Below are 57,671 nucleotides of genomic sequence, written 5' to 3' on the forward strand. Positions count from 1 at the left end.
CGATGTTGAGCCAATCAACACTTTCCACGGCGGCGGTGCCTATACCTTTGACCTGGACGGCAATGCCACACTGCAGCTGGGCTCCAATGGCCAGTTCGGCGATTACTACAATACACGCACGAATGATGACGGCGGTGACCATTGGGCCGCGACCGTTTTCGCCAACTACCGGTCCGGAGGTTTTGCCTTCACGGTTCAGGGCCTGGCGTATGACCACAACGTCGAGAACGCACCCGGCGTAAATCAGACCGAGGACTCAATCGCCCTTTCCACAGGCGCACTGATACCGTCTGACGGCCAGGCCTACTCGACCCGTATTTCCTACTCCATGCCGACCTCTCTGGGGATCTTCGAAAACGTCAAGTTCTATCACGACTATGACTTTCTCAAGAGTGGCAGCGAAGACATGTTCACCAGCGAAGACACCCAGTTCAGCATTGCCGGCGTTCAACTTTCGCGTGGCGCTTTCAATACCTGGGTCAGCGTGCTCACGTCCAAGAATGCCAACTTTGCCAACGGTGGGCCTGCCCAAAATGATGACGAATGGCACACCCAGTTCACCGTCGTAGGTGCTTTGTACTTCTGATAACGAGCGGAAAGAGCTTCTGGCAACGGATTGCCAGTCACGCTTCGAAAGAGCGGATGCTCATCTCGTTTTCGGACCTATTGAATTTCCGGGAGGAAAAATGACAAACATATTCGGTATACCGTCGGTTCTTGCAGCCGGCATTTTTGCGATAGCTGGTTCAGCAAGCACCTTGGCGCAGACCGAGTTGCGATGGGGCCATGTTTACGAGTCACAGTCGCCTTACCATGAATGGGCGGAATCGGCGGCCGAAGCTTTCGAAGACCGTACCGATGGCAGGTACACCATTGAGGTTTTCCCGGCATCCTCCCTGGGCAAGCAGACCGACCTGGCCGAGGGGCTGGAGCTCGGTACAGTCGACATCATCTATGACGGTCAGTTCTTCGCGGGTCGCCGTTACGGGCCGATGGCGATCGGCAGCGCCCCCTTCATGTTCCGTGACTTTGCGCACTGGGAAGCCTATCGCGATTCGGATCTTTTCCTCGATCTTTCCGCAGGGTATGCCGAGGCCACCGGCGACGACGTCGCCGGACTGGTTTATTACGGCCAGCGCCATGTGACGTCGAACAGTGAGATCAGGGCACCTGCCGATATGGAGGGTATGAAAATTCGTGTGCCCAACGCCTCGCTATACAAGATGTTTCCAGAGGCTGTTGGCGCCAATGCCACTCCGATGGCATTTTCCGAGGTTTATCTGGCACTGCAACAGGGCGTTGTCGATGCCCAGGAGAATCCGCTTCCCACCATCCAGTTCAAAAAATTCTACGAAGTTCAGGACTACATCACCCTGACGGGCCACATCACCGATGCACTGCTCACGATCGTTGCCGGACGGGTTTCAGACAGCATGCCGGACGAGGACTATGCAACGCTGATGGCCGTGCTGAAAGAAGCGGCCGAGGGGGCTTCGTCCGATATCCGCAGCTCCGAACTGGAGTTGGTGGGCTGGTTCCGTGAGCAGGGGGGAACCGTCAACGAGGTAGATCGGGCGCCTTTCCGCGACGCAGTGGCTGACGAGCTGAATGGTCCACAGGCGAGCTGGGACCGCAAGACCTTCGACAGGCTGCAAGCCTTGAAATGATCAAACGCAGCAGGCTGTATGCGTTCTTGTGTCAGCCTGCTTTTCCGCTTCCGCACCTGGCAGGGCGTTAGCTTACGAGGTTCCCGACATGTCAAATCCGACTCCCGCACCTGACAAACGCGAACAAAAACCACGCATTCCGGCACTCGATGCAGGGCTGGTTATATTTCTGTTCTGGGTTCTGGCACTTGTGGTCTTCGTTCAGTTTTTTACCCGCTATGTGCTTAACGACTCGATCGGCTGGACTGAAGAGCTCGCACGCTATCTTCTGATAGTTGTGACCTTTGCCGGCGCCTGTATCGCAGTGCGGCATAACACCCACATCTCGGTCGAATTCTTCTATCGCTATTTGCCGGCCAGGGCAGCCCGAGGTTTATCCTCCGTGGTAGATCTCCTGAGAATAGGACTGTTTACAGTGCTGACCGTGCTCAGCGTTGAGCTTGCGGGCAATACGCGGCAGATGATGACTGCGATTGACCTGCCAAAGTCGGTGCTCTACGGCTTTGTTGCCGGCTGCTTTGCACTGATGACGATCTATTCGGCAGTTGTTGCGTGGCGGCACCTGATCAGCAGAAAGGCGGATGTGGCACCCGATGTGCCCGCCGGACTGCCAGAGTGAGTGGCCCGTCATGCTGATCCTGTTTGGAACACTTGCACTGCTTCTGGTCATCGGCCTGCCGGTGGCACTGGCGCTGGCCGGTGCGTCACTGGCATTCCTGCTGATTGAAAGTCCCCTGCCGGCGGTAGTGGTTGTGCATCGCATGATCAATGGCGTGGACAGTTTTCCGTTACTGGCAGTGCCCTTCTTCATTCTTGCGGGCAGCCTGATGAACCATAGCGGCATTACCGACCGCATTTTCGCTTTCGCCAAGGCCCTGGTCGGGTGGATGCGTGGCGGGCTGGGGCACGTGAACATCGGCGCCTCGGTGTTGTTTGCAGGCATGTCAGGCGCTGCTGTAGCCGACGCCGGTGGGCTGGGAACAGTCGAGATCAAGGCCATGAGGGAAGGCGGCTATGACGGGGATTTTGCCGTAGGCATCACCGCTGCGTCATCAACCATTGGGCCACTGATTCCGCCCTCCCTGCCCCTGGTTGTCTACGGGGTGATCTCTTCGACCTCGATAGGCCAGCTTTTTGCGGCTGGCCTGGTGCCCGGGCTGCTGATGGCGGTAGCACTGATGGTTATGGTGGCCTGGTATGCGAAGGTGCGGGGCTACGGCCGTGATGCGGGTTTCGCCTGGTCTGTCCTTTGGCAAACGTTCCGGCGGGCCTTTCTGTCACTGCTGACACCGGTCATTATCGTAGGCGGGATCCTGGCAGGCCTGTTTACCCCAACCGAGGCTGCCATTGCGGCTTGCGCCTATGCCCTGCTTCTTGGCGGATTCGTTTACAGGGCACTGGATTTACGCAAGTTAAAGGCGATCTCACTGGATACGATCGAAACGACAGCGATTGTTCTTATGATCGTTGCGGCCGCCTCGATTTTTTCGTGGATCCTCACCTCCAACCAGGTCACCCAGGTAGTGGCGGACGGGATCCTCGGCCACACACAGAATGTTGTTCTGGTACTCCTGCTGATCAATCTCGTGCTCCTGGTTGTCGGCCTTTTCATGGAGCCGGTGGCGGCCATTACCATCCTGACGCCCGTCCTGCTGCCGGTAGTGGTTGCGCTGGGCATGGATCCGGTGCACTTCGGCATCATGATGATTCTGAACCTGATGCTGGGCCTTCTGACACCTCCTGTAGGCATGGTGCTCTATGTGCTTGCGCGGGTCGCTGATATCAGGTTTGAGAACGCGGTGCGTGCAACTGCACCGTTCCTCATTCCCCTGGTTATTGTGCTCCTCCTTATCACCTATGTTCCGGCCGTATCAATGTGGTTGCCGGAACTGCTCTATCGCTAACTGTTGAAAAATGGGTATTCCAATGACCTCAAAAACCAAGACCAAGACCAAGACAAGCCCGAATACGGACGACTATCTGCGGATGTATACCCAGATGGTGCGCATCCGCACCTTCGAGGACAACGCAAACCAGCTTTACCTTGCCGGCAAGATGCAGGGACTGACGCACATGTATTCCGGCGAAGAAGCCGTAGCTGTCGGCATCTGTGAGGCTCTGACCGATAACGACCGCATCACCTCAACCCACCGAGGCCACGGGCATTGCGTAGCCAAGGGTGCAAACTATAAAGAGATGTTCTGCGAATTGCTGGGAAAGCAGGAAGGCTACTGCCGCGGCAAGGGTGGCTCCATGCATATCGCCGATCAGAGCCACGGCAATCTGGGTGCCAACGCCATTGTCGGCGGCTCCATGGGAATTGCAACCGGCTCGGCGCTGCGCGCCAAGTTACTGGGCCAGGATGACGTGACCGTCTGCTTCTTCGGAGACGGGGCTACCGCGCAGGGCCTGCTCTACGAGGTAATGAACATGGCCGCGCTGTGGAAGCTGCCGGTTATCTACGCCTGCGAGAACAACGGTTATTCGGAATACACCAAGACCGAGGAGATCGCAGCCGGCTCAATCACAGCGCGTGCAGAGGCTTTCGGCATCGAGGCGTTCTCCATTGATGGGCAGGACGTTCTTGGCGTCAACGAACTGAGCAAGAAACTGGTCGCACGGTGCCGCAACAATGAGGGGCCTTTCTTTGTGGAGCTGATGACTTATCGCTACCACGGCCATCACGTGGGAGACATCAACCGCGAATATTACCGTTCGAAAAAGGAAGAGGCTGACTGGAAGGAAAACCGTGACCCCATCATTCGATTCCGTGGCTGGCTGGTCGAGCAGGGCATCGCCACCGAAGAAGAGATCGAGACGCTGAACGAACAGATCAAGCAGGATGCCAAAGAAGCCGTCGCCTATGCCGAAGCCGCCGCCTATCCGGACGTTGCAGAGGTAGACATGCATGTCTACGCGGAAACCGATCCTGCCACGCTGCAAGCCGGAAACTGAGGGAGATCACGATATGAGAGAAATTACACTGTCCCAAGCTGTAAACGAGGCCCTGGCCGAAGAGATGCGGCACGACCCGACAACCTTCATTCTCGGCGAGGACGTGGCCGAAGCTGGCACACCCTTCAAGGTACTGTCAGGCCTGGTTGAAGAATTCGGTACCGACCGGGTGATTGACACGCCCATCTCCGAGCCGGGGTTCGTGGGTATCGCGGTAGGCGCTGCCCTGACCGGCGCACGGCCCATCGTCGATCTGATGTTCGGCGATTTTATCTATCTGGTGATGGATCAGCTCTGCAACCAGGCGGCCAAGCAGCAGTACATGTCAGGTGGCAAGCTGAGCGTACCCATGGTACTGCGTACCAATCTGGGCGCCACGCGCCGCTCGGGGGCACAGCACAGCCAATCCCTGCATGTACTGGTTGCCCATATCCCGGGGCTTAAAGTGGCGTTACCGTCTTCGGCCTATGAAGCCAAAGGGCTGATGAAAACAGCCATCCGGGATAACAACCCGGTAGTGATCATCGAAGACAAACTGATGTATCAGGACAAGGCACCGGTGCCTGAAGACGAATACCTGATTCCTTTCGGTGAGGCCAATATCAAGCGCGAAGGCAGCGACATCACACTGATCGGCACGTCCTCCATGGTGCAGGTAGCCGAGGCAGCCGCGCGTATTCTGGAAAGCGAAGGCATCAGTGCTGAGGTGATCGATCCCCGCACAATTGTACCGCTCGATGAGGAGACCCTGCTCAAAAGCGTCCGCAAAACCAGCCGCGCCATCGTCATTGATGAGGGCCACCAGAACTATGGCATAACCGGTGAGATCGCCAGTCGCCTCAACGAAAAGGCCTTCTACTATCTCGACGCACCCGTGCTGCGCATGGGAGCAATGGATGTGCCAGTGCCCTTCAGCCCTGTGCTCGAAGATCTCACAGTACCAACACCAGAACGCGTCGCCGAGAATGCTCGCCGGCTCTGCGCGGGGGAGATGATCCATGCCGCTTGACGTCATCATGCCAGCACTCGGGATGGCGCAAGATACGGGTGTCATCCTTACTTGGCACAAATCACCCGGGGACCCCGTTTCAGAAGGGGAGGCACTGTTTGAAGTGGAAACCGATAAAGCAGCGATGGAAGTCGAAGCACAGGGTTCAGGCTTCCTGACCGACGTTACCGCCACCGCTGGCGAAGAAGTGCCGGTGGGACGGGTAGTCGCACGCATCTCCGAAACACCCGAGGAAACCGGAACCACGCCTGACATTGCCCAGGAAAAGCCCACGGAGCCTGATGATCAGACCAGTTCCGCCATTCCCGAAGGCGAACAGGTCATTATGCCCGCGCTGGGCATGGCACAGGATGCCGGCCTGATCGTTGCGTGGCGCAAATCGCCCGGCGATCCCGTAACCGCCGGCGAAATTCTGTTCGAAGTGGAAACTGACAAGTCCATCGTGGAAGTCGATGCCGGCCACGACGGCTTCATCGCGGCGCTGTTGGCCGAGGCTGGAGAAGAGGCACCGGTCGGTGACGTAATCGCCATCATTTCCAGCAAAAAGCCAGAAGCGCCTGTCCGGCGCAGTCTCAAGGCTCGCGGAACCGCGACACCAGCCGAAGCCGCACCAGCGGCAGAACCGGCGCCCGCTAAAAAGTCGGCTTCAAAAGCTCCTGAATCGCGCCCGACACAGCAGGCTGCTCCAGCAATGGGCGGCCGGATCCTGGCATCACCCAAAGCACGGCGACTGGCCCTCGAGCGGGGTCTGGATCTGGCTCGACTGGTCGAACAAGGCTATCCGCAACCCTACCATGTCAAGGATCTGGAAGTTCTGGAGAGCCTGCCGAAGGCGACTGCTTCGCAACTTTCCACTGCCGCCCCTGGTCGTTACCTGTCTGCCGAGGTGACCGCGGATGGCTTCGGCGAGTTTGCTGTATGGGCTGCCAAAGAGGCCGGCCTGACGGATGCGGGCTCCCTGCTGGCAGCTTTCGCAGGATCAAGCCTGGGCCGGAAAGATGCAATCGTGGCGCTGGAAGCTTTTGGCAAGACACGTATTTTTGCGATGCACGGAAGACGACTGAGCGACCTCGCCGAGGCCGAACCTGAGGCCGCGCCCGATCTGCGGCTGCGCGATTTGCGATTTGGCCGCCTGAGCACGATTCAGGCGGGCCCTGAGGATACGCCGGTGCTCAGTGTCCTGACCTCGGGTGCGGGGCTGAAGCTGACACTGGAATGTTCCGCAGAGCAACTGGATGCCTCTGCGGCCATTACCCTTCTTTCCGATTTTGCAGGTCGAATGGAGCAGCCGCTCCGTCATCTGCTTTGAGCTATGGAGTGGAAGCCAATCATGACAGACATTATCGCACCACCTTCGGTTCGGGCACTGGCCCGGGAAAAGGGTATCAATCTCGAGGCACTTGCCCGTGATCTGGGACGCATGAATATCGTGCGTGAGGATCTTGATGACAAAAAACCAACGGCGGCCAACGGCCCGGGCGACGACACATCGCTCTGGGATGTGGATCATTCCCGGCATGGCAAGGTAGTTGAAGAACCCATGAGCCGTTTCGCACAAGTGGCCGCCACCAACCTGGCTGCTGCACAGAGGCTTATCCCCGCAGTGACACATCACGAGCGCGCCGATATAAGTGCAGTTGAGGCCTGGCGCCGCGAGCTGAAACCCGAGGCGCAGGCCCGCGGGGTGAAGCTGACCGCACTCGCCTTCCACGTTGTGGCGCTGGCCCGCTGCCTGCAGGAATTCCCGCGCTTCAATGCCTCACTTTCAGCTGACGGCAAGACACTGGTACTCAAAGAGTATGTGCACATTGGTATCGCCGTAGATACCGCTCACGGGCTGATGGTGCCAGTAATCCGCGATGCTGAAACCAAGGGGCTTTGGCAGATCGGGACGGAAATCGCTGATCTGGCCAGCCGCGCGCAGGGCCGCAAGGTTGGCGCTGACGAAATGGGAGGGGCGTCCATGACCATCACGAATCTGGGAGGCATCGGCGGCATTGGCTTCACCCCCATCGTCAATCCGCCCGAAGTGGCGATCCTGGGACTCACCCGCCCCGAAACCATACCGGTCTGGAGTGGCGACGCTTTCCAGCCCGTCCCGATGGTTTCTGTGGACCTGAGCTACGACCACCGGGTGATCAATGGGGCTGACGCTGCTCGTTTTTCTGCACGCTATTCATCCCTGCTATCCGATCCACGGCGGATGATGGTGTGAGACGAGTTCAGCGATAGCCTGCAAATGTACCCCCGGCGATTTTGCCTGCCAAGGCGCCGGGTTACTTTTGAATAGCGTGTCGCAACGGCCCTCAGCAAGATTTTGCTTGTTGTCATTCAGGCGCTCGCTGCCTCCATCCGGACCGCATGCGCAGGAAACGTATCTCAGGGCTCTGAGTTACCTGTCAGTGTAGTTCAGGAAACTGACAGGAGTTTATTCTCCGCCGTTTGATAGACCTCACTATTTTCAGGCAGACTAATCACAACTTTTACAATCCCGCACGGCTGATGTGCTGATGTTCCGAGGGTACACTTCACCACAGCCCCTATCGATAACCCCTATATGGTGTTTTAGCTGGAATGGATTATTCGGAGCCCCTGAATGAAGCCGCACGAGTCCAACAACTGCGCAGCCTGAATATTCTTGATACCAAGCCTGAAGAACGCTTTGACCGGCTCACCCGTCTGGCCAAACGGCTATTCAGCGTACCGGTTGCACTGGTCTCCTTAGTGGATAGTGACCGCCTGTGGCTCAAGTCAAAAATCGGAATGACGGTTTGTGAAGTTCCCCGATCAGTTTCGTTTTGTGGACACGCAATCCTGAAAAATGATGCATTTGTCGTCCCCAACCTTGCGCTGGACGAGCGTTTTGCTGAAAACGAACTGGTCACTGGCTCTCAGCATCTCCGTTTTTACGCAGGCTATCCGATCAGGAATCTGGAGGGAAGCCCCCTTGGCACCCTCTGTATCATTGATTATGAGCCAAGAGAGTTCAGCGACGAAGATGCTGCAGCCCTGAGGGATCTGGCAGAGCTGGCTGAGAGTGAACTGATTGCCACACAAATGGCAATCGAGGACGAATTAACCCACCTGCCCAATCGCCGAGGCTTTCTTTACCAGGCCCAGAATACCGTGAACCTTTGCTATCGCCTCTCTAAACCGGCTTCTCTGGTGTTTCTGGACCTGACCCGGTTCAAGCAGATCAATGATACTTTTGGCCATGAAGAAGGCGACCTCGCGTTAAAAGCCTTCGCCAACGTCCTCAGACAAATCGCCCGCGAATCAGATTTACCTGCTCGTCTGGGGGGTGATGAGTTCGTCATCCTCCTGACCGATACCCCGTCAGCCGAGGCGCACGATTTCATTTATCGCCTGCGCCAGGCACTTGATATCTTTAATGCCCAGGCACAGCGCGGCTATGAAATCGCTTTCAACCAAGGAATCGTCGAGCTGGATCTGGAAAGAGAGCATGAAATATCAGCTTTGCTGAAGCAGGCTGACGCTCTGATGTACGAGCATAAGTCTTCAGGCAGACCCCACTCCTGAAGCAAGAGAGACTCTCGCAAGGAGCAAAAAACCGGGTACTGTGCAGCTGGTCCGGCAAAGGGTATTGTTGGTAAACAGGCCTGACCACCTCTGACGACTGGAGGCAGCATTGTGTTTAAGGGGTGTTGTTTTCAAACCACAGATCGAGCGACATCGTGGTTTTATCCACTGGTGGTTGTTCTGGTAGCTGCCCTGGTCCTGCCCCGCGCCGTCCAGGCCTCAAGCGATTTCTATCTGCTGTACCGCCAGTGGCAGCCTTACGACTGGCCGCAGAATGTGCCAACGGCCACCGAAGTGAGCCGTTCCCAGCGTGGCGCGGGCTGGCATCGACGGAGCGCTGCCGGCGAGTTCGGCGTTGATTACGACTATCAGCCCCTGCGCATACGCACCGGTGAACCGGCGCACAATGGCCACCTGCACCGGTTAACCTTCGGCAGCCAATGGCAACACCGGCTTTACCGCGTGGAAGCCCGGGCCGGTTTTGCCGGTACATCAAACATATTCAAGTATCAGGAATTTCATGGTGATGTGGTGAATGGTCGGGTGGCGATGTTCCGCGCCGTGGATGAAGCCTCGCCCCTGAGCCTGGGGATCGGCGGCGATCATCGTTTCGGTTCTTTCCGCTGGCTTCCCAGAGTGCGTTGGCAGCACGCCAGCGATAGTGGCCACTGGCTGATCGATCTGCCTGTCATGCTGCGATGGCAAAGCCCCGGTCAGCTCTGGCAGCTTCGGCTGGAACGCAAAGGGGATCGCTGGGCCACTCTTGACGGGGCGCGGGAGATCAAAAGCACGCTTTACCTGCGCGAATGGAGAGCGGAGCTGACATACCGCGTACGCTCTGCCGGAAAATTCTGGCCAGCCGTGGTTCTGGGGCTTGGCGCCAGCATCGACACCCGCGTCCGGTATCGGGACCTGGTGGCGGGCACCCTGGATCAGCGTCTGGGCGATGCCCTGCTGGGGAGTATAAGGCTCGGCTGGTAGAGCAGGGCCCGGAAAAACAGACCTGAAAACATTTACGTTTTCTGATCATTCTATTTTCTGATTATAAGGAGCCAGGACACATGACACAGCAAACCCCGGTCATACTCATAACCGGCGGCGCCCAGGGCATCGGTAAGGGCATTGCCGCCTGTTTTCTGGACAAGGACTGGCGGGTGGTGGTCCTGGACCAGGATGCAGACGCAATCAAGGTATGCGGGCAGGATCTCGGCAATCCGGATAACCTGCACCTGATCAAAACAGACGTGTCCCGTGAGTCAGAAGTGGTCTCCGCCGTGGCCGAGGCCGTGCAATGGGGTCAGCGACTGGACGCGCTCGTCAATAATGCGGGACTCGCGGATCCGGATACCGGCCCCATAGAGATGCTTGAACTGGCCCAATGGCAGCGGCGAATCGACGTTAATCTGACCGGCGCCTTCCTGATGGCAAAGCATACGGTGCCCCATCTTCGCCAAAGCCGGGGCAGCATCGTCAACATGGCCTCCACCCGCGCCCTGCAGTCCGAGCCCGATAGCGAGGCTTATGCTGCCAGCAAGGGTGGCCTGATCGCCCTGACCCACGCTCTGGCTGTGAGTCTGGGCCCGGCTGTCCGGGCCAACAGCATCAGCCCGGGCTGGATCGATGTCCGGGCGTGGCAGGCCCATGCGCCCTCCACGCCGCAGCCCCTGTCGGCCTCCGATCACGAACAGCACCCCAGTGGCCGCGTTGGCACACCTGGTGACGTAGCGGCCATGGTGGCCTACCTGGTTTCGCCTGATGCGCACTTTGTGACTGGCCAGAACTTCGTGATCGACGGCGGCATGACCCGCAAGATGATTTACCGGGATTAACTCGCCAGCGCGTCCCTCACCTTCTTGCTCACGTGGCCCATTTCAACACGCCCAAGCACCTGGGGACGCAGTTCCTTCATGACACGATTCATATCCTGCATTCCCTGGGCATCCGTTGAGCTGATTGCCACACGGATCAGGCCGTCCAGGTCGTCCTCGGTCAGGGCCTCAGGCATGAATTCCTCGATATACACCATTTCTGCCCGTTCCTTGTCGCCCAGATCCTCGCGACCGGCATCATCGTACTGACTGGCGGCATCGCGGCGCTGTTTGAGCATTTTGTCCAGCACTTCCAGCACATCCTCATCACTCAGCTCGCGGCGCTCATCGATCTCGATCTGTTTGATTGCGGCCTGAGCCATACGCAGGGTCGCAAGCTTGAGTTTATCGGTTTTCCGCATTGCGTCTTTCACTGCGTTGTTCAGTTGTTCCTTGAGCGATACTTCCGCCATAGTCTGTCTCCTGTCCTGAGAATTAAGTGGGCTGAATTCATATTAAGCCTGTAACTAGGTGTAACGGAAAATCGGCGCAGATTCAATCGTGAACAATCAAGGAGAGGAATGGGTCTATTCTGTTAAAATGTCTTTGAAGCTTTCCCGCTGTCACTGCAACAGGCGCTGATCCATGAAACTCAACCCCTTTAATACCCGTATCGGTCTGGCGCTGGGGGGCGGCGCTGCCAAGGGCATTGCTCATATTGGCGTTTTGAAGGCCTTCGAGGAAGAGAAAATCCGGATTCATTGTATTTCAGGAACCAGTGCCGGGGCATTGATTGCCAGTTATTACGCTTTCGGCCGCCCGGCAGAGTCCATACTTTCGATCTGTTCCACGCTGAATCTCTCCAGGATCATCAACTTTACCCTGAAGCGCGGCGGCCTATTCAGCACGGATTCCATCCGGGAGATGATCCATCGTGATCTGGGGGATTGCAGGATCGAAGATGCCGGCATTCCGCTGGCGATTTGCGCAACGGATATCGAAACCGGCGAGCAGTTGATATTCCGGGAAGGCAACCTGGCGGATGCCGTTTGTGCATCCATGGCTGTGCCCGGACTGTTTGTGCCGGTGGAGGTAGATGGCCGCATTCTGGTAGATGGCGGGCTGGTTGAAAATGTCCCGCTTTCGCCGCTGGCGAAAATGGGGGCGGGTATTACCGTGGCGATTGACCTGAGCCATGTCAGCCGATACCCGAAACCGGTAGATACGCTTGATGTGATCAGTAATGCCATCAACATTGCTATCGACTTCAGTACCCGCAAGCAGCTGAAAAAGGCAGACATAGCGGTACCGCTGGACCTGAGCGGTTACAGTCTCACCAACAACGCCGACTGCGTGGAAGAGCTTTACATGGAAGGCTACCGGCCCATGCAGAAAAAGATCCGCCAGGTGCTGTGGTATAAGCGGATGAATGTTGTTATCAGCCTCGTGAAAGCGGTCGGGAAAGTGCTGCCCTTCAAGGTGCCCGAGGTTCTCAAAGGCCTCAAACGCCTCACATGAAGTAGTGCCGGATCAGTTGCAGCACAAGAGCCAGCGCCATCAGCGGTATGATCCACCGCGTGACTTTGCTGTAGTCCCGCGCTTCCTCCTTGGGAGCGTATTTCTCGACCAGCGGAACAATAATGATAAGGGCCAGAAAAAGTACAGCGAGAATTGCCAGCAGGGTACCCATGGCCAGTCTCCTTGTTGCCAGGGCCCGCGCCCGCTTATTCGGGCATTGGGCTGATCTGGAATTGCTTTACCCTCAGGCTACCGATTAAGGGCGATGTTGGGAATGCGCGTGAACCAGAAACCAATTTGCAGCCTACTCTGCTAATCTGCCCATTCTTTTGATACATACGGAGTTCCTGCATGATTACAGTTCACCATCTCAACAATTCCCGCTCACAGCGCATTCTCTGGATGCTGGAGGAGCTGGGAGTGCCCTACGAGATCCAGCGTTACGAGCGGGACCCCAAAACCATGCAGGCGCCTGCAAGCCTCAAAAAAATACACCCGCTGGGCAAATCACCGGTGATCACCGACGGCGACCTGGTGGTGGCTGAGTCCGGCGCCATTATCGAATACCTTGCCCACACCTACGGCAAAGACACCATGCTGCCGGAGGGCGGCGGCCAGACGTGGCTCGATTACACCTACTGGCTGCATTACGCCGAAGGTTCTCTGATGCCGCCGCTGGTCATGCGCCTGGTGTTTGAAAAGGTAAAAACCAGCCCGATGCCATTTTTTATCAAGCCAGTGGCAAAGGGCATTGCAGACAAAACCAATGAAACCTTCATCGGCCCGATGATCAAGACGCACCTGGATTTTGTCGAATCCCACCTTTCCAGAAACACCTGGTTTCTCGGGGATAAGCTCAGCGCGGCGGATATCCAGATGAGCTTTCCGTTGGAAGCCTCAGTAGCACGGGGTATCGCCGGCAAGAACCGGCCTCATATCACCGCCTGGGTGAAGAGAGTGCACGCCAGACCGGCTTACCAGCAAGCGCTCGAAAAGGGCGGAAAATATGATTTTGCCTGACCAGAGGCTGAGAGCTCAGAGCTTGACCGCAGCTTTAAGCTCTGCAGCACAAACCGGATGCCCGAGGTAATTGCTGTAAACAGAAAAAGGTTCAGTCATGAGCGATTCAGAGTTGAACACCGCGCGTCAAACTGACAACCGGAATGAAAAAAAGCCTGATATTCCAGAGCTCAGCAATGCGGAACAGCTTTTCGTTGTTGGTGGCTTCAGCGTTATCCAGAAGCTGTTGCTGATTCTGACGGGGCTGCTGACGTTGGGCGCCGCCGGGATGGAGGTCCTGGGCATCTACGAGAACGGTATCATAACCCTCGCTGATATCCTGATGATGTTTCTCTACACGGAGGTGGTTGCAATGGTGGTGGTGTCTTACACCGGGCGAGGCTCACCTTTTATTTATCCGATTTTCATCGCTATTACTGCTATAGCGCGACTGATAGTGCTGCAGGGCAAGGACATGGACCCGCAAAACATCCTGTTCGAAGCCGGGGCAATCGTGCTACTGGCTCTTGCGGCTATTGTGATTATGCGCCTGCCCCGGCGGTAATGAGCTGTAGCCATCGGCTCACACAAGCGAAAAAGGGACCTATCCCGTTTTTCCCAAACAAGGCGCCATCACCATGATTGATTTCCGCAGCGACACCGTTACACGCCCTACCGCGGAAATGCGCGATGCCATGGCCAGCGCGGACGTGGGAGACGACGTTTACGGGGACGACCCGACCGTTAACAGCCTGCAGGCCTACGCTGCCGAACGGCTGGGCTTCGAATCGGCCCTGTTTACCGCCACCGGCACCCAGGCCAACCTGCTGGCGATCATGGGCCATTGTGGCAGGGGCGATGAATACCTCTGCGGCCAGTCGGCACACAACTACCGCTATGAAGGCGGTGGCGCCGCCGTGCTCGGCAGCGTGCAACCGCAACCCATTGAAAACGAACCGGATGGCAGCATCAATCTCGATAAAGCAAAAGCCGCGATCAAGGCGGATGACATCCATTTTGCCCCTACCCGCCTGCTCTCGCTGGAAAACACCATCGGTGGCAAAGTACTGTCACTGGACTACCAGCGCCAGGCTCGCTCCTTTTGCGACGAGCACGGGCTCCTGCTCCACCTTGATGGCGCCCGGGTATTCAATGCAGCGGTGAAATCCGACTGTGATGTAACCGGGATAACCCGACACTACGATTCGGTCAGCGTCTGCCTCTCGAAAGGACTGGGGGCGCCAGTCGGATCGCTGCTGCTGGGCACAAAAACCTTTATCGACCGGACAACACACCTGCGAAAAATGCTGGGTGGCGGTATGCGCCAGGCCGGCATACTGGCCGCTGCCGGGCGAATCGCCCTGGAACAGGGGCCGCTGCGACTGTTTGAGGACCACGAAAACGCCGAATACCTGAGTGCCGGCCTGGCCCGGATTCCGCAACTGGAGATTAACCCGGCCAGCACCCAGACCAACATCGTCTACGCCCGTTGCCGGTCCGGCAAAGCCGTGCAGTTGCGCGACTACCTGGCTGACCAGGGCATCCTGATCACAGCGGGAGACCCCCTGCGTCTGGTCACGCACCTGGATGTAAACCGCCAGGATGTGGACCGGTTGCTGGAGGCCATTCGGCGTTTCTACCAACTGTTATGACCTGCTACCCGGAACCCCCGGGTTACCCATTTAATCAGGACAAAGGATTTCAGACATGAGCAATGACTATTTCGCACAAAAAGCGCAAAGCTACGAGCAGAACCCCGATCGCGTCGATAACGTATCGAACATTGCCAATGCGATACTCGCAAAGATCGAGTTGAACCGGTCGATGCACCTGCTTGATTTCGGTTCCGGGACGGGCCTTCTGCTGGAACGGCTGGCACCCCACGCCGGGAAGATTACTGCCGTCGACATCTCGCCATCCATGAACCGCCAGCTTGAGGAAAAGCGGAAAAAGCTGGACTGCGAACTTGAGATCCGGGAACTGGATCTGGAAAAGCAGGACCTGCAGAGCCGCTTCGATGGCATCATCTCCTCCATGACCATGCACCACGTTCGAGATGTCGCTGCGATGTTCCGGCGCTTTCACCAACATGTGAAACCCGGCGGGTTTATTGCCATTGCCGATCTCGAGAAAGAGGACGGCACCTTCCACACCGAGGATACCGGCGTGTTTCATTTCGGATTCGAGCAGGAGGCGATTGCCGCTGCCGCCAGAGAAGGCGGGTTCAGGAACGTACAGGTGGAATCGGTCAGCGTGATCGAGAAGGACGACAGGGACTACCCCGTCTTTTTGCTTACTGCCACCGCCTGAACCGGTTTCTCACGGCTCAGCGCAACACCCGGGTCATACCGTCATGCGCGATACAGGCCCGGACACCGCGCTCACCGGCATATTGCCGCAGAGTGGCGCCCAGCTTGCGCTCATCACCACCGACAATCTGCTCGCCGCAATGGGTGACGATCATCTCCGGAACCCCCTCCTTCCGGCACCAGGTCAGCTGGGTACGCACCGAGGTGTGGCCCACCAGGTTGCCCTCCTTGTCCTTACGCACCAGGCTCCGGTCCAGGGAGGCGCCGTCGCCGATGTAGCAGCGCACGCCGTCAAAGGCCCGCTCCCGGCCCTCGATCCAGACCACGTCCGGCGCATAGAAGACGGTGACGCGGCCGGCGTCGAGTCGGTAGCCTACCGCAGGCGCCCGGCGGGAATGGATTACCGGAAACGCCTCCACGCCGATGCCCTCGATCACTTCGCGGCGACGCGGCGCCATGGTGTGGCGCAAGCGCTCTTCGATGGGCCAGTCGGCCATGGCCTGCCAGGACTCAGTGGTAGCCCAGACGGGGCATGGCGCGCCGTCCTGAAGGCCGAACGCATGATCCGGATGGGCATGGGTGATCACCAGGGCATGGGGTTTCACCCGCCATACCTCCTGCCGCCAGTCCGCGCCGCAGTCAATCATCAGGGTCCGGCCCCGGTAGCTCACCAGGGTGGCAGTGTGACGGCGGTGGCGGTCGGTCGCCGGGTCGATGTAACCCCGTGTGCCCAGGAAAGTCAGCTTCATGGCGTTCTGGCCTCCTCTGATTAACCGATGACACGGGCAGAGATGGAATGACTGCGGTCAGCGTGCCAGTATTCCCTGTAACTGCTTCAGGGTACGGGTGTTGAGCAGGTGTTTTTTCTCCATCCAGCCCCGACGGGCCTGGGCCACCCCAAGGTGCATGAAACGCAGATGATCCGTGGCGTGGGCATCGGTTGAGACCGCCCCCAACACGCCGGCTTCCCGCAACATGCCGGCATAATGGCCGGCCAGGTCCAGCCGGCTGGGCTGGGCATTGAGTTCCAGGCAACAACCACGCTCTGCGGCCGCCTCGATGATGGCCTCCAGGTCGATCTGATAGGCCTCACGCGTGTTAATCAGCCGGCCGGTGGGGTGGCCGAGAATATTGAAGCGGGGGTTGTCCATGGCCCGCAGCACCCGTTCGGTCTGCTGCTTCTCCGACAGCTCGAACCTGGAGTGTATGGAGCAGACCGTGATATCCAGTTCATTCAGGACCTCGTCCGGCAAATCCAGCTTGCCGTCCTCGAGAATGTCCACCTCGATGCCCTTGAGCACGCGGATGTCGCCCAGCTCGTCATTCAGCTTGTCGATGTCCGCTATCTGCTGGCGCAGGCGTTTGGCGTCCAGCCCGTTGGCCATGGTCAGGCGCCTGGAATGGTCGGTGATCGCGATATATTCATAACCCAGGCGCCTGGCCGCCTCGACCATTTCCTCAAGACTGTTGCGGCCATCGGTAGCGCTGGTGTGCATATGCAGGTCGCCCCGGATGTCACTTTCCTCCACCAGGTCAGGCAGGCGACCTTCACGGGCAGCCTCGATCTCGCCCTTATTTTCCCGCAGCTCTGGCGGAATCCAGGGCAGGTTCACCTGCTCGAACACTTCGGTTTCAGTCTTTCCCGCGATGCGCTTGCGGCCACGGTAGACACCGTATTCGTTGATCTTGAGCCCGTTTTCCCCGGCCATCTTGCGGATGGCGACGTTGTGAGCCCTGGAGCCCGTGAAATAGTGCAGCGCGGCTCCAAAACTGTCCGCCTTCACAACCCGCAGATCCACCTGCAAATCCGACTTCAGGAACACCGTGGCGCGGGTCTTACCCTTTGAGGCGACTTTCGCCACCTCGGGATGGCTGGTGAAGCGTTCCATTACTGCCTTGCTGTTCTCGCTGGCCACCAGTATATCCAGGTCACCGACGGTTTCCTTGCGCCGGCGATAGCTGCCAGCCACCTCAATCCGGCTGATTTCATCAAGCTTATCCAGATACGCCACCAGCGGACCAACCACCTGTTCGGCTTCCGCGAGGCGGGTGCGGTGATCCCGATCGCTGAGCTTGCTTATCTCCTCGAGAATCCTGCTCTCCGTCCTGGCGCCGAAGCCGGCGAGCTTACGGATTTTGCCGGCTTCCGCCACCTCCTTGAGCTCCTTCAGGGAGCTGACTCCCAGCTCCTCATTCAGGGCCCGGATACGCCTGGGACCCAGCTGGTCCAGCCGCATCAGTTCGCTGAGTTGCGCGGGCATATCCTTCTGCAGCGCCTCGAGGCCGGGCAGGTTACCGGTTTCCACCAACTCTGCGATCTTGCCAGCCAGGTCGTTGCCGATGCCCTTGATGGCGCTCAGGTCCTCACCCTCGGCCACCATATCCTCAAGCGGCCGGGATGAACCCTCCACTATGCTGGCGGCGTTACGATAGGCGCGCACCCGGAACGGGTTGGCGCCCTGGATTTCCAGTAAATCGGCCAACTCGTGGAACTTGCGGGCAATCTCTGCGTTGTGCATCGTCTGGCCTCCCTGCGAGAAACCGAAAAATAAATCTGTCCCGGTTTTTCTTACTTCTCCAGCTCCAGAATCCACTTCACAAGCGTTTCGGCCTCCTCACGACTGATGTCAATGAGAACCTCCATATCCGGCATTTCAGCGTCGACCCAGTGGTCCTCTCCGCCAGTCAGCACAACCTCAACCAGCCGATCAGATTCGTCCATTGAATACCTCTGGGCGATCCTCTGGAAGGAGGGGGTTATCGCTATAGCTTCGCTTTCGTCTATAGCATGGCAGGCTGTGCACTTCTTTTCCTCAGCCAACTCCTTATTGGTCATGCCATGGGAGTCCGCAACCGCTGAGCCTGTTCCCAGGCAAAAAACACTCGCCAGCATGGCGGGTATGATTCTGGATTTCATAGCCAATTCCTCCCTGATCACCCTGATTTATTCAGACCAGATAACCACAACCGGCCCTCGACAATTCTGTCACCTCAATCTGAAACGTAGACCAGCATCGACGACCACACAAAGCGCACGGGATAAACTGAATCCGTCCCGGTTTTCGTTTCCACAGGCTTACAGATACCGCCCGCCCGCACCAACCGCCACCACGATCAGCCCGAGAATCAGATTGGTTCCCACCAGCTTGCGGATCTGTCCCACCTGGCGCCCGCCTTCCTGGGGATCCTGGTTGGCAACGGCCTGTTTCAATCTTCGGAAGGGGGCAAAATAGACGTGAAAATAGAGCAGGATCATCACAATCCCGAGCCCCTGCATGACGTGAATGTGCCATCCGGCACCAGCCATGCCACCGAACACGCTGAAGATCATCCAGTAACCGGTCACCAGCAACAGGATCACGGCCGCCCATACCCAGCGGAAAAAGCGGGACAGGGTGTGACACCAGAGTGCGCCCCGTTGCGAGGCACCAATCACCTCGACTACCGCAGGCCGCATGGCCATGTAGGCGAAAAACATACCGCCAACCCAGATCACGGCAGAGAGAACATGTAGTGCGACAGCCAGACTCATAAAGCGACTCCGGGATCAGAAACGTGTGTGATGAGCATAAGCTTCACCGGCCTCAAAGCCAACTCCCTCGACGCGATTGTCAGCCGCGAAAACCGGTGGACAACCTCCAGCGCAAATGGCGGCTATACTGCCTGTTACGCAACCTCGGGAAACCGGCGAATTATCGGGTATCAGCAAGGAGCATTCATGAAACCGTTTCGACTGAACAGACATGGAAAACTGGTGTTCCCCTCAAGCATCTTTACCGAGCTCGACTTTTCGACCATCAGCGATCTCGACCAGTTGAAGGCGATCATTCGGCGCGACTTCGAAGTGAAAGCGCCGACCGGCACCGAAATCGCCGAGCGGGCGGCTGCGGGAAGCTATGCCACGCGCTATGACCTGTTGCGCGACATCGGCCTGCACCTGTTCTGGGCGAACCGGTACGCGCTGGTTATGTATGACAAGCAGCCGATGCGCTGGCGCGATGTGCCACGGAACCGCGACGATGTCTTCGTGCCTCTGCTGCAGCCCTGGGAGGGGCGGGAAGCCAAGACCACAAGTGTCCGCGAGGCCTATGCGCAGCTACCGGCGAAGTGGAACGCTGCGGCTGAAGACGAGCTGTTCGACAGACTCTTCGACTGCTTCTCGAACAAGCTCTATCACGCAACATCACTGCCGCCGATCAAAGCCACGATTGCCGAAGCGCTTGCCACTGCCGGTGCCAGCACGACCACCCTCGGCAACTATAATCCCGACCACCCGCGCTTCAGCATCGACGACATCCTCGATGTCTCAGACCAGCAGGCCGAACTCGAGGCGCTCCGGCGCTGGTCGATGGTGCTGCATAACCAGCAGCCCTGGGACCGGAGCCAGGCCAGCCTGAAGCCACTGACCGAGATGCAGGACGACGATATCGTTGTGCTGTTTTATCCGAAAAACCGCCACGTGCTCGAATTCATCAACCGTGAAAAGAAGGGTACCACCGTTGCGAAGCAGGCGCCGACGCCAGATCCTGCCGTCGAGCCCGTGAGACCCTATCCGCCGACGGTGATCGATGACAATGCCCCGATCCAACCGAAGATCGAGGCGCTGGCCGTCCGCAAGGGTGAAGTCATCTGCTCGAATGAAGATGTGGTGCGCAACTCCCCGTCCTCATGGTCGCCGATGAGCGCGAAGGAAATTGCCGACAAAACCGGCATCGAACGGCGCCGTTACACCGCCGAGCCACTGGAGAATATCGCCCTCGAGGCGGCGCGGGCGGCAATGAAACATGCCGGTCGCGGGTCCGAAGAGATCGGGGCGGTGCTGTTCTGCTCCTGCACCTCGAGCCGACTGATTCCGTCGACTGCCACCTGGCTCTCAGGCCAGTTGGGCATCCTGCAGACCCACTGCTCGGCCGACATCGTCGCTGCATGCGCCGGCTTTCCCTATGGCGTCGCCGAAGCGGTCCGCCTGCTGCGGGAGATCGAACGTCCGGTTCTGCTGGTCATGGCCGAGAAGTTCTCGGACAAGATCGGCAATGCCCGACCGTCTCGGATGATCTTTGGCGACGGAGCCGCCGCCGTGGTGATCGCACCTTCCGACGGTGAACGCGACATCCACGTGGTCCAGACCTATGCCAGCGGGCCCGCCAGCCAGGTGAACTCGATCATCTGGCCGAATCACGATTTCGACAACGACATCACAGTCTATGGCCCCGAGGTCAAGGCATTGGTCAAGCGCTACCTGAACCAGATGATGGGCGAGCTTTCCGGGCTCGGACTCGAGATCGATATCATCGTGCCCCACCAGGCCAACAAGACCATGATCACCGAGATTACCAAGGCCCAGGGGATCGATCCTGAAGACATTTATTTCAACATATCCGAAGTCGGCAACGCCTCTGCGGCAAGCATCCCGATCGCGCTCGCCGACGCCGTCTTCGACGGGGCGATCACCAAACGTTCACTGGTCTTCGCTCCCGGCTTCGGCGCCGGAGCCGTCGGTGGCTACGTTATCCTGTCGCTGGACCCGGCGATGGTTGCGCCGGAGGTGACCACTGCCCTCGCCATGAGTCCATCGTCGATGAAGGCGCATTCCTCGATTAAAGATATCAGGGAAGCGTTTCATACATAGATGCCAAGGGCCTTTCGTGCTGACTCGTTTCGAGGTCTTGAGCGCGGAGTCTTCCCGGTCTTGGAACAGTTACTCCCTTTCTGTCTGGATCAGTTGGGCCAGTTTCATAGCGAGAGGCTCCTCCGTGATGTTGTTAGCTCCCGACCTGATCCCTAAGCGGTCAAGCTCCGGGTTCAGCGTAACCTGTTCAGCCTGATTTTGCGCACCATGTCAGGGTATACACGCCCAAAACACCTCCTGCGGTACTCTCGGCAGGCTTCACGCTTCCTGAATGACGCCATCAGAAACAATCGACTTCCGTACGTGCGGTAACAGACAGACGGTACTGCTCTCCAGAATTTAAGCTTGAAATTTTTGTGCAAAGGTTATCAGGAGGGGAGTCCGTATCAAGAGTTGGAGCCATTGGCCTACTGTCACATCCAGAGAAAATCCCATAGCCACGATCTGTTGATACCGAAACCATCTCGGAGCAGGCCAATGAAATGAACAGAGAGAGTAGTAGCTACCTTCCTACCTTCGACAATATGTGGAACTTTCAGGCATGGTCGCATTTGTCCAAGTCGGCGAGACTATTTTGCAGACTGCTGGTTATTATCGTTTTCTTGGTAACGGGCACATTCACCGTGTATATGACCGGGGGCACGAGCTACGCCTACCCGTATGTGATCCTGCTTCCGGTGCTGTTATCAGCCGTATGGTTTGGTTTATCCGGAGCAACTTTCTGTGCGATAACGGGCGGGCTTCTTCTCGGCCCGCTGATGCCTCTGGAGGTCTCAAACGGCATTTATCAATCAACGGAAAACTGGCTGGCACGAACTGCCTTCTTCTTCCTTATCGGTGCCTTTTCAGCCGGTCTTTTCCAAAGCCTTCGACATGCCAATCAGCGCCATTTGCAGGCGCTTGAAATTGATCAAAAGACCGGTCTTCGAACGCAAGCTGCCCTCATACGGGATCTGGAAGAATTGCTTTGTAAGGAGAGACAGGATAACGCTCCCTCATCCGCGATACTTCTGCTCAGAATGCAGGACCTGTGGGAAATTCTCCAAGTAATGGGGGCCGATATTGCTGAACAAGTAATAAAAGACGTAGCTGAACGAATCAGTGAAAACATTGAAACACCCCATCAAATCTACCGATTCAGCAAATCGGAACTCACAATTTTATTTTCCGCAGCCTCTCAGGAGGAAATGGGCTCCATTTTCGATGTTGCTCAAAAGATCGGTGAAGAAGAAACTATCGTGAACGGCATTCCCCTACGCGTTCAGGTTGTTGCTGGAAGTTATCTTGTTCAAGAAAACGATGACAATGCAGAAACCGTTATAAATCGCGCGAGAACCGGCCTGTCCGTTGCGATCGAATATAATTCGCCCTACCGGCGCTATGATCCGATGTTCGATCAGAAAACGGCAGAGCGCGTGCAGGTAATAGCGCGAGTTCGCGATGGACTGGCCAATCAGGAATTCCAGCTCTTCTACCAGCCAAAGATATGTTTGCGGACCGGCCAGCACGTTGGTTCCGAAGCCTTGCTACGTTGGTTTAATCATGAAAACAGAATGATTATGCCCGGACTGTTCATGCCAAAGGTCGAGAGTACGACGCTCATAGACCCTGTGACTCGATTCGTGATCGCAAGAGCCTGCGAAAACATAAAATCACAGAACCTTATGTCGGTTAGTGTGAATTTCGCTGTCAATAATTTGATGAATCCGGCTTTGATCAGGGACCTGGGAAGAATAGTATCTTCTTATGGCGTAAACCCCGAATCTCTGGAAATAGAGATTACGGAAGGTGCATTGATTCAGGATCCGGCGCTCGCAAAAGAAGCTGTAGAGAGTTTGCGCGACCAGGGCTTCAAGGTCAGTCTGGACGATTTCGGCACAGGGTATTCCTCGTTTCAGTACCTGACTCACCTGCCGCTGTCGGGATTGAAAATCGACAGGGCTTTTGTTGTTGACCTGGAAGACAGCGCCGACGCCCGCACAATCATGCAATCGATGATTTCCATGGCTCAGGCGTTAAAACTTGAGGTTACGGTTGAAGGTATTGAGACCGAGGAACAACGGAGGATTGTGGCCGACCTGGGAGCAGACCTGGCCCAGGGGTTTCATTACTCCAGACCTCTTCCCCTGCCTGAGTATCAACAATGGGCAAAGGAAAACCGGGACAAATTTATTTTCCGCAGGGAGTTTTCAGAGATGGCAGAGAGAATCGAACGAATGGCCCGGTCGGAGCTGGAAAAGCTGCATACGGGCACACTGATGAAGCGGCGCCAGGCGCTGCTGGCCTGCCCGGAGCCACCGGAACCCGTGGACCCGACCGAGCAGGCTCCCCGCGGCGATATCCTGTACAAGCACACACCGCAGTGGAATGAGGCCTATCAGGACATAAAATCGGTGCTGGCGGAACGGGAGCATGTGCCCAACAAAGCCGAACGCCGGACCATCCGCCAGGCCAGGGCAAAACAGGGAAAGTAACGCCGTAAAATAAATCTGTCCCGGTTTTCGCCCTCAGTTGACATGTCCAGAGCTTCACTGAAGGATAGGAAAGTATGAACAGAGCCAACCAGGACCCCGAAAACCGGAACAACAGCGCGTCAGCCGAGCTCCTGAAGCCACTCGACGCGGCCATCAACCGCCTTGCTGAAACCAATGCCATTGAGGGCGTCTCTCCTGTATTCGAGGTGATCGATGCGGCAAAACCCCTGATGTTCAGCCCGGAAGGTCTGGAAGCGCTTTACGAACGCGTGCCGGCCATTGAGTCGGCCGGATTCTTTGGTGGGAGCGATTGGGACTATCCCCAGACGCTGGCACCCTCCCTGGCCGCACGCACGGTTCGCCATGGAGAAGCGGCTGCAACACTGGTTGAATGCCTGAGCCAGATTCGCCTTCTGGCTGTAGCCAAAGGTGATTACATTCACCCTGCCATCTCGGCGGAACACGCCCATCACTTTCTCGCCCAGGTACTGGCGATGAATCTCGATCTGGTGGTCAGCGATCTCCAGGAGAGCGACCGGCTTCGGCCCGATCAGCTCGGCTACGCGGTCCAGAACCTGTATCACTACCTGCTACGGCATCTGGGCTATGAAGACCTCCTGGAACACCTGGTGGCCGAAGTCTGGCGGATTCTGGCGCAACGCCCCGTCCAGGTAGAGGGCGTCAAACACATGGTGACCCAGATAGCGGTCTGCCTGGAAAAACCGGACGCGCTGGGTGGCGAAGTCAGCGACGACGCGGTGCAACTGATCAACGCCGTGTTCAGCCCCACCGAGGGTTGTCGTGAAGATCCCGGTTTTGAGGTCTATTCCGAACGACTGGCGGAAATGGACGATGCCACCCTGCTGCAGGAGGCCATCGCCTTTGCCCGGGCCATGCACGGTACCGGCCTGGTGTCGGCCTACATGCCGGTGTTCATACGCTACCTGCGTGGCCGCTGGAACGAACTGATTCCCACGGCCCTGGGGCTCAGCTACACAGGTGCCGACGCCTTTCACTGCTACCCTGCGTTGATTCACCGCCTGATTGACGAAGCCCTGTTTCCGGAGACCAGCCAGTGTGCCTATGGCCTGGCGATGATGCTCGAGCGGGGCATTCTCTACTCGCCCCCGGTGGCGCCGTCCCTTTGGCGCCAGATACGCCTCCCGCTCTGCGACGCTGCAGCCGGGAAGATTGTGGCGGTTTTCGGGAGCAGCCGTTCCCCCGCATGCTTTCTGCTTGCCGACGTGCTTAATGTTCTCGGGCGCCCGCTGGGAATCGGGCAGGGGAACTATCCCACCTGTCAGTCCACGCGAGCCCTGTCGATGTGGGCCTACAACATGCCGGCAGAACTGCTGCGAATCCTTGCCTGGGCGGCGCGCGATGATGAAATCGTGATGCGCTTTGAAGGTAACAGTATATCCTCGCGTGAACTCGGCGCTGGACTTGCGACCGAGCCGCCAGTGGACGTGGATGCGGTATCCCTGCTGACGGTACCGCACCTGGATCGCATCTATTTTGAAATGGGGCGGCGCAGTGTCGGGCGCGGAGAAGATCCACACAAATGGGTCAACGCAGAATTCCATGGCGATCATGTCGGCCATGGATTTCGCATTGCCGTCGACGTTTTTACAGGTGGCCTCAAGGACTTCGACGGGTTCATTCGCGATTTTTATGCCGCCTATCACCCCTTCTACAACGGCAACATCCCGGTCATCAATCCACAACCGGCCGGTATCGCGGTGACCGATAGCGCCACGCGCTTTCTTGGCTGGCACGCCATTACCATCCAGCGCCTGGCACTGGATGCGGACAAAACCATGCGCGTCTACTTTTTCAATCCCAACAACGACAGTGGACAGAACTGGGGCCAGGGCATCGTCACCTCAACCCAGGGTCACAGCGAGCGTTATGGTGAAGCCTCGTTACCGGTGGCCGAGTTTGTTTCCCGCCTGTACGTATTTCACTACGACCCGCTTGAAAAGGGTGAGCCGGGCGATGTCCCGGCCGATGAAGTCAACCGCGCCATGCAGCTGGCGAAAGACAGTTGGGCGATGGGGCGCTGATGGCAAAGGACGTTATCCTTGATACCAACGTGCTGGTGGCGGCCGGCTTCAACCGACACAGCGCCTCAGCAAAAATCCTCGGCCTGGTCCGCGAGGGCAAGCTGCGGATGATCTGGAACCGCCAGACCCGGGGCGAGATCGAACATATTCTGGGCAAGATTCCGGCGCTGTCAAAGCGCGACAGCAAGGCCCTGTTCCGCGAGAACGCGCGCTTCCGGGGCCGGACCGATCCGAGCCGCTTCCGCTACGTGCCAGATCCCGCCGACCGCAAGTTCGCCGCCCTGGCGGACGCCAGCGGCGCTACCCTGATCAGCAACGATGACGATCTGTTAGGAGGCCGCAGGCGGGCGCGGGTACCCATCGTCACGCCGGGGGAATTCCTGCGTCGGGGCCGGAAAAAAAACAGGGGTGAGCCTGCCTGAAGCCGCTCCGAAACCAGATCTGCCCCGGCTTCACTACACAAATCAGAGGACACAAACCCAGCCGAGCCTTGATCACCGCTATTTAACCCCGGCGGTAAAAGATCCCTGATCAACTTCAACTCCTAGCAACTCCGAAAGGCTTCCGCCGTTACTGATGTAATTGAGAACCTGAGGGGCACCAGCAGATGCTCTTTGAGACATCAAAATCTCCCCATCTGCTCCTGCCGCCCAGGTACCAACAGCTGGCGTCATTCCAAAGGCAGCAATACTACAGTGAAAATCAAACGCATCAACTCGCTCCAAAAAGCCTCTGCTTCCCATGCATCCGGAGGGAGCCCATCCCTGCACTTGCACCTTATCGGTAGCGTCAACAACCGCATTGTCCAGACGAATCCGATAGTCGCCCAAAATATTTGACGACTGCTGATGAGAGACCGCGTAAGCGACAAAATCAGCGCGAAGATCGAGGTAATGAATGTAAACAATCCTGTTTCCACCATCCCGAGCATAATCACCGGCACCAATACCAAAATCTCCGAAACGCGTCATGTGAGCAAACTTTGGGGATCCGTCACAATTTGGATACAAGCTGCTATAACAAATAATATTCAGTTCGGAGTTCGGAATCAGTGACTGCCCGTTCACCTCTAACCACTTTTCCGCCGATAACCTGAGCTCCACGCTCTCTGACTTGATGAAATCAACTGCGAGCACGGCTCAGAATCTCGCGCCACCCTTCAGGATTGGTTACAGGGTCATACAAAGCAGCTGAACCGGAGAGCGTATTTGGTCGCGCAAAAAGTCTGTCCGTGTACGACTCATTCACCATAGCTACCAGCCATTCAGATCCGACACCATCAACCAGAATGGCTGCACCGTGGACGCTGCCTGGTGCGACAGCAATTAATTTGCCGCCTTTATAGATTTCATTGGAAAAGCCTTCTTCTCCAAAATACCTTGAGGAAGGTCCATTCCAACTTAGAATTTTTGTTGGAGTATCGCCTATGTATTGCCCTTTCCAGTCGATATTCCCGAAAGTCGCATTCTCCACACTTGTAGCGTTCCAACCACCGTCATAGGTCAAAAACTTTGCGCCTGCTGCCGTCCGGGCCACCAAACCATGATCGTCCCGCTCCTTGAGTTCGAAAGTCTTGGCCTGAACAACCTGGCCCTTCGTGCCTATTGCCTGAATCGAAAGGAATACCCGCTCACCGGGCAAACCCGATACCGTAGCAGCTCGTTGCGCTCCTCCGAATTCAGCTAACTTCTTCCACGCAGCATTTTCATGATTGTTTTCTTTCTGCTGCGCCAGGACGGGGTCTTGTGTGAGATATACATCAAACCGCTGAATGAATGGTTCATCGGCCGGGTCAACTGACCACTCGATGTCAGCAGTTGGGGGGTCTTCCGATCTCCTGAACGCCTCTACTATCTCGGGAGCCGAGATCTTTTTCGGAACCACGTTCACGTCGATACGCCGAAAAGGCACTGCAGTCCCAGGTGATGCCTCCCCGACCTGAGAAAGCTGAACAATATTCCTGTACTCCCTTATTTCTCGCGACCCGAGGTTGTTGAATGTCACCAAAAGCGTTTGAGTCTCACCCGGCGCCAGTTCGCCATCGTCTGGATAGACTGCCAGGTAACTATCAGCCTGGTACTCCACGCGCCAGGTCAGTGACTGCTGGCCCGCATTCTCGATGGAAATTGCCCGAACAATATCTTCAGTACTCCCCTCTTCGATAGTTTCAGATATTCCATTGCCATTTACCAACATGGCGGCGGGAGCAGGACCGCACGTATTTATTTTATTCTCAAAAATCTTGCCTTCCTTCATGCCTAATGAGACTCGAAGATCGTCTGGTTTAAATCCGACAACTTCAAAGAATTTCTCTCCGCCTGTAGCTTCCCACTTCAAGACGCTTTCCAGCCCCGCATAGATGCCATATTTAAGCGATTCACTGCACTCAGAGGTTAAATCATAGGACGACCGCGTCTCGGAATAACCCTGAATATCAATCGTAGGTCCCATCAGGTCATATATCTGGACAGTGGGTTGCGCTCCCGCATACATCCGGAACCTCGCCTGCCCCTCAATAATTGGCTTAACCGGGCTCCAGTCACTGTTATAACCGCTCGAATACTCAAATCCCGCCTCCTTTGAATAATAAAGGCCTGCGAAAACGGATGATTCCATGGAGGATTTGAGTCCCAACTGCCCCGACACCTGGCCATTCGCCCCCAGGTAAACGTCAACATACGGTTTCAGATAAACGGGAACAAAATCTATCAAAAAACTCGTCCTGCCAAGATTTAAACGACCGAGACGTCGCCGTATCACGTCATTGCCATCTGCATCCTTCCGAGTCTTCAAAGACCCAGTGGACGAAACTGTAATGTTTGCCTCATTACTGATGGACGGCGAGACTTTGAAGAACTTCAGCCCCTCCCCGAATTCGTAGGATGCGCTCACATCAAGCTCAAATTGCACATCAAGACTGCCGGAAAGTTCAATCGCTTCTCCGCCGACTTCCCATACGTTGCCGTCCTCAAAGAGCGGTGTACTGCCTGATGCGGTAGGCTCTATAGCCAAACCAATAACCGATGGGTCACTGCTGGGCTGAACCAGTAACTTATAGGGCTGTAAATTGATTGGCTGCGCGGATGGTGTAACCGGGTACTCAATAGACTCTACGTCGTCCGCAGTATATGCCTTGCTGAATGTCCCGGTTCCTTTTTTAACGACGTCTGTCAGCGTCGCTTGCCCATAACCAAACTCAACCGAATCCCCATGGTTGATAACGTCCTGCACGCTGACCAGCAGAGGCTTATCGTTGATAATGAGCGATACCTTATTGCCCGGGGAGAGATTGATTAATCGATTTTTCATGGTCACATCGGAGGGCAGGTCGACCGTAATCCTGTCTTGCGTGACCTCACCACTGAGGCCTTCACCAAGGCCGACATAATCAGCTGCAATACTCACCTCTTTGTAGCCAAAGTTGATTTCCACCACCCGATCACGCAGAAACGTTTCCAGTTCACAGCGGGTCATATCTGCGCTGACCCGGTCACAGCCATTCCATCCCAATATCTGGCTATCAGAATCCGGGTAGGCCGCTAAGTAGTAACTATTGGAGCGATTTTTCGAGACATGAAAGCGTGTCTTTATGTCGGCCGGCTCGTAAACCCTTTCACCATGCTCGTCCAGGACGTAACCGGCGCCGAAACCCACCACAGTAATACCGACGTGACTGGAAATTGTCTCGTCCTGAGCTAAAGAAACGTTTCCACCAAACAGATTTTCAATTTCCGTATCAAGGTCTTCGGCGGAAGCGCCCGACAAAACCCGCTCAACATAGCTTTTCGAGTCACAACATACCGTTGCGAAATCAAAAGCGAGACTGGCGGTGTGCCGGGGATCATCCGGATTGAAATCAAGGACATCTCGATACGTGACGACCCCGTCTCCATTCAAGTCGCCGTTGAGAAACAGGTCTGCCAGATAGTTCAAATAGTTAACAGAATCCGACCGTTCCGACCTTCGCACGTATGCGCTTGAGATCCTCCAGACAAGGTCGGACATCGGAGTTACGTTGATCCCCTTACGAAGATCTTCGGCAGAGGCGATCGCAAACCTTTGTGCACCTTCGGATACCGCCAATGACTCATTGCTGATGTCTTCGCCACCGGTAACCTTTATTACCACCAATTCCTCCGGTTGCGGTTCCGTGGCATCCACTTTCCACTGACTTGGCCGCAAGCCATCCGTACCGTCACTTACCATTGTTTGGGAATAGGTTCGAGTGCCAGAAAGATCAGTGATGACAACATCGCCACCTGTATCTTTCAGAAAGAAGGCATTGCTGATACCGGGAGAGTCATCCAGACCCGAAGACGAGTTACCGCGACAGCCAGGGAGCATTAAAGAAAAGATCAGAAGAACGAGAAACTTCGAAGAAAATCGAATTGGCATGTTAAGTCCTTTTATTTACCACAAAAGCATTCCCTTCCAGGAAGCGCACCTTGCCTTATAGTCAGGTGGTGCCGGAAGGAACAAGGACTCAACTCTCAGATTTTTTGCATTATTTTACATGTTGCGAGGGACTTTATCCTGGGTTAAACCATTGGTGAGTGGTACTACAGCGTATTTCCACCGGAACCTTCACTGGCGATAACGACCAGCGTGAGGGTTGCTGTCATGGCTGCATTGGCAGCGTTTGCGGAAGTTTGGTGGATCACCTGCAAAGGGAAGTGTCACCCGGCACCCAAGGCAGCTTTCGCCCGAAAGACCAGTTTGTGGCGCGGGTTCTGAATACGTTCGGCATGATCAGATCGAAAAAATGAACCTGTTCCGGTTTTGGCCCTGTCAGTTGTCTCCGACGGCCTGGCGGACCTTCTGCTCTGCGCCCTGCCAGGCCTCGGAGAGTTGGTCGAAGGCGTCGTTGAAGCCCTCCTTCATGGACTCCCAGGTAAAATCGGGGCTGTCCTGCATACGCTGGTACCATTCCGTCACCCGTGACCGCTCCCGGTGCAGAGATGCCAGCGCGGTCTGTGCCTGGGCCCGGGCTAACCTGTCGGCCGTATCCCGTCCCTCCTCCAGACGGTTCTCCAGTGTCTCTATACGGGCATCGATGGCGCCGAGAACGTCCTCGATGTCCGTCATCAATCGTTCCCGCCGCTCGCTGGTGAAATCCGACAGCTCCTGATCAAGGTTCTCCACCTCCTGGCGCAACGACTCTGCGGCTGCATCACCGTCATCCTCCGCAGCGTACCCTGGGGCCAGTGGCATCACCAAGGCCAGCAGCAAGGCGCTGGCCTGTAATCGCAATGGGGATCGCACGGTCTGGTACCTCCTATGAATCAAAATGGAAAATCTCCGTCGCTCTGATAATCGGTTCATACGTTCAAACTTATCGGCGGTGCCAAACCCAAGGCCCAATACCAAACCCTAAAGCCGCTCGATAGCCCTGAGCAGAGAACTGAAAGCTTTCGAAAAGCTGCGCTCAGCCAATCGGTCCATCAACCCGCCAAGCAAGGGAACCTGCACGTGCCCCTCGGAAATCCAGTGAACGCGGGTCTGTTCACCCTCGGACTGTAAAACAATCTCACCCTTGGTGTGCTGAACGGAAAACGGGCTCGATTTTTCGATGCGATAGTGCATCCTGTTTGGCCTCTCATACTGCGTAATGCGCTCGGTCAGTTCAAGTCGGCCCGCTCCGATAATCCGCAGGGCGCCCGTACCATTTTTCTCGTCTTTACCTTCCTCGACCAGCACAGACCTGTCGACGCCGGGGAACCGATCGTAGCGGGCATGATCCGAGATGGCCGTGAAAACCGTGTCGATATCTTTGGCAAGAACCTGCTCAACGTGGATGCGAAACATGGTTACTCCTGAAAATCCGGGCTGACTAACAAGATACGCTTACGCTTCTACAAATGAATGGGTTTTCTTTAATTTTCAGGCAAACCGGGACAGATTGATCTAATCCCGGTTTTCAGTTCACAAGTCGTTAGGGGCGGTCCAGCGGCTTGCTGGCAATCGGTGTAAGCCGTCACCCGTTTTCGACGTCTTTACTGGCAGGCTTTTAAAGCTTTTTCTGAACGAGTTTCTCACAGTCTTTTTGCCAGATCCCTTACAGAGTCCCTGAGCCAGGTATGGGCCGGATCACCGTTGAATGAACGATGCCAGGCCATGAAAACATCGAAAATGGCGCCCGGAAAGGGGAAAGGCAGTATACGGATGGCCTCACGCTCCATGAAATAATCGGCCATGCGTCGGGGGAGTGTGGCAATAGCGTCGGTCGCCTCTACAAGACGCGGTATCGCGACATATTGATTGACACTGGCAGCAATACGCCGGTTCTCGATAAGCTGCATACCGGGAATTCGCTCAAGCAGAGTGTGGCTGCCTTCGCCAATCGCCAGCACTACATGTCGTTCACCCAAAAACTGTTCCACACTCAAGAATCCGCCAAGACGCGGATGGTCTTCCCTGCAGATCACTACCAACTCCTCGGTCACAAGTTCACAGCTTTCGATACTGACGCTCACGGGCCTGCGAACGTCAAACAGGAGATCCAACCGGGCCTGTTCGAGCCTGGCGATCACCGCCGGATCCGTATTGGGCTGATTCTGCACGGTCAGCGCACCGCTGTATCCCGCAAACACATGCAAGAGCTCAGGCAGCAGAAGGTGCTCCCCATAGTCCCCCATGGCCAGCTTGAAGTTCCTTTCCGAACTGTCGGGATCAAAGAACTCCTTCGACCCCACGACAGCCCGGATGGTGGATAAGGCCAACCGGATCTCCGGATATATCTGCACCGCGTAGTTACTCGGCCGCATTCCATTCCCGCAACGCACGAATACTTCATCTTTAAGCGTCAGCCGCAGACGGGAGAGTGCCTGGCTGACGGCCGACTGGGTCATTCCGAGCTTGCCTGCGGCGGCAGGGACAGTCGTGGCGAAATCAGTGCCAGCCAGACGTTTGTTGAAAACTGGGCATGGTGGCTGATTTTACCCAACTACTGGTTCGGCCTGGCTTGCCTGTACCTCGGGCTTTACGAGGTTTTCCTGTGGGGAACCGTGTCGAAAGTGATCTGGGGTATGCATGTGCACACCAACTGGAAATGGCAGTACGATCTCTGGGCGCTTAATCATGACAGTGCGCTTGTCCGTAATGGCATGCATGCCCTTTGCCACGTGTTTACCTTCCCGAACATGCACCACCATCACCACAGCCGTTCGGCAAACTCAGCCAAGAACATGACCAACTTCATATCGGTCTTTGACTGGCTACTTTGGGGCACACTCAAAATTGAAACCGAGCGCCCGAAGGTCTACGGTTGGCGACAGTACGATGCCGAGGCAAACAGCGTACTGCATCGTTTCTTTCACAGTGCGGACCCTGTCCGGGAGCGGAATCATCCGAAGGAAGCGGCTGCAACCGTGAGCCAGGATTGAGAAAACCGGCGAAAACCGGGACAGATTTATTTATTACTGATTTATTTATTACTTTGGGCGAATGATTCACCAACTCCCCTGTTTGGGAACCCGGCCTGGCACGGTATCGTGCTGGCATGAACTATCCCCAGCGCATTGTCTGCCTCACTGAGGAAACCACAAAAACCCTCTACGCCATCGGCGCGAAGGACCGCATCGTCGGCATATCCGGATTTACCGTCAGGCCAGAACGAGCGCGGAAAGAAAAGCCGAAAGTCTCCGCCTTCACCTCCGCCAGGATAGGCGGAATCCTGGACCTGGAACCGGACCTTGTCCTGGGATTCGCTCGATGATCCGGACCCTTGGCGGCATGCTGGGCCTCTCCGCCCAGACCGACGCCTACGCCCATGAACTGGCCGCCAGGGTTGAGCGGATCAGCAGAAAATAAATCTGTCCCGGTTTTCTGGGCAACTGATCTGCCCCAGGCTCAGACTACCGAGCGCGAAATGGTCGTCACGGCAAACCCCCTGGCCACGGCAGCCGGCGCCAAAATTCTCAAAAATGGTGGTACCGCGGCAGATGCCATGATTGCGGTGCAGACCATGCTCAGCCTGGTGGAGCCCCAGTCAAGCGGGCTTGGTGGCGGAGCATTCATCGTTTATTACGATGCTGAGACTGGCACCACGACTACTATCGATGCCCGTGAAACCGCACCAATGGCGGTGGATGAGTCGCTTTTCTTGAATGAGGAAGGCAATTCAATCGGCTTTATAAATGCCTGGCAGAGTGGTCTGTCCGTGGGCGTGCCGGGCGTCCCGCGAATGATGGAGTACATGCATACGCAATATGGCCGGCTTCCCTGGCAGCGCCTGTTCGTACCGGCGATCACCCAGGCCCAGAAAGGCTTTTCTCTGACCCAGCGTACCAGTGATCAGGTCGCCGGCCTTCTGGCCCGCAATGCATCCTGTGAAGATCGGTTATTTTTCCGTGACCCCACCGCCTTCAATTACTTCGTTGACAGCGAGACCTGCGAAGCCAAGCCTGCCGGTACACTTATCAAAAACCGGGATTATGCCGAAACGCTAAAGCTGCTGGCTCGTGATGGAGCAGATACCTTCTACACCGGCTCTATCGCACAGGACGTCGTTAGTGCCGTCCAGAACGATCCTAACATTCCCGGATCAATAAGCCTGGCCGACCTGGCCGATTACCAGGTCATCGAACGGCCGTCGGTCAGATCATGGGTGTGCTGGAGCATGTCGATCTGCAAGACATGAATCCGCTTGATGAGGAAGTGGTTCATCTTTTTACCCAGGCGATGCGCATCGCGTTCGCCGATCGGAACAAGTATGTTGCGGACAGCGATTTCATCACCGTGCCGGTTGAAGGCATGCTGGACAAAGATTACCTTGAAACCCGCGCTGCGCTGATTGGTGAGAATGACCTTGGCGTAGTTGATCCGGGTACGCCCCCCGGTGTGTTTGATCCGTCTGCTCCGGGCATGGATGAGCCGGGCGCGGGCACCAGCCACGTCTCCATTGTCGATCGGTTCGGCAATGCGCTATCCATGACCACGACCATCGAGAGCTCGTTCGGCAATGGCGTAATGGTGGCTGGCCGCGGATTTCTGCTCAATAACCAGTTAACCGATTTCAACTTCCAGCCCACTTCCAGTGCCGGCGAACTGATTGCCAACCGGGTACAGCCCGGAAAACGGCCCCGCAGCTCGATGGCTCCGACCATTGTCCTTGATCTGGATGGCCAGGTTTCGCTGGTCACCGGCTCGCCGGGCGGCTTCCGGATCATTGGTTACACCGCCAAGACCATCATGAACGTGTTTGATTTTGGACTTGACCCACAGGAAGCCATCAATGTGCCTCATTACCAGAATACGAACAGCAGCAGTCCAACCTCAGCAACCGTTCTGGAGGCACCCATTTCAGGCGTGACGCTGGACTATGATGTCGCCGCGCTTGAATCCGATCTGGAAGAAGGCAGGGGGCATGCCGTTGGTGTCACGACCCTGACAAGCGGCTTGTCGCTGATACAGGTCACCCCGAGCGGTCTTGTTGGTGGAGCCGACATGCGCCGTGATGGCGCAATTGGAGGGCGCTAGGCTGCAATACGCAAACGTTGCTTTGAACAAAAGGGCCGGCCGGGTTATGGGCCGGCTGCACTGACGGATGGGCCGGACGCATTGTGTGAGATCATTGGCAACTACTGAGCCCGATTCGTGACAATCGACCGTGAACGCCTGGCAGCCCTTGCCGCGAAACCCCATTTCCACCGGGGCAGGTATCACAACCTGGAGCGCATACCCCACCGTGGTCTGGGGGATGTCCTGCGCTGGCAACTGGCCCCCGGCCGCCGTTTCCCGCAGGGTAAACGCTGCACGCTGCTGCGCCCGGACGATCCAGGTTACCCCATTAACCGGAGCCCTCCTTAGCGCCCTAGCGCACCGACTGACCAACTCCCTCAAGGTAGGATAGGAACTCATCCTGAATTCGCTATCTCGTGGCGATTCAGTCTACCTGTCGGCATAACGCCGTGGAGAAAAGCTGTGATGAAGCGGTCAGGGACGACGTTTTGTCCTCCTGACACATCCGATTCGAAGGAGAATCCTATGAAAAAACTACATTCACTCCTGTTTTATGCATTGCTCACACCGGCCATAACGCTGGGTTCAGGTGCTGTGCTCGCCGCACAAGGCAGCAGCGAGAATACTGATATGGGAGAGCAGAGTATGGGCCACGATGCTGCCCCGGCTATGCAGGGCCCTGAACACGACAAGAACGTCACTAAATCCAGATACAATACTGACGAACTAGCGGATGAGAAAATGGGCGACCCGTCTCGCGTGCAGAACAAGGACTACATGAATTCTCTGCCAACTAACGGCCTGGTGGCGAGCGACCTGATTGGTGCTGAGCTCAAAACCAGTGATGACCAGAGTGTGGGTGAGATCGGCGACCTGATCATTGACCAGGATGGCAGGGTCGCGGCTGTTGTAGTCAACGCTGGCGGTTACCTGGGCATGGGAGAGAAGCACGTGGCCATTGGTTGGAACGCCGTGAAGATATCCGGCAACCCTGATAATCCGGACCTGCGAGTGGACATGACAGCCGATGATCTGCAATCTGCACCGAGTTATGAAAAGTCGCCTGATTGAGCGCCAGATCGCCTCGATTCAAATATCGAGGCGGGATAAATAGAACAGAAAATAGATCTGTCCCCGGTTTAGCAAGGAAGTGAAGGCCAATGAACTACCGCCAACTGCTCCTCGCGGGGATACTCGGACTTCTGGCTTTTGCGCTCTGGGCGAGTCCCGAGTTCAAACAGATTGCCTCCGGGGTTGCGATCTTCCTGTTCGGAATGCTCTCGCTTGAGAACGGGTTTCGCCAATTCACCGGCGGCTTCCTGGAGAGGGTGCTGCACCGAACAACGGACACGATTCCGAAGAGTCTGGGTTTCGGCATCGTCAGCACAGCTGTCATGCAATCCAGTTCCCTTGTGTCGGTCATCACAATATCATTCCTCAGCGCCGGCCTGCTGCCCCTGATGACTGGCATCGGCATCATTTTCGGAGCCAACCTGGGCACCACAACCGGCGCATGGCTATTCGCCACCATCGGCATGAAGATGAGCCTCTCCGCCTTCGCGTTGCCGATGCTCGTCTTCGGTGTGGTGCTGAATTTCCAACGCTCCAGTGCGCTGAAAGCCTGGGAAAACCGGGACAGATCTATTTACCGGATTAATCAAACCGAGAGCTCGATGATTTCACCAACCACACCGATAAAAGAGATCTGTCCCAGTTTTCAGCAGCTCCCCCGCGAGAGAAAAATTGCTATTGGACTATGACCTCAAACTCGCCAGTTTCGCTATCCTCGATCACCTCTACATCAAACATTATATGAGAGGGATTGTCGCCCGTTGGCGGTCCGAGCGTTACACTTCGTGTCCCGAGAACACCATCACGAAATGAAGCAATCTGAAGACTCGCGGTCCGACCATCGGCTCGATCATAGTTTGCGATACCTACCTGATAGGTGCCGGCTTGCAGCTTCTCAGCTTCACAAGCGGCAAAATAGTGTTCTGGGCCATTTGCGACCGTGTTATCAACATCCAGGTACCCGGAAGTGCCCGTCATCGCCTGATAAAACACATGGGATCCAGACGGTTCATACACATGAAGGTCAACATCGCCCGCGCCATTCCATGTGAGCGTCGCAGTGAAAAACCCAGTTTCAGCTTCAAACTCTGTTTCCGGAGGTTGCAGGTTAGCAAGCTCAGTTTCGATATTCTGAACTACAGCCGCACCTAAACCGAGAGCAGGATTCAGATATATTTCCAGAAGCCCATGGCCAAGAATGTCGGTTTGCCCATTAAGGCCACCCGGGCGATTAAGGTACCCGGGGATGATATCTGTTATGCCGACCACGCTGCCGGACGCCCGCAAGGCATTAATGACGAGATCTTTGTCAGCAAGCCGATGGGGGCCATTAGTGGTTGGAGATGCTGGCGCTATGTGGACGAGATTCAGTGCTTCGTTGTCTATTTTGTCACTGGCATAACCATAAGCCGAGTTCGCGAACAGATTACCCTGTGAGTGGGCCACCATAAGGATCTGCTTACCTTCGACGATCCAGGTATCGACCCGGGACTGATGCTCTGAGTAATTAGTAATAGTGGGTGGGTTCCCAGCAAGGGAAGTCAGAGACTGGACGATCTTTGCCTGGTACCAGTTAATGAAATCGTCGCGTGTTTCAGGGAGTGTGGTCGCTAATTCAGCCAGCCTTTGCCACCATTTGCCACCACCGTTGATGATTTCGAGAGCCAGCTCATATCGGCCGGCAAGAATCTGTTCCTGCTCAAGGACGCGCTGCTCGAAAGTCTCCACAAAGTCGTCAAGACCATCTGTATAGTTGTACATCACTTCGTAGCGGATGTTCTCTCCATCGGCCCGCTCATTCCCATGAATTCTACGAAACTCATTCAGTGCTCGGTTGGCTTCGCCAATGGTTGTCTGCACTCCATTGAAAAACGCAAAGATAATTCCCGAATCCCTACAAAAATTACGTGCTTCGTAGGGCTGCGCAAACGCATTGAGAGATGTTGAGGTAATGATGAATAAAGAAATCGCAAAACTCAGAAACGTCCGTGTTGGTTTACTCACAGCTACTTCCCTCCGGCAGTGACCAGGAAGCGCCATCAAGTGCCTTGTTAAACTCCATGTACTTTTTCAGGCGACTGGCGGTGTTGAAAGTAATGGCCTCAAGATCTCTTGAAACCTCAGCAGGCTCGGATCCCGATCCAGGTACTTCAAACACCTCATAGATACAGGCTGTTGCCCGGGAAATCTTCTGGTTGGTCTGGCGTACAGCCGTGGGAGAAAGGAGGTCAGTATTCAGCACTGCCTGATTGGCTCGGGCGGCCTGATTGGCGGCACTAATGTGGGAACTCTCAGAGAAATGGTTTGAAATGTAGTCGTCTACATCATCCCGAATGCCATTGTTATCAACGTCCGCACCTTCGAGATCCGAGCCCCGAGCAAGTTTGGGAATAGCGCCGGAGTTTTCCAGTTCCTGAACAGTAGTGGGGTTGTCGTCGGTTGGGGTATCGGCGTCGCTGCTTTCGTCGTTCGAACACGCTACGAGCGCCAACACCAGGGGCAGGAAAAACAGTCCCTTATTCATTATCAGCTCCATTGAAATGTAAGGTTCGTCATTGAACCGTCGCTATAATACACATTTTGATTTGTAAGGCTCAACCGGGCGATCTGCGATCAGTTCAAGTCCCCGCCTCGCCCGAAGTCGGCGGCGCTGAGACTAGCGAGCAGCCCCGTCGTCGAGCATTTTCCCTGACTGCGGAGAGGTCAACAGAGCGGGTAAGCTGGAAAAATAATCTGGAAGTTTTAGGTCTGATCAAAGAGCAGGAATGCTAAAAGCCTTACGCTTCATTCGCCTTCCGATAGTGACCCTGATAATCAAAAATCCGTTCCTGCACCTGCCAATAATGCTTCTGCTTCCGCGCAATCACAAAATCCGGTGCCGGCAACAGGGCCTCACTCTCAAGCACTTCATCCACCCTGCTGAATACTTTCGGGGCCTGGCTGTTCGCGAAGCGGCGCCCGAACAGCTTGTTGAAAACGTTGCGCTGTGGTGGCTTGCTGAAATCAAACGACTCGGTCAGTTCCTCCCCATCTTCACCATAATAGGTGATCCTCAGTTTGCTGCCGGTTTTGGAGGCATGGGCACCTAACGTGATCCCGGCGCAGCGGATCACCATTGCATCCTTGAGTTTCAGGGCATCTCTCAGCTGATCATCCGGGTCGATGATGGCTTTGTGGCACTGGTGGCAGTTGCGGGCCGCAATATCATTTTCGCCACCGCAGTGTGGGCACTCCTTGAAACGGAAACGGTAATCGCACTGTTGGGGACGCCCGTTCTGCACGGCAGGTTCATCCCCTTCCGCAGCCCCCAGCAGCCCCTGACAACGGCGCCCGTAGTGATCGATAACACCGCCTTCGCTGTCGGTTTTGCCCCAGAAGATATTGGCAAAACCACAGCCCGGGCAGAACACCTGCACCGGCTGACTGTCGGGGCTCGGTTTCGGCTCCCCTACCTCCGGGTGATGCAGGTTTACATGGTTACCCGCGTAATCAATCACCAGGCAATCCCGTTTGCCTTCGTCCAGACGAAGACCGCGGCCCACAATCTGCTGATACAGGCTGACCGAGTCGGTAGGACGAAGAATGGCAATAAAATCCACGTGGGGCGCATCAAAGCCCGTGGTGAGCACAGACACATTCACCAGATACTTCAACTGCCGCTGTTTGAAGCGCTGAATCAGCAGATCCCGATCCTCCCGATCGGTCGCGCCGGTCACCAGGGCGGTGTGGTGCTCCGGCAGATAACCGGTGATTTCCCGCGCATGATCCACCGTGGCGGCAAAGATCATCACTCCCTTGCGCTCAACGGCCACTTCCCTCACCTGCTCAATGATGGCGCGGGTTACCCGCCGGTGTTTGCCCAGCAGCTGGTTGACGTCTTTCTCGGCGTATTCGCCAAAGCGATCCTGAGACAGCGCGGAGAAATCGTATTGCGCCACCGCCGCGTTCACCAGCTCAGGCCTCGTTAGGTACCCCCGGTTGATCATGTAGCTCAACGGCAGTTCATAAATGCAATGCACAAAAGGCTTATCCTGCTCTTCACCAGAGCCGCGGACAAAGCCCCGGTAGTGGTAGCGATAGATCCAGCCGATGGCCAGACGATAGGGTGTGGCGGTCAGCCCGAGCACTTTGAGTGAGTCATTCTGTTGCCGCAGCAGCTCGATGATCCTCTGATACTGGCTGGTTTCCTCACCGCTGACCCGATGGCACTCATCGATGATGATCAACGAGTATTCATCCTGGAACTGATTCAGGTTCGCCGATACCGACTGCACACTGGCGAAGGTCACCTGATGCCGGTTTTCCTTGCGTTTCAGTCCGGCGGAGAAAATGCCGCCCATTAACCCATAACTCTGGTATTTGGCGTGATTCTGCTCCACCAGCTCTTTTACGTGGGTCAGCACCAGAATCCTGCGCCGGGCAAGACGGGCCAACTCGGCAATGACCAGACTTTTACCGGCACCGGTTGGCAAAACAATAACGGCAGAATCATCAGATTTGCGAAAATGCCTCAACGTGGCATCAACCGCTTCCTGCTGGTAGGGCCGCAGTTTAAAAGGAGCATTCATTTTTCGGTGCTTAATCGTTTTCAGGATGAGAAGTGGGCCATACTAGCAAATGCTGTTGCCGTTACCTGTAAGCTAAACAATAAATCTGCCCCGGTTTCCCCTATGAGTAGCCCAGCCCCAGAGTTACCCACCACACCGGATCCCGCTGACAACGGGCTATCCCGACAGGAAGCCAGTGCACGCCTGGAGAAATTTGGTTACAACCGGCTGCCTGCCCCGCCGATGCCAGGTGTTGTGAAGCTTTTTGCGCAGCAATTCCTCAGCCCTTTCATTTACATCCTGCTGATCGCTTCCGCGGTTTCATTTGCACTCGGCCAGAACCCGAGCGGGATTTTCATCCTGGTCGTTCTGCTGATCAATGCAGTTATCGGCACGGTCCAGGAGTTTTCTGCCCAGAAGGCGGCAGCCGCATTGAAGCAAATGATGAAAGGTACAGCGCATGTGCTTCGGGATGGCCAGATTGTAACCGTTGAAGTCGAAGAGATCGTTCCGGGCGATGTTGTTCTGCTTGCCTCAGGCGACAAGGTACCGGCTGATATCCAGTTGCTCAGCGCCAGCAGCCTGGCGGTGGATGAGTCCATGCTGACGGGGGAATCCCTGGCGGTTGCCAAGAATGCCGATGCGGCAAGCGACGACAGCACGCCGCTGACAGAGCGCGTTGACCAGTGCTTTGCAGGAAGCATCATCACCCATGGGCGCGGACGCGGCCGGGTGATAGCTACCGCCTCGGAGACCCAGCTTGGCAAGATTGCCCAGGGAGTCACCGGCAAAACATCTGCCGAACCGCCTCTGATGATCCGGATCCGCAAGTTCACCTACCAGGTTGCCTTCGGCATTCTGGTGGCCATTGCCGCCCTGGCCGGCCTGATGATCCTGGATGGCGGTTATTCAGTGGAAGACATGATTCTCATGACCATCGGCCTTGCGGTTTCGGTGATTCCCGAGGGTCTGCCTGCCGCACTGACCGTCGCCCTCGCCATCGGCATGAGCCGGATGGCAAAGCGCAATGTGATCATCCGCAAGCTGGTGGCTGTGGAAGCCCTGGGGTCCTGCACCCTCATCTGCTCCGACAAGACCGGCACCCTGACCGTCAACGAACTCACTATTCGCAAGGTGATGCTGCCTGATGGGCGCCAGTTCGATGTCACTGGCGAGGGCGTGGCCCCGGGAGGAGAGATCACAGGCCATGCCGGAGCCCAGGTGGATACGGGCCCGGATACACTCAGGGAGCTCTGTGTCGCAGGCGTCCTCGCCAATGAAAGCCATCTGGACTACAGCGGCGGCGAGTGGGTTTCCCAGGGCGATATCGTGGACATCGCCTTCCTGGTCATGGCCAAGAAACTGGGCATGTCCATCACTGACCTGCGAACCCGGCAGGAGCAGGTGGCCCTGATCCCCTACGAGTCGGAAAAGGCGTACAGCGGTGTGGTCAACCGGATTGGCGAGCAAACCGTCATCTACGCCAAGGGCAGTCCTGAAAAGATGCTGGCCATGTGCAACCGGATGGCAACCAGTGACGGCTCTACCGTAATCGACAAACCAGCCCTCGAAATCCAGTTCACCGAACTCGCTTCCCGCGGCTATCGGATTATAGCCCTGGCGAAGAAAACCTCGTCATCCGGCGACCATGAGATGGTCGATATGATCTTTCTCGGTATGGTCGCCATGATCGACCCGCTTCGCCATGAAGCCTTTGACGCCATCGAAAAATGCCGTACCGGTGGTATTGAGGTGGCCATGGTCACGGGCGACCATCCTGCTACTGCAAAATCGATCGCCCTGGAACTGGGCCTGTGTGACGCGGACGCTCCGGTTGTCACGGGCCCAATGCTTGATGAAGCCAACGCCAGGGGCCAGGTCGCTGTCGACCAGCTCATTCGCCAGGCCCGGGTATTCGCCCGCATAGAACCCGCCAGAAAAGCCCAGATTGTGGACAGCTTCATGCGGGACGGGCATTTTGTCGCCGTCACCGGGGATGGCGTCAATGATGCACCGGCCATGCGGCAGGCCCATGCGGGGATCGCCATGGGCAAGCGCGGCACGGATGTGGCCAAGGAAACAGCGGACCTCATCGTTACCGATGATAATTTTTCCTCCATTGTCGCTGGCATCGAGCAGGGGCGGGTGGTTTACAACAATATCCGCAAGGTTATCGGGCTGCTGGTTGCCACCGGTTTCTCGGCGATCCTGCTCTTCTTCTTCTGCGTACTGGCCGGTCTGCCAATGCCCATGATCGCGGTACAGTTACTCTGGCTTAACCTGGTTGCGAACGGCTTCCAGGACGTGGCCCTGGCCTTTGAACCCAAGGAAGGCGGCGAATTGTCCGTAAAGCCGCGCTCGCCTCAGGAGCCCGTGTTCGATAAACCTATCATCGAGCATGTCCTGGTGGTGGGATCATGGATGGGTCTCGTCGCCTTCCTCAATTTCCAGTGGACGCTCGAACAGGGCCAGAGTATTGAGGAAGCCCGTAACCTGACGCTGATGCTCATGGTGCTCTTCGGCAACATTCACGCGCTGAACAGCCGCTCGGAGTTCCGCTCGCTTTTCAGTATCCCCCTGCTTCGTAACCCTTTCCTGATGCTGGCCGTTCCCCTCGCGCAACTGGCCCACATTGGCGCCATGTATACCCCGGGGCTCTCCGATGTCCTGCAGATTCAGCCGATTTCAGTGAAAGAATGGCTGCAGTTGCTCGCATTCGCCATGAGCCTTCTCGTTGTGGCGGAGCTGCACAAGATCCTGATCCGGAGGCGGCGAGCCCTTGCCGGTTAAACGGGGCACGCGCACGCTGCCTCACCTCACGGCCAGCAATAGGGCCGACCTGATCAAACCGGAAGTTCGATGATTTCCCCAGCCACACGGCCTTCGTGCACCGCCAGCCGCCCTACCGTGATCGGCAACGTAAAGCGCCGGGGCCCGGCGCCACCAGGATTGAAGTAAAGCACGCCGCCGATCCACTCGTTACGGGGTTTGTGGGAATGGCGTGGGATCACCACGCGGTAATGCCCCTGCGGATCGATGTCCAGGGTTTTGACGTCGTGGAGGATATAGAAAGCGTGGCCGAGGATTTGCAGCGGGAGGGATAATCTACCAAGCTTAAAGTAATCAAAAGCACAGCCACAGGGGAGAAACCACCATGGAAGACTTCCTTGAGCAAAGCGCCCGTCTGATGCACCAGGCCGCAGAGATTGGCAAGATCAGTCCGGATGTTGTGGAACTGCTGGCCGCCCCCGGTCGGGCCATCAGCTTTCGCATTCCACTAAAAATGGACGATGGCAGCAGTCGTGTGTTTGACGCCCACCGGGTCTGTCATACAGACGCCCTCGGCCCTACCCGGGATGGCACCCGCATCTCCCCGGATCTCAACCTTGACGAGTGCAAGGCGCTGGCCCTGGTCATGTCGATCAAGCATGCCGCAGGGCGAATTCCTGCTGGTGGTGGCAAGGGTGGCATTGCCGCTGACCCCGGCCAGCTCAGCAAGCACGAATTCGAACGGCTGTGCAGAGCCTATATCCGCTATCTAAGGCCCTCCGGCCCGGACTGTGATGTCCCCGGCGCTGACGTAGGCACCGACATGCAGAGCATGGCCTGGATGCTTGATGAGTACGAACAGATTACCGGCCGCCATTCACCAGCGGCGGTGAACGACAAGCCGCCGATTCTGGGTGGTACGCCGGGCGGTTACGAGGCCACCGGTCTCGGGGTTTTTGAAGTCTTTCAGGCAGCGGCAGAGCAGATCGGATTCAAGCTCGAGGGCGCGCGCGTGGCGATTCAGGGCTTCGGACAGGTCGGCTCAGTCGCTGCCCAGGCGTTTCACAAAGCAGGCTGCAAGGTCATTGCCATCCGCGAAATCGACAGTGGCGTCTACGCCGAGGAAGGTCTGGACATCGATGAACTTCTGAAACACCGCGAGAAAGAGGGCAGCCTGCAAAACTTCCCAGACACCCGGCCGGTCACCAACCAGGAACTGTTTTCCTGTGACTGCGATGTGCTGGTACCGGCAGCCCTGCAGGGAGTGATCACCAAAGGAGTGGCAGAAAAGGTGAAGGCGAGAATCCTCGTTGAAGCCGCCAACGCCCCCACTACCCTGGAAGCGGACGAACTGTTGCTGGATCGCGGCGTCACCATCGTACCGGACGTCCTGGCGAACGCTGGCAGCGTTCATCTTTGTCAGATGGAACGGACACAAGGGCTTTCCGACGACTATTGGGGTGCGGAAACCATCAACGAGCAACGTCGACAGCGGCTGGTTCACAGTTACCAACAGGCCACCGAGTGCGCCGAACGTCACCAACTCAAATCGGTTCGCCTGGGGGCCTGGATTAATGCGCTCAAGCGAATTGAAGAAGCCGTCATCGCCAGGGGTTGGTGCTAACGGGGAGTTGCAGGCTGCCTCAGGGTGGGCACTTCCGCCCAAGAAACTCAAGCTGATCCTTTATGGACTGAGCCAGAGCTTCACCCCGATACACGTCAAAATGCCCTACCGGATAGTGCTTCACTTCCGGGTTCGGTATTTTTTCCGCCGCTTTGGCCGCGGCATTCGCCGGGGCGACCGTATCGCGGTCGCAAATCTGCACCAGTACCGGACAGGTGACTTTGCTGGCGAGGCGGATGGGCCGGAAAAGGGGAATCGTATAACTCACGCCCGCGGCAACATAGTTCGACGCATTATCGGCCAACAAGGGAACATACCCTTCCCGGCAATCCTCAGCCGTCATCATGCCTAACTCCCCGGGACGGCCCGCCGATTCTATATACCGGGGAGACATCCCCAGTCCACGGCGAATCCAGTCTACCGTTCCATGCCAGGTCAGCCGCATCGCCTGCGTGATACCGGCATAACCGATTACGCCCAGCAGAGACGCCAGACCATCCATCATCGGGCATTGGGAGATGGTGCACTGCACGTTTCCATCCTTTGCCGCGGCAGCAATCACGAGCCCGCCAGAAAACGATGTTCCCCACAGGCAAATGCGGCTTCCGTCGATACGATCCAGCGTCCGCGCAAAATTCAGGGCCGCCAGCCAGTCAGCCACTTCCTTGCGGGGGCTCAGCGTCTGACGAGGCTGGCCATCACTTTCGCCGAAATGGCGGTAGTCAAAAGCAAAGACCGCATAACCCGCCTTGCAGAAGGCCTCCTTGAACGGTGCAAGACCACTGGCATGCGTCAGTCCAAAACCATGCGCCATCACGATACACGGCAAATTCCTGCTGTCGGCATCCGGCGTATAAAGAACACCGCGACAGGTTGTACCCTGGCTCGCGAATTCCAGTGGCATTTCGATCATGTTCATACTCCGGCTCGTTGAGAGCCTTTAATCCCTCAGTGATGTCCACCCGGCCCATGGGCGTGGCCGTGCGCCAGCTCTTCCGGATCGGCGGCGCGTACTTCGATGATTTCGATATCAAAGTTCAGGGTTTTACCGGCCATCGGATGGTTGGTGTCGACATCGGCAAACTTGTGGCCGACCTTGGCGACGATCACATGGCGGGGACCCTTCTCGGTTTGCACCTGGGCGACCATGCCCGGCTTCCAGCGTCTGGCGCCGATCAGATGCTTGATCGGCACGCGCTGCACGGCATCGGCCTTGCGCGGACCATAGGCTTTTTCCGGAGTGACGGTGACACTGAACGTATCGCCTGCCTCGCGACCTTCCAGGGCTTCTTCCAGGCCCCGGATAACGCCGCCATGGCCATGCAGGTAGGCGTTCGGCTCGCCGCCGCGGGAATTTTCAACGACGTTGCCCTGTTCATCACTGACACTGTAGTGAAACAGGACCACCTGATTCTTTGCGATTGGCATAGGGTTCTCTGCGACGGTTAAAGATTCGCCATTATATCGGGTCGCGGCGTTGACTCCAGTGGTGGCTGCGGAACACCTCCAGCTCATAGGCCTGCCTCCATTCCTGAAGGGTTTGCCAGGCAGTACTCAAAATTGCCGTGCATAGCTGAATGTTCAGGATGAAAGCCTTCCCCAACTGCCGTTTCTAGAATCAAAACGCAAAGCGGAAACCCGCCAGGGCGTACCACTGCTCCGTCCTGTCTCCGGCCGCAGCGGCGATGTCTTCGGTTTCGCCAGTCAAAAAGTGGTAGCGAACACCGATGTAGGGGGCGAATTCCCGTTTGACCTCATAGCGCAGACGCAGGTCGAGGTCAGCCCCGGTCATGCCGGATCCGATGTTCCGTTCAGGGATGTCCTGGGCCGCAAAGGCAAGTCCAGCACGAGGTTGAAAGACGAGACGCTGGGTAATGCGAAGATCGTACTCTCCTTCAACTGAAAATGTTACATCGCCATCTTCCGAAACATACAGCGAGTGATCGAGTTCGAACTGGAAGGGAGCCATACCTTGCAAGGCCAGCACATATGACCAGCGATCGTCATACTCATCAGGGTTCCACTCATTGGCATACTGGACGCCGGTCTGCACGTTCCAGAAAGGTGCGATCAGCCGGGAGTAGAGCAGATCGGTTTCGCTTTCGCCCTCGTTGGGCCCGTCGAAGACCGATTCGCCTTCCGTCTTCCACCAGAACCTGTTGAGGTCGCCGCCAGCCCATCCCTGGATCTCCCAACCCAACTGGTCAGGCTGGTCGTCATCGGTAACGCGGTATTCCAGCTGATCGAAAAGGACGAAGGCAAAGAGCTGATCGTCGGGCACCGGGTCGGGGAAATGCGCGGGTGGCTCGCTATCGGCATAATCGAACACCTCGTCCAGGGTCATGCCTGCAGGCAGCGGCGGAATTTCAAGGTCAGGAGGCGATGTCCCTTCGTGCTGCCGAGCCGATTCCTGGTGATCGGGGCGGTCAGCCGTGCTCGGCATGTCCGCCGTCTCAGGTTCATCCTGGCCAAGCGCTGGACTGGACAGTAGAAAAGTTGCAGCAATTGTCGCGGTGAGGCGAGCGTTAGGCATCAGCATCGATTGACCCTCCTTCCAGCGAACGGACCACGGCGACGGTGCGGAACATGCCCGCCTCCATGTGGTAAAGCAAATGGCAGTGGAAAGCCCACTGCCCGGGGGCATCGGCTGTGATGTCCACGGTCAGCAATTCGGAAGGCTGAACGTTGACGGTGTGTTTACGGGGGTTGGTATCGAGGTTGCCACCGGCATACAGGTCCATCCACATACCATGCAAATGAATCGGATGGCTCATCATGGTGTCGTTGATCATGTTGATTCGCAGGCGTTCACCGTACTGGAACCGGATCACATCGGATTCCGACCATTTCTTGCCATCGAAGCCCCAGATGAACTTGTGCATGTTGCCGGTCAGATGCAGATCGAACTCCCGCGTTGGCGGACGACGGAGGGGCGGACGCTCCAGTGCCCGGAGCTGGCTATAGGTCAGTACGCGCCAACCGTCGTCACCGAGGCCCGCTCCGGGGTAGTCGAGTCGTCGGTACGCCGATTGGGCCATGGTGATGCTGGAGGGGCCATGCTTGTCCGGGCCATGCTCGATGCGATTGACCAGATTTTCGGTTGGCAATTCGTCTCCTGTGGGATGCGGCATTTGCTTTTCCATGCTGGCGTGATCCATCCCTTTCATGTCCTTCATGCCTTCCATGCCACCCTTCATCATCATGCCCATATCGGCCATTGTCAGCATGGGCCGGCGGCGCTGTTCGGGTATGGCGGCTGACATGTCTTCGCGCGGTGCAAGCGTCCCACGAGTGAAACCACTCCGGTCCATAGCCTCGGCGAAAAGCGTATAAGCCTTGTCATCAGGCATGGTTACCACGACGTCGTAGGTTTCGGCGACAGCAATGCGGAACTCATCGGTTTCCACAGGCTTGGTATCCTGTCCGTCGGCCTGCACCACGGTCATCGGCACGCCTGGAATGCGGATATCGTAAAACGTCTGCGCCGAGGCATTGACGATCCGCAGACGAACCCGCTGGCCGGGCTCCGCAATAAACGTCGGGTTTTCGTCTGCCGTTTTGCCGTTCATGAGAAAGGTGTAGGTAGCGCCGGTAACGTCGGCAATGTCCGTCGGGTCCATCCGCATCCTCTGCCACGACAGCCGTTTCTCGATGACCTCCCCCAGCGTCATGCCCGTGGCCTGCATCTGATCGTCGAGGTTCGCCAGCGTTGGCCGTTGAAAGTTGTAATAGCCCTCAATCGTTTTGAGATTGCGAAATACGGTGTGGGGGTTTTCGAACGTCCAGTCTGACAGGACAACCGAATATTCAACGTCGTAATCGACCGGGTCAGGCTTGGCGGGGTCTATGATGAGTTGACCGTAGTGGCCACGCTGCTCCTGGAAACCCGAGTGGCTGTGGTACCAGTAGCTACCGTTCTGCCGCACGGGAAACCGGTAGGTAAAGGTTTCGCCTGCTGCGATACCCGCAAAGCTGATACCTGGCACGCCGTCCATGTCGAACGGGAGAAGGATGCCGTGCCAATGAATAGAGGTGGCTTCCGGTAACCGGTTGTGGACGCGAATCAGTGCGTCCTTACCTTCGGTCATGCGGATAACCGGGCCGGGGATCGAACCGTTGATGGCGATGGCCTGGCCGGGCTGGCCACCGATCAGCAGGTCACGGTTTTCCAGGTAAAGATCGATGCCATCGCCAGCGGTGGCATCGAGCTCACCAAAATCGCCTGCCCGGGCCATGTCTGAAGTTACGGCCCAGGCCGGCCGGTTCAGCAACATATAACTGGCAGCGGCTGATGCACTCGTCGCTACGAGAAACTGACGCCGCGTTATAGCCTTTGGCCGGGAAGGCGGTAATTTGTCGGTCATCGAAACCTCCTTTTATAAGCGCAGCTGATCGGCGAGATCCTGCGCATAATCCATGGATGTTGCTGCCTGCAACCGGGACCTTCCCTTCAGAGTGGCGCATCATATTCGTCTGAAAATTACACCGCCTCAACACACCTGTAACCACGGGCTGGCTGAAGTGGTCGCTCAGAACCAGGCTTCAGGTCATGGCGGTCACCAGTTCTCAGAATTCCATTCCAACATGGACAGCTGAATCGGAACTGACAAAACAACAGCTGAAGACTTTGTAATCCGGGTTCACAGAATATCCGGTGGGGCAGTCTTGGTGGAACGAACCAGTGTGCATCCAGAAACATACATTTTCAGCCAGTATAGCCGTCATTTTATCCATCAGTCCAAATTCAGGCCACGGGCGTGCATTGCATGGCTGGCTTAGCCGCCATCCGCGAGCTCCAGGGTTTCTGGCTTGATACTACGGATAGTGGTCTGCAGGCAGGACCGGCTCGGTGACCGAAAAAATAAATCTCTCCCGGTTTTCACGGTCCCGGTTTTCACGGCCTGCCGGCTGTGTGCTACGCCAAAAATTTCCGATAAAACAACAATTTTGGCCAAGCCTCTGGCATACCAGGGGAAAGTTGACGGGCATCAATTTCAATCCAACCCATAATGTTAGGCTGCTAATTATAGACAACGAATCCCGTTGAACGATCCCTCAGGAGGGAGTATGGATTTTGCCCGCCGCACGCTGTTGGGGCAGATGGCACGCCTGACTGCAGGCGCAGCGCTGATGCCATTCAGTAGCCTTGCCAATGCCGGTATCAACGCCCAGCCATCAAGGCGGGAGGGCGACGGCTCGAAGCGTTATGCCATGTTGATCGACCTGCGTCAGTGCATTGGCTGCCAGGCCTGTACCGTATCGTGCCACATCGAGAACGAAGCACCCCTGGGCAGCTTCCGCACCATTGTTTCTCAATATGAGGTGGAGAACGAGGACACCGGGGACATCGCTACCATGATGTTGCCCCGGCTGTGCAACCACTGCGAGGTACCCCCCTGTGTGCCGGTGTGCCCCGTACAGGCCACCTACCAACGCGAGGACGGCATTGTGGTGGTGGACAACGAGGCCTGCGTCGGATGTGCCTACTGTGTTCAAGCCTGCCCCTACGATGCGCGGTTCATCAACGAGTACACGCAGACCGCAGACAAGTGCACCTTCTGTGCCCACCGTCTCGACGTCGGGCTGCTGCCCGCCTGCGTGGAATCCTGCGTCGGCGGTGCGCGGATTATCGGTGATATCCGGGATCCGGACAGTCAGATCAGCCGGATGATGGCCGAACACCATGACGACCTGATGGTACTGAAGCCTGAACAGGGCACGTCTCCCCACGTGTTCTACCTGGGTATGGACGAGCGTTTTGTCACCCGTCCGCTGGCGGACCCCGCAATCTGGGATGTCCGGAACAGTGAGGGCAAGGAGATAGGGTATGAGTTTGCTGGCCACTGAAATACTCACACCACGCTACGAACTGGCCTGGTATCCCTGGGCGGTCCAGTACTTCTTCATGATCGCCATTTCCTACTCCGCGCTGATGCTGTCGCTGCCGGGGCTGGTGTTCCGCAGTGAGCGGTTCATGCCCCTGGCCCGGCTGGCATTGCTGGTGGCCGTTACCTGCACCCTGGTGGGCCCGGTGGCGCTGCTTGCAGATCTGCACCAGCCGGCACGTTTCTGGCACTTTTACGCCAACCCGGCTCCCTGGTCCTGGATGTCCATTGGCGCATTTCTGTTGCCGCCTTATGTAGTGCTGACCATTCTCTACGGCTACTTTGCCTGGCGCCCGGCGCTTAAGGCCCGGGGGGCGGAGGGGCAAGACTGGGATGCGAAACTCGCCCGGCTGCTGTGCCTGGGTAACTGGCAGACACCGCGCCTGGCGGTGATTGTGTTCGGTGTTCTGGCGGCGCTCTTTGCCTGCGGCATCATGGTCTATACCGGTGCCGAGATTGCCATCCTTGCCTCGAGGCCATTGTGGAATACCCACTGGTTACCGGTCATGTTCGTGCTCACCGGCCTGATCGCGGCCTCTGGCCTGGTCATGCTGCTGAACCGGCTGATGGCGGGTGCCAACTCAGACGTCTATCGCCAGGGGCTGAGAGTGATCCTGGTGGCTATTCTGGCTGCAGCCGTGGTTGCCGCCACCTGGTTTATCCAGGGTATTACCGGCTACAGCCCCTCCGTGCAGGCAGCACTGGAATCTGTGCGCCACAATCCGGACTGGACGGCCATTGCGGTCTGGGCACTGAGTGCCGGGGTGCTGCTGTTCCTCGCCACGGTTGCCATGTTGCGGGCGCCAGGGTGGCAACGCTGGGCCTGGCTGCTCGGCCTGCTGGCCATTCATATGGGCTGGGCATTCCGCTGGTTGGTGCTGATGGAAGTGCAGACCGTTGCCAAGAACACCGCTGGTTACTACCACCTGGCGGTGGAAGCAGGGTCCTACGGCCTGCTGGGCATTATTGGCACCTTCGGGCTGTGGCTGGCGGTGCTGCTGATTATTGACATCCTGGTGCCCTGGCGTGACGTGAACAACGCCAGAAGCGCTACCTACTGATTGACGCCGGAGTTTTACCATGGACAAGAATCGCCGTAATTTCCTGAAGGGCGCTGCAGCTGCGGGTGGCGTAGCTACCTTTGCCGCCGGCTATTCCGGCCCCCTGGAAAAAATTGGCAAGGGCCTGGTCAACGGAACCGCCGGCAAGGACACCAACCATCGGATTCATGGCAACTCCCTGGCACCGGAGTACACCGTAGATCCGGCGACCGGTAAGGTAAGCCTGAACCCGGACCAGCGCATTGCCTTCACCGTCTGCTATGGCTGCACCACCAAGTGTGGCGTGCGGGTCCGGATCGATAACAACACCGGGCAGGTGCTAAGGGTCGCGGGCAACCCCTACCACCCGCTGTCTGCCGACGACCACCTGGACGAGCAGACGCCGGTTATGGAGGCGTTGCAGAAACTCAGCAGCTTCAAGGATCAGGGCCAGCTTAACCGCTCCACTGCCTGTGCCCGCGGCAACGCCGCCATGGCCCAACTGACCAGCGAGAAGCGGGTTACGGAAGTTCTCAAGCGGGTCGGCCCACGGGGCGGCCAGCAGTGGCAGAGCATTTCCTTCGAGCAGATGCTAGACGAAGTCGTCAATGGTGGCGACCTGTTTGGTGAAGGTGCCGTGGAAGGGCTGAAGGATCTCTACGATCACGACACCCCGCTGGACCCGGAAAACCCGGAATTCGGCCCCAAGGCAAACCAGTTGCTGGTAATGGAGGCTACCGACTACGGCCGTTCATCGGTACTGAAGCGGTTCGCCATGAATGCCTTCGGTACCCGCAATTACGGGCACCACGGCTCCTACTGTGGCCTGGCTTTCCGCATGGGCTCCGGTGCCATGTATGACAACCTGGCCACCAATACCCACACCAAGCCGGACTACAACAATGCCCGCTTTGCGCTGTTTATCGGCACCGCACCAAGCCAGGCCGGCAATCCGTTCAAGCGGCAGGGCCGCCTGCTGGCGGAAGCCCGGGCCACGGGCAAACTGGAGTATGTGGTGGTTGACCCGGCGCTGAACGCGACCGCTTCGCACTCAGCCGGCGACCGCAGCCGCTGGATTCCCATTACACCGGGCACCGACACGGCCATGGCCATGGGCCTGATTCGCTGGATGCTGGAGAACGACGGCTTTGCGGCTGACTACCTGGCGATCCCTGACCAAAAAGGGGCTCAGGCCGCCGGCGAAACGGTCCACACTAACGCTACCCACCTGGTGATCGAGAACGAAGAACACCCCAACGCGGGTCGTTTCCTGCGCCTGTCGGACGTGGGCCGTGCCGAACCGGGAGCCGACGATGATGCGCCCGTAGTCTTCTCTGCCGGGGGCAGCCTGGAGAGCGCCGAGGCTCTCGAGCGCGCTGAACTCTTTGTAGAAACCGTGGTGGAAACCTCTGATGGTGAGACTCTGGTGAAAAGCTCCCTGTTCAAACTGCGTGAACAGGCCCAGAGCCATCCCATTGAGGAATACGCCGAAAACTGTGGCATACCCGCGGACACTATCCGCAAGCTGGCGGCGAAATTCGCCTCCCATGGCCGTGAGTCCGTGGCCGATACCCATGGTGGCATGATGTCCGGTACCGGCTTTTATGCTTCCTTTGGTATCAACATGCTCAACCTGCTGGCGGGCAGCGTTAACCAGAAGGGCGGCATGGCCCTCGGTGGCGGCTCCTTCAACGGTACTGGCGCGGGCCCACGGTACGATCTGGCCAACTTCCCGGGCAAACGTGGACCCAAGGGCGTGTTCCTGTCCCGGTCCCGGTTCCCCTACGAAAAGACGGCTGAGTACAAGCGTCACGTGGCCAATGGGCAATCCCCGTACCCGGCTCCGGCACCCTGGCGCACACTGGCGCCTCCACTTTTGACCGAGCACCTGATGTCCGGCCTTGAGGGCTATCCTTACCAGGCCAAGGCGCTGATCAGCTGCATGGCGAATCCGCTGTATGGTCAGGCCGGTCTTACTGCCCTGATCGAAAACAAGCTGAAGGATCCGAAACGGATTGGTCTGTTTATAGCCGTTGACGGCTTTATTAACGAAACCAACCGTTACGCCGACTACATCGTGCCGGATTCTGTGATGTACGAAGTATGGGGTTTCACTGGCGCCTGGAGCGGGACCCTGACCAAAATGACCACCGCCTGCTGGCCAGTGGTTGAGCCCCGGCAGGCGAAAACCGCCGACGGCGATCCGGTCAGCCTGGAGACGTTCTTCATTGGCGTAGCCAAGCGACTGGGGCTGCCCGGCTTTGGTGAAGGGGCCATCTCTGACAGGGAGGGCAACACCTACCCGTTGAACCGGGCGGAAGACTATTACCTTCGCGCTGGCGCAAATATTGCGCTCAGCGGTGAGCCCTTACCCGCTGCCTCCGAAGAAGACATCCTTGCTGGCGGTGTTCAGCCCCTGATGGACCGGCTACACGCACACCTCAAGCCGGAAGAAGTGGGGCCAGTGGCACACCTGTATTCCCGAGGCGGTCGCTTCGAGAAGCACAGCGCCGCCTACATGGGCGACAAGCTGGCCCACAGCTGGAAGACGCCGCTATGTGTGTATAACGAGCAGGTAGGCGCCACCAGGGACAGCTACACCGGCGAGCGGCTTACCGGAACCCCATGCTTCCAGGAAGCGAAGTTCTGGAATGGAACGCTGATGCGGGAGCACTTCCCTCAGGCCCAATGGCCGCTGCTGGCGTTCTCCTTCAAGTCCAACCTGATGAATCCGTATGCGATCGGTCTTGAGCGCTTGCGAATGATCAAGCCCTACAACCCGGTATTGCTGCACGATGACGATGCCAAACGGTTCGGGGTAGGCCATGGTGACACCATCACCATCGAAAGCCCGGGGGGCTCGGTTACCGGTGTGGCGCTGGTCTGCCAGGGGGTCCAGCGGGGCGCCATCGGTATCGAACATGGCTACGGTCACCGCGAGTTGGGTGCCTCGGACCATGTCATCGACGGTGAGCTCCACGCAGGTCACAAGTTCCTTGGGGCCGGGGTAAACCTGAACGACCTGGGCTTTGCCGACCCGACCCGTGACGGCACGGCAACCTGGCTGGAGAACGTGTCAGGCGCATCCATCCGGCAGGGCTTGCCGGTAAGGGTGGGAAAGGCGAGCTGAGTGATCACGGCGCTATCCCTGACCTGATGGAACAGGCCGGGAACCCGGTCCACGCAACCTTTGACAACCAGAAAATTCGCCATATTCCATTAGTCGAGAGAACCAAAATGAAAAAAAGGAAATTAGCGCTGTATATCGCCCTGGCCGGCGTGGTCTCAACGCCGGTAACGGCACAGAAAGTGGAAGTTCCGGATCTGGACCTGCGGGTATATGGCCATATCAACATGGCAGTAATGCACGCCGATACCGGTAACGGTTCCGAACAGTACATCGTCGATAATGATTACGCCTCAAGCCGGGTCGGTGGTGTGATCAGTACCAACCTTGAAGAGATTGATCTGACGGTTGGTGCGCATATCGAGTTTGAGTATCAGCACAACCCCTCAAATCTGGTCACCCCTGACAACCGGACGATCAAGGGCAGTTTTGACGAGCGACACCTCAACCTGTTTGCAGCGGGTCGTCTTGGCAGGGCTTCCATAGGTCAGGGGCACGGTGCCGCAGATGATTCCACGGAGATGGATCTGTCTGGTACCAAGGTTGCCTCCTTCCCGGACCTGGCGCTGGTGGGCGGTGCTTTGCCGTTTGTAGACAAGAGCGGTGATGCAACCACTGGACCAACCCTGTTCCAGTCCATCCGTAATCAGGATTTCGACGCACGCTACGATCGTTTTCGCTACGATAGTCCTGATCTCGGTCCGGTTAGTCTGGCTGTAAGCCAGGGTTACAAGAACGACATGGATATTACCGAGGTGTCTGCTGCCTATAACGAGGCTATCGAAGGGCTTGGTCGCTTGTCTGCGGCGATAGGTTATTCCACCAAGGATGTGGGTGGGTCAGCAGGCGATGTCGACACCCTTGGGGGTTCCGTATCCTGGCTCCATGGCACCGGTATCAACATGACGGTGGTTTATTCCAATATCGGGAACGACGCTGGCCGTGATTCTGATTTCAATATGTTCAAAGTGGGCTACAAGGCAGGTAGGCACTCTTTCACCATTCACCGTGCGCAGGGTAAGGATTTCAATCCGGTCATTGTTACGCCGCCCGCAGAAGAGGGACAGCCGGATACCCGTTTCACCGTTGCCGGCTCTGATGCCGAAGTCTACGGCCTGGCCTACGTTTACAGGCCCATTAAACGACTGGACGTATACGCCGCGTTCAATAACTTCTCTTTGGAGAGTGATGTGGGCAGCTACGACGACGTCAATATAGCAATGGTTGGCAGCCGCCTCCGGTTCTGATATTAAGGACGGTAAAGATATAAACCTGAGCACGAAGCATTTCCTGGGGCAAAGGAGGCAACTGAAATAGTGAAACGCAAGTGGACTAAAAATGTATTGGTGCTTGCCTTTGTCGCGGTGGGAGTTTCCGGATGCATGGACGCCAACCATGGTCGCTACGGTGTTGAGAATGCTCCCTCAAGCTTCAGCAGTGAGGGGGAACGTCTCTATTTTACCGGCACTTCAAGCTCCGGTGAGCAAATCCGTCCTGTTGGTGGGCACCACCATATGCAGATGCATGGTGGCAGTTGTGCCACTTGCCACGGTGCTGACAGGGAAGGCGGCGCAATCATGTGGCCGCGATTCTGGGTGGTGGCCCCGGCTTTAACTGGTGGGGCATTAGAGAGCGAGCACGATGACGGCCACGACCATGCATCCTATGACGAATCATCGCTTAAAAACGCCATCGTGAACGGCATCGGTCCCGATGGTGAACCACTGCACGATACGATGCCTCGTTGGCGAATGTCGGAAGAAAGCTTGAATGCGCTGGTTCACTATCTGCTCGGTGAACATTCACACTGAGCCATAGCGGAAACGTCGACGCATTTGCCCTGATGACCAGCGACTCCGACTTCACCCCACTCGTCATGCGCATTCTTGAGGCCGGACTACCCGTCTTTGGCTTTGGCGAGCGAAAAACACCCATGCCGTTCGTTAACGCCTGTTCTCAGTTCACCTACACAGCGAACCTGCGGGAGGAGCCCGAGCAACCGGATGAAACCGTCAATGGCGGCCGCCCGGAACCAAGCGAGGAAACCAAGTGGGATCGCAACCAGCTGCGGGGAGACACGGTTCTGGTTCGAACTCTGCGGACCGCGGTGGCACAAACGGCTGATGACGATGGCTGGGCGCATCCTGGCCGGGTTGGCCAGTACATTTCCAACAACAG

Annotated in this window: 52 protein-coding genes and 1 pseudogene (2 of these 53 cut by a window edge); 34 read left to right on the forward strand and 19 right to left on the reverse strand. The window is 57.0% G+C overall.

Annotated features, from left to right (window positions below):
* The 11 genes from DIT72_RS00865 to DIT72_RS00915 form a co-directional block, all read left to right on the forward strand.
* Window positions 1-586: the end of a hypothetical protein gene (locus DIT72_RS00865; RefSeq protein WP_135953324.1), read on the forward strand. Its footprint begins 668 nt before the window's first position; 586 of the gene's 1,254 nt are visible here — the last part of the coding sequence; its start codon lies beyond the left edge, outside the window; its stop codon occupies window positions 584-586.
* A gap of 100 nt (window positions 587-686) precedes the next feature.
* Window positions 687-1,667: a sialic acid TRAP transporter substrate-binding protein SiaP gene (locus DIT72_RS00870; protein ID WP_135953325.1), complete on the forward strand. Its 981-nt coding sequence runs from the start codon at window positions 687-689 to the stop codon at window positions 1,665-1,667.
* Between the two features lie 88 nt (window positions 1,668-1,755).
* Window positions 1,756-2,286 (forward strand): TRAP transporter small permease, encoded by a 531-nt coding sequence (locus DIT72_RS00875; RefSeq protein WP_135953326.1) that lies wholly within the window; start codon window positions 1,756-1,758, stop codon window positions 2,284-2,286.
* Window positions 2,249-3,571, forward strand: a complete 1,323-nt coding sequence (locus tag DIT72_RS00880) for a TRAP transporter large permease (RefSeq protein ID WP_228260696.1) — start codon at window positions 2,249-2,251, stop codon at window positions 3,569-3,571. Before DIT72_RS00875 ends, DIT72_RS00880 begins: the two co-directional genes overlap by 38 nt.
* Before the next feature lie 22 nt (window positions 3,572-3,593).
* On the forward strand, window positions 3,594-4,622 hold the full coding sequence (locus DIT72_RS00885; protein WP_135953327.1) for a thiamine pyrophosphate-dependent dehydrogenase E1 component subunit alpha: 1,029 nt from the start codon (window positions 3,594-3,596) through the stop codon (window positions 4,620-4,622).
* A 13-nt stretch (window positions 4,623-4,635) separates the two neighbouring features.
* The gene (locus DIT72_RS00890) at window positions 4,636-5,631 is read left to right on the forward strand and encodes an alpha-ketoacid dehydrogenase subunit beta (protein ID WP_135953328.1); all 996 of its coding nucleotides are present in this window, start codon (window positions 4,636-4,638) and stop codon (window positions 5,629-5,631) included.
* Window positions 5,621-6,940 (forward strand): biotin/lipoyl-containing protein, encoded by a 1,320-nt coding sequence (locus DIT72_RS00895; protein WP_135953329.1) that lies wholly within the window; start codon window positions 5,621-5,623, stop codon window positions 6,938-6,940. The genes DIT72_RS00890 and DIT72_RS00895 overlap by 11 nt, the downstream gene beginning before the upstream one ends.
* A 21-nt stretch (window positions 6,941-6,961) precedes the next feature.
* Window positions 6,962-7,846 carry a 2-oxo acid dehydrogenase subunit E2 gene (locus tag DIT72_RS00900; RefSeq protein ID WP_135953330.1) on the forward strand — a complete coding sequence of 295 codons (885 nt, stop codon included), beginning with the start codon at window positions 6,962-6,964 and terminating at the stop codon, window positions 7,844-7,846.
* Window positions 7,847-8,205: 359 nt separating this feature from the next.
* A complete protein-coding gene (locus DIT72_RS00905) occupies window positions 8,206-9,171 on the forward strand; it encodes a sensor domain-containing diguanylate cyclase (protein WP_135953331.1) in 966 nt (321 codons plus the stop codon).
* A gap of 171 nt (window positions 9,172-9,342) precedes the next feature.
* A complete protein-coding gene (locus DIT72_RS00910; protein ID WP_135953332.1) occupies window positions 9,343-10,152 on the forward strand; it encodes a hypothetical protein in 810 nt (269 codons plus the stop codon).
* Window positions 10,153-10,232: 80 nt separating this feature from the next.
* Window positions 10,233-11,000, forward strand: a complete 768-nt coding sequence (locus tag DIT72_RS00915; protein ID WP_135953333.1) for an SDR family oxidoreductase — start codon at window positions 10,233-10,235, stop codon at window positions 10,998-11,000.
* Here DIT72_RS00915 and DIT72_RS00920 read toward each other — a convergent pair.
* A complete protein-coding gene (locus DIT72_RS00920; protein WP_135953334.1) occupies window positions 10,997-11,452 on the reverse strand; it encodes a GatB/YqeY domain-containing protein in 456 nt (151 codons plus the stop codon). The genes DIT72_RS00915 and DIT72_RS00920 overlap by 4 nt on opposite strands.
* Before the next feature lie 172 nt (window positions 11,453-11,624).
* Between DIT72_RS00920 and DIT72_RS00925 the strand changes: the two genes are divergently transcribed.
* A complete protein-coding gene (locus tag DIT72_RS00925; RefSeq protein WP_135953335.1) occupies window positions 11,625-12,497 on the forward strand; it encodes a patatin-like phospholipase family protein in 873 nt (290 codons plus the stop codon).
* Here the strand turns inward: DIT72_RS00925 and DIT72_RS00930 are convergent.
* Window positions 12,490-12,669, reverse strand: a complete 180-nt coding sequence (locus DIT72_RS00930) for a hypothetical protein (RefSeq protein WP_135953336.1) — start codon at window positions 12,667-12,669, stop codon at window positions 12,490-12,492. The two genes, DIT72_RS00925 and DIT72_RS00930, sit on opposite strands and share 8 nt — an antisense overlap.
* Before the next feature lie 179 nt (window positions 12,670-12,848).
* Here DIT72_RS00930 and DIT72_RS00935 point away from each other — a divergent pair, with 179 nt between their 5' ends.
* The 4 genes from DIT72_RS00935 to DIT72_RS00950 all read left to right on the forward strand — a co-directional run bounded on the left by DIT72_RS00935 (window position 12,849) and on the right by DIT72_RS00950 (window position 15,806).
* A complete protein-coding gene (locus DIT72_RS00935) occupies window positions 12,849-13,517 on the forward strand; it encodes a glutathione S-transferase family protein (protein ID WP_135953337.1) in 669 nt (222 codons plus the stop codon).
* Between the two features lie 97 nt (window positions 13,518-13,614).
* Complete coding sequence (locus tag DIT72_RS00940) at window positions 13,615-14,061, forward strand: phosphate-starvation-inducible protein PsiE (RefSeq protein WP_135953338.1); 447 nt, start codon at window positions 13,615-13,617, stop codon at window positions 14,059-14,061.
* Between the two features lie 73 nt (window positions 14,062-14,134).
* Entirely contained in the window at window positions 14,135-15,148 is a 1,014-nt protein-coding gene (ltaE, locus tag DIT72_RS00945) for a low-specificity L-threonine aldolase (protein WP_135953339.1), read from the forward strand.
* A 55-nt stretch (window positions 15,149-15,203) separates the two neighbouring features.
* Window positions 15,204-15,806, forward strand: coding sequence for a class I SAM-dependent methyltransferase (locus DIT72_RS00950; RefSeq protein ID WP_135953340.1), 603 nt, complete (start codon window positions 15,204-15,206; stop codon window positions 15,804-15,806).
* 16 nt (window positions 15,807-15,822) lie between these two features.
* Here DIT72_RS00950 and DIT72_RS00955 read toward each other — a convergent pair whose 3' ends face one another.
* From DIT72_RS00955 to DIT72_RS00970, 4 genes are all read right to left on the reverse strand, one after another.
* Window positions 15,823-16,554, reverse strand: a complete 732-nt coding sequence (locus DIT72_RS00955) for an MBL fold metallo-hydrolase (protein ID WP_135953341.1) — start codon at window positions 16,552-16,554, stop codon at window positions 15,823-15,825.
* A gap of 57 nt (window positions 16,555-16,611) precedes the next feature.
* On the reverse strand, window positions 16,612-18,324 hold the full coding sequence (gene polX / locus DIT72_RS00960; protein ID WP_135953342.1) for a DNA polymerase/3'-5' exonuclease PolX: 1,713 nt from the start codon (window positions 18,322-18,324) through the stop codon (window positions 16,612-16,614).
* A 50-nt stretch (window positions 18,325-18,374) separates the two neighbouring features.
* On the reverse strand, window positions 18,375-18,722 hold the full coding sequence (locus DIT72_RS00965) for a c-type cytochrome (RefSeq protein ID WP_135953343.1): 348 nt from the start codon (window positions 18,720-18,722) through the stop codon (window positions 18,375-18,377).
* Window positions 18,723-18,881: 159 nt separating this feature from the next.
* Window positions 18,882-19,337 carry a CopD family protein gene (locus DIT72_RS00970; protein WP_135953344.1) on the reverse strand — a complete coding sequence of 152 codons (456 nt, stop codon included), beginning with the start codon at window positions 19,335-19,337 and terminating at the stop codon, window positions 18,882-18,884.
* Between the two features lie 186 nt (window positions 19,338-19,523).
* Here DIT72_RS00970 and DIT72_RS00975 point away from each other — a divergent pair, with 186 nt between their 5' ends.
* From DIT72_RS00975 to DIT72_RS00990, 4 genes are all read left to right on the forward strand, one after another.
* Window positions 19,524-21,434: a 3-oxoacyl-ACP synthase III family protein gene (locus tag DIT72_RS00975; protein ID WP_135953345.1), complete on the forward strand. Its 1,911-nt coding sequence runs from the start codon at window positions 19,524-19,526 to the stop codon at window positions 21,432-21,434.
* 482 nt (window positions 21,435-21,916) lie between these two features.
* A complete protein-coding gene (locus tag DIT72_RS00980) occupies window positions 21,917-23,908 on the forward strand; it encodes a putative bifunctional diguanylate cyclase/phosphodiesterase (protein WP_135953346.1) in 1,992 nt (663 codons plus the stop codon).
* A 74-nt stretch (window positions 23,909-23,982) separates the two neighbouring features.
* Window positions 23,983-25,971 (forward strand): hypothetical protein, encoded by a 1,989-nt coding sequence (locus tag DIT72_RS00985; RefSeq protein ID WP_135953347.1) that lies wholly within the window; start codon window positions 23,983-23,985, stop codon window positions 25,969-25,971.
* Complete coding sequence (locus DIT72_RS00990) at window positions 25,971-26,393, forward strand: PIN domain-containing protein (protein WP_135953348.1); 423 nt, start codon at window positions 25,971-25,973, stop codon at window positions 26,391-26,393. Before DIT72_RS00985 ends, DIT72_RS00990 begins: the two co-directional genes overlap by 1 nt.
* A gap of 78 nt (window positions 26,394-26,471) precedes the next feature.
* On the opposite strand, the gene DIT72_RS00995 is transcribed toward DIT72_RS00990, so the two are convergent.
* The 5 genes from DIT72_RS00995 to DIT72_RS01020 all read right to left on the reverse strand — a co-directional run bounded on the left by DIT72_RS00995 (window position 26,472) and on the right by DIT72_RS01020 (window position 32,873).
* Complete coding sequence (locus DIT72_RS00995) at window positions 26,472-27,107, reverse strand: hypothetical protein (RefSeq protein WP_135953349.1); 636 nt, start codon at window positions 27,105-27,107, stop codon at window positions 26,472-26,474.
* The gene (locus tag DIT72_RS01000; RefSeq protein WP_135953350.1) at window positions 27,094-30,366 is read right to left on the reverse strand and encodes a hypothetical protein; all 3,273 of its coding nucleotides are present in this window, start codon (window positions 30,364-30,366) and stop codon (window positions 27,094-27,096) included. Before DIT72_RS01000 ends, DIT72_RS00995 begins: the two co-directional genes overlap by 14 nt.
* 393 nt (window positions 30,367-30,759) lie before the next feature.
* The gene (locus DIT72_RS01010) at window positions 30,760-31,233 is read right to left on the reverse strand and encodes a sll1863 family stress response protein (protein ID WP_135953351.1); all 474 of its coding nucleotides are present in this window, start codon (window positions 31,231-31,233) and stop codon (window positions 30,760-30,762) included.
* A gap of 108 nt (window positions 31,234-31,341) precedes the next feature.
* On the reverse strand, window positions 31,342-31,776 hold the full coding sequence (locus DIT72_RS01015) for an SRPBCC family protein (RefSeq protein ID WP_135953352.1): 435 nt from the start codon (window positions 31,774-31,776) through the stop codon (window positions 31,342-31,344).
* A 227-nt stretch (window positions 31,777-32,003) separates the two neighbouring features.
* On the reverse strand, window positions 32,004-32,873 hold the full coding sequence (locus DIT72_RS01020; RefSeq protein ID WP_228260755.1) for a LysR family transcriptional regulator: 870 nt from the start codon (window positions 32,871-32,873) through the stop codon (window positions 32,004-32,006).
* Window positions 32,874-32,975: 102 nt separating this feature from the next.
* Here DIT72_RS01020 and DIT72_RS01025 point away from each other — a divergent pair, with 102 nt between their 5' ends.
* The 6 genes and pseudogenes from DIT72_RS01025 to DIT72_RS01050 all read left to right on the forward strand — a co-directional run bounded on the left by DIT72_RS01025 (window position 32,976) and on the right by DIT72_RS01050 (window position 37,190).
* Window positions 32,976-33,353 carry a hypothetical protein gene (locus DIT72_RS01025; RefSeq protein WP_135953354.1) on the forward strand — a complete coding sequence of 126 codons (378 nt, stop codon included), beginning with the start codon at window positions 32,976-32,978 and terminating at the stop codon, window positions 33,351-33,353.
* 116 nt (window positions 33,354-33,469) lie between these two features.
* Window positions 33,470-33,685 carry an ABC transporter substrate-binding protein gene (locus DIT72_RS01030; RefSeq protein ID WP_228260697.1) on the forward strand — a complete coding sequence of 72 codons (216 nt, stop codon included), beginning with the start codon at window positions 33,470-33,472 and terminating at the stop codon, window positions 33,683-33,685.
* Window positions 33,686-33,934: 249 nt separating this feature from the next.
* A pseudogene (locus DIT72_RS18380) lies at window positions 33,935-35,448 on the forward strand (gamma-glutamyltransferase family protein).
* A gap of 117 nt (window positions 35,449-35,565) precedes the next feature.
* Entirely contained in the window at window positions 35,566-35,778 is a 213-nt protein-coding gene (locus DIT72_RS01040) for a hypothetical protein (protein WP_211578807.1), read from the forward strand.
* Window positions 35,779-35,955: 177 nt separating this feature from the next.
* Complete coding sequence (locus tag DIT72_RS01045; protein ID WP_168354995.1) at window positions 35,956-36,501, forward strand: PRC-barrel domain-containing protein; 546 nt, start codon at window positions 35,956-35,958, stop codon at window positions 36,499-36,501.
* Window positions 36,502-36,590: 89 nt separating this feature from the next.
* On the forward strand, window positions 36,591-37,190 hold the full coding sequence (locus DIT72_RS01050) for a Na/Pi symporter (protein ID WP_228260698.1): 600 nt from the start codon (window positions 36,591-36,593) through the stop codon (window positions 37,188-37,190).
* Here DIT72_RS01050 and DIT72_RS01055 read toward each other — a convergent pair.
* The 3 genes from DIT72_RS01055 to DIT72_RS01065 all read right to left on the reverse strand — a co-directional run bounded on the left by DIT72_RS01055 (window position 37,177) and on the right by DIT72_RS01065 (window position 41,069).
* A complete protein-coding gene (locus DIT72_RS01055) occupies window positions 37,177-38,505 on the reverse strand; it encodes a hypothetical protein (RefSeq protein WP_135953356.1) in 1,329 nt (442 codons plus the stop codon). The genes DIT72_RS01050 and DIT72_RS01055 overlap by 14 nt on opposite strands.
* Window positions 38,498-39,025 carry a hypothetical protein gene (locus DIT72_RS01060; protein ID WP_135953357.1) on the reverse strand — a complete coding sequence of 176 codons (528 nt, stop codon included), beginning with the start codon at window positions 39,023-39,025 and terminating at the stop codon, window positions 38,498-38,500. The genes DIT72_RS01055 and DIT72_RS01060 overlap by 8 nt, the downstream gene beginning before the upstream one ends.
* 253 nt (window positions 39,026-39,278) lie before the next feature.
* Window positions 39,279-41,069, reverse strand: coding sequence for a DEAD/DEAH box helicase (locus DIT72_RS01065; protein WP_135953358.1), 1,791 nt, complete (start codon window positions 41,067-41,069; stop codon window positions 39,279-39,281).
* A 102-nt stretch (window positions 41,070-41,171) separates the two neighbouring features.
* Here DIT72_RS01065 and DIT72_RS01070 point away from each other — a divergent pair, with 102 nt between their 5' ends.
* Window positions 41,172-43,838 (forward strand): cation-translocating P-type ATPase, encoded by a 2,667-nt coding sequence (locus DIT72_RS01070; RefSeq protein ID WP_135953359.1) that lies wholly within the window; start codon window positions 41,172-41,174, stop codon window positions 43,836-43,838.
* Between the two features lie 53 nt (window positions 43,839-43,891).
* Here the strand turns inward: DIT72_RS01070 and DIT72_RS18490 are convergent, their stop codons facing one another.
* The gene (locus DIT72_RS18490; RefSeq protein ID WP_323053136.1) at window positions 43,892-44,251 is read right to left on the reverse strand and encodes a metallophosphoesterase family protein; all 360 of its coding nucleotides are present in this window, start codon (window positions 44,249-44,251) and stop codon (window positions 43,892-43,894) included.
* Here DIT72_RS18490 and DIT72_RS01080 point away from each other — a divergent pair.
* Window positions 44,203-45,441, forward strand: a complete 1,239-nt coding sequence (locus tag DIT72_RS01080; RefSeq protein WP_135953360.1) for a Glu/Leu/Phe/Val family dehydrogenase — start codon at window positions 44,203-44,205, stop codon at window positions 45,439-45,441. The two genes, DIT72_RS18490 and DIT72_RS01080, sit on opposite strands and share 49 nt — an antisense overlap.
* Before the next feature lie 19 nt (window positions 45,442-45,460).
* Here DIT72_RS01080 and DIT72_RS01085 read toward each other — a convergent pair whose 3' ends face one another.
* The 4 genes from DIT72_RS01085 to DIT72_RS01100 all read right to left on the reverse strand — a co-directional run bounded on the left by DIT72_RS01085 (window position 45,461) and on the right by DIT72_RS01100 (window position 49,805).
* On the reverse strand, window positions 45,461-46,360 hold the full coding sequence (locus tag DIT72_RS01085) for an alpha/beta hydrolase (RefSeq protein WP_228260700.1): 900 nt from the start codon (window positions 46,358-46,360) through the stop codon (window positions 45,461-45,463).
* A gap of 29 nt (window positions 46,361-46,389) precedes the next feature.
* Window positions 46,390-46,869 carry an FKBP-type peptidyl-prolyl cis-trans isomerase gene (locus DIT72_RS01090; RefSeq protein WP_135953361.1) on the reverse strand — a complete coding sequence of 160 codons (480 nt, stop codon included), beginning with the start codon at window positions 46,867-46,869 and terminating at the stop codon, window positions 46,390-46,392.
* A 190-nt stretch (window positions 46,870-47,059) separates the two neighbouring features.
* The gene (locus DIT72_RS01095) at window positions 47,060-47,980 is read right to left on the reverse strand and encodes a copper resistance protein B (RefSeq protein WP_168354996.1); all 921 of its coding nucleotides are present in this window, start codon (window positions 47,978-47,980) and stop codon (window positions 47,060-47,062) included.
* Window positions 47,967-49,805, reverse strand: a complete 1,839-nt coding sequence (locus DIT72_RS01100) for a copper resistance system multicopper oxidase (RefSeq protein WP_135953363.1) — start codon at window positions 49,803-49,805, stop codon at window positions 47,967-47,969. The genes DIT72_RS01095 and DIT72_RS01100 overlap by 14 nt, the downstream gene beginning before the upstream one ends.
* 703 nt (window positions 49,806-50,508) lie before the next feature.
* Here DIT72_RS01100 and ttrB point away from each other — a divergent pair.
* From ttrB to DIT72_RS01130, 6 genes are all read left to right on the forward strand, one after another.
* Window positions 50,509-51,288, forward strand: a complete 780-nt coding sequence (ttrB, locus tag DIT72_RS01105) for a tetrathionate reductase subunit TtrB (RefSeq protein WP_135953364.1) — start codon at window positions 50,509-50,511, stop codon at window positions 51,286-51,288.
* The gene (gene nrfD / locus DIT72_RS01110) at window positions 51,269-52,387 is read left to right on the forward strand and encodes an NrfD/PsrC family molybdoenzyme membrane anchor subunit (protein WP_135953365.1); all 1,119 of its coding nucleotides are present in this window, start codon (window positions 51,269-51,271) and stop codon (window positions 52,385-52,387) included. Before ttrB ends, nrfD begins: the two co-directional genes overlap by 20 nt.
* A gap of 19 nt (window positions 52,388-52,406) precedes the next feature.
* A complete protein-coding gene (locus DIT72_RS01115; RefSeq protein ID WP_135953366.1) occupies window positions 52,407-55,496 on the forward strand; it encodes a molybdopterin dinucleotide binding domain-containing protein in 3,090 nt (1,029 codons plus the stop codon).
* A 107-nt stretch (window positions 55,497-55,603) separates the two neighbouring features.
* Complete coding sequence (locus tag DIT72_RS01120) at window positions 55,604-56,740, forward strand: porin (RefSeq protein WP_168354997.1); 1,137 nt, start codon at window positions 55,604-55,606, stop codon at window positions 56,738-56,740.
* A 69-nt stretch (window positions 56,741-56,809) separates the two neighbouring features.
* Window positions 56,810-57,304, forward strand: a complete 495-nt coding sequence (locus tag DIT72_RS01125; RefSeq protein WP_228260701.1) for a c-type cytochrome — start codon at window positions 56,810-56,812, stop codon at window positions 57,302-57,304.
* A 32-nt stretch (window positions 57,305-57,336) separates the two neighbouring features.
* Window positions 57,337-57,671 carry the 5' portion of an NYN domain-containing protein gene (locus DIT72_RS01130; RefSeq protein ID WP_265937487.1) on the forward strand. 115 nt of this gene lie beyond the right edge of the window, so only the first 335 of its 450 coding nucleotides appear in the window; its start codon is at window positions 57,337-57,339; its stop codon lies off the right edge, out of view.

It is taken from the genome of Marinobacter orientalis (assembly GCF_004792665.1).
In the GTDB taxonomy this organism is placed as follows: domain Bacteria; phylum Pseudomonadota; class Gammaproteobacteria; order Pseudomonadales; family Oleiphilaceae; genus Marinobacter; species Marinobacter orientalis.

What these genes read in the sequence shown, in the direction of transcription:
- DIT72_RS00870 (WP_135953325.1), top strand. Translation starts at nt 687, where the DNA reads ATGACAAACATATTCGGTATACCGTCGGTTCTTGCAGCCGGCATTTTT.
- DIT72_RS00875 (WP_135953326.1), top strand. Translation starts at nt 1,756, where the DNA reads ATGTCAAATCCGACTCCCGCACCTGACAAACGCGAACAAAAACCACGC.
- DIT72_RS00880 (WP_228260696.1), top strand. Translation starts at nt 2,249, where the DNA reads ATGTGGCACCCGATGTGCCCGCCGGACTGCCAGAGTGAGTGGCCCGTC.
- DIT72_RS00885 (WP_135953327.1), top strand. Translation starts at nt 3,594, where the DNA reads ATGACCTCAAAAACCAAGACCAAGACCAAGACAAGCCCGAATACGGAC.
- DIT72_RS00890 (WP_135953328.1), top strand. Translation starts at nt 4,636, where the DNA reads ATGAGAGAAATTACACTGTCCCAAGCTGTAAACGAGGCCCTGGCCGAA.
- DIT72_RS00895 (WP_135953329.1), top strand. Translation starts at nt 5,621, where the DNA reads ATGCCGCTTGACGTCATCATGCCAGCACTCGGGATGGCGCAAGATACG.
- DIT72_RS00900 (WP_135953330.1), top strand. Translation starts at nt 6,962, where the DNA reads ATGACAGACATTATCGCACCACCTTCGGTTCGGGCACTGGCCCGGGAA.
- DIT72_RS00905 (WP_135953331.1), top strand. Translation starts at nt 8,206, where the DNA reads ATGGATTATTCGGAGCCCCTGAATGAAGCCGCACGAGTCCAACAACTG.
- DIT72_RS00915 (WP_135953333.1), top strand. Translation starts at nt 10,233, where the DNA reads ATGACACAGCAAACCCCGGTCATACTCATAACCGGCGGCGCCCAGGGC.
- DIT72_RS00920 (WP_135953334.1), bottom strand. Translation starts at nt 11,452, where the DNA reads ATGGCGGAAGTATCGCTCAAGGAACAACTGAACAACGCAGTGAAAGAC.
- DIT72_RS00925 (WP_135953335.1), top strand. Translation starts at nt 11,625, where the DNA reads ATGAAACTCAACCCCTTTAATACCCGTATCGGTCTGGCGCTGGGGGGC.
- DIT72_RS00930 (WP_135953336.1), bottom strand. Translation starts at nt 12,669, where the DNA reads ATGGGTACCCTGCTGGCAATTCTCGCTGTACTTTTTCTGGCCCTTATC.
- DIT72_RS00935 (WP_135953337.1), top strand. Translation starts at nt 12,849, where the DNA reads ATGATTACAGTTCACCATCTCAACAATTCCCGCTCACAGCGCATTCTC.
- DIT72_RS00940 (WP_135953338.1), top strand. Translation starts at nt 13,615, where the DNA reads ATGAGCGATTCAGAGTTGAACACCGCGCGTCAAACTGACAACCGGAAT.
- ltaE (WP_135953339.1), top strand. Translation starts at nt 14,135, where the DNA reads ATGATTGATTTCCGCAGCGACACCGTTACACGCCCTACCGCGGAAATG.
- DIT72_RS00950 (WP_135953340.1), top strand. Translation starts at nt 15,204, where the DNA reads ATGAGCAATGACTATTTCGCACAAAAAGCGCAAAGCTACGAGCAGAAC.
- DIT72_RS00955 (WP_135953341.1), bottom strand. Translation starts at nt 16,554, where the DNA reads ATGAAGCTGACTTTCCTGGGCACACGGGGTTACATCGACCCGGCGACC.
- polX (WP_135953342.1), bottom strand. Translation starts at nt 18,324, where the DNA reads ATGCACAACGCAGAGATTGCCCGCAAGTTCCACGAGTTGGCCGATTTA.
- DIT72_RS00965 (WP_135953343.1), bottom strand. Translation starts at nt 18,722, where the DNA reads ATGAAATCCAGAATCATACCCGCCATGCTGGCGAGTGTTTTTTGCCTG.
- DIT72_RS00970 (WP_135953344.1), bottom strand. Translation starts at nt 19,337, where the DNA reads ATGAGTCTGGCTGTCGCACTACATGTTCTCTCTGCCGTGATCTGGGTT.
- DIT72_RS00975 (WP_135953345.1), top strand. Translation starts at nt 19,524, where the DNA reads ATGAAACCGTTTCGACTGAACAGACATGGAAAACTGGTGTTCCCCTCA.
- DIT72_RS00980 (WP_135953346.1), top strand. Translation starts at nt 21,917, where the DNA reads ATGAACAGAGAGAGTAGTAGCTACCTTCCTACCTTCGACAATATGTGG.
- DIT72_RS00985 (WP_135953347.1), top strand. Translation starts at nt 23,983, where the DNA reads ATGAACAGAGCCAACCAGGACCCCGAAAACCGGAACAACAGCGCGTCA.
- DIT72_RS00990 (WP_135953348.1), top strand. Translation starts at nt 25,971, where the DNA reads ATGGCAAAGGACGTTATCCTTGATACCAACGTGCTGGTGGCGGCCGGC.
- DIT72_RS01000 (WP_135953350.1), bottom strand. Translation starts at nt 30,366, where the DNA reads ATGCCAATTCGATTTTCTTCGAAGTTTCTCGTTCTTCTGATCTTTTCT.
- DIT72_RS01015 (WP_135953352.1), bottom strand. Translation starts at nt 31,776, where the DNA reads ATGTTTCGCATCCACGTTGAGCAGGTTCTTGCCAAAGATATCGACACG.
- DIT72_RS01030 (WP_228260697.1), top strand. Translation starts at nt 33,470, where the DNA reads ATGAACTATCCCCAGCGCATTGTCTGCCTCACTGAGGAAACCACAAAA.
- DIT72_RS01045 (WP_168354995.1), top strand. Translation starts at nt 35,956, where the DNA reads ATGAAAAAACTACATTCACTCCTGTTTTATGCATTGCTCACACCGGCC.
- DIT72_RS01050 (WP_228260698.1), top strand. Translation starts at nt 36,591, where the DNA reads ATGAACTACCGCCAACTGCTCCTCGCGGGGATACTCGGACTTCTGGCT.
- DIT72_RS01060 (WP_135953357.1), bottom strand. Translation starts at nt 39,025, where the DNA reads ATGAATAAGGGACTGTTTTTCCTGCCCCTGGTGTTGGCGCTCGTAGCG.
- DIT72_RS01065 (WP_135953358.1), bottom strand. Translation starts at nt 41,069, where the DNA reads ATGAATGCTCCTTTTAAACTGCGGCCCTACCAGCAGGAAGCGGTTGAT.
- DIT72_RS01070 (WP_135953359.1), top strand. Translation starts at nt 41,172, where the DNA reads ATGAGTAGCCCAGCCCCAGAGTTACCCACCACACCGGATCCCGCTGAC.
- DIT72_RS01080 (WP_135953360.1), top strand. Translation starts at nt 44,203, where the DNA reads ATGGAAGACTTCCTTGAGCAAAGCGCCCGTCTGATGCACCAGGCCGCA.
- DIT72_RS01085 (WP_228260700.1), bottom strand. Translation starts at nt 46,360, where the DNA reads ATGAACATGATCGAAATGCCACTGGAATTCGCGAGCCAGGGTACAACC.
- DIT72_RS01090 (WP_135953361.1), bottom strand. Translation starts at nt 46,869, where the DNA reads ATGCCAATCGCAAAGAATCAGGTGGTCCTGTTTCACTACAGTGTCAGT.
- DIT72_RS01095 (WP_168354996.1), bottom strand. Translation starts at nt 47,980, where the DNA reads ATGCTGATGCCTAACGCTCGCCTCACCGCGACAATTGCTGCAACTTTT.
- DIT72_RS01100 (WP_135953363.1), bottom strand. Translation starts at nt 49,805, where the DNA reads ATGACCGACAAATTACCGCCTTCCCGGCCAAAGGCTATAACGCGGCGT.
- ttrB (WP_135953364.1), top strand. Translation starts at nt 50,509, where the DNA reads ATGGATTTTGCCCGCCGCACGCTGTTGGGGCAGATGGCACGCCTGACT.
- nrfD (WP_135953365.1), top strand. Translation starts at nt 51,269, where the DNA reads ATGAGTTTGCTGGCCACTGAAATACTCACACCACGCTACGAACTGGCC.
- DIT72_RS01115 (WP_135953366.1), top strand. Translation starts at nt 52,407, where the DNA reads ATGGACAAGAATCGCCGTAATTTCCTGAAGGGCGCTGCAGCTGCGGGT.
- DIT72_RS01120 (WP_168354997.1), top strand. Translation starts at nt 55,604, where the DNA reads ATGAAAAAAAGGAAATTAGCGCTGTATATCGCCCTGGCCGGCGTGGTC.